The organism is Pseudoalteromonas phenolica (assembly GCF_001444405.1).
Classification (GTDB): domain Bacteria; phylum Pseudomonadota; class Gammaproteobacteria; order Enterobacterales; family Alteromonadaceae; genus Pseudoalteromonas; species Pseudoalteromonas phenolica.
Genome location: NZ_CP013187.1, coordinates 2,249,189 through 2,306,859, shown reverse-complemented (window position 1 = coordinate 2,306,859; position 57,671 = coordinate 2,249,189). Strand labels below are relative to the sequence as shown.

Sequence of the window (57,671 nt, the reverse complement as noted above, 5' to 3'; positions counted from 1 at the left end):
AATTTTAAATGACATTGTTAAAACACTAAAGCTGCAAAACAATGCCAAATTACTCTTGAGTACCGCATCTTCTCGTGATCCCTACGAGTCAGCTGATTTCTATCAGGGGCTATTTAGCGCTTATGACATAGAGGCAACCTGGTTTGCATTGACTCCAGCCTTAGCCAAAGCAATTAGTAATAACGATTGTGACAACCTAGATATTTACCGAAACAAGCTGAATAACGTGTTTAATCGTGAATTGGTTTATCCCGACTTAACCTCGCGAGAGCGGGCTTTGTGTGAAAGGGGTATCGACAACCTCACTCAAGAAATTAAAAACGCTGGTGGCATGATGTTTAATGGCGGTGATCAGTCTCTTACAAAACAGGTTATGGTTGATACACAAACAGGTAAGGCGTTTCCTTGGTTGAAGGTGATACAAAATCGCCCAGTTTTGATCGGTACTAGCGCAGGCACGGCTGTCCAGTCTGGTGGCAAGAACACCTATGGACAAGTGCCCATGATAACGAATGGCACAAGCTTAAGCGCGCTTGAGTCGGGAGCATTTGCAAAAGCGCCACCTAAGCAGAACTGTCAGCAACATGGCGGATGTGACGCTTTACCTCATGATGCGTTGACGTATGACAGTCGAGGTGGGTTAGGCAGCTTTCACTTTGGTATTCTAGATACGCATTTTAGTGAAAGAGGGCGTACACCAAGGCTAGCGGTATTATTAGCTGAAACTGAGCAAAAGTGGGGTTTTGGGGTGGATGAAACCACAGCACTTAAAGTTGAAACAGCAGTAAATAAATTTTCTGTGCTCGGCAAGCAAGGGGTAGTGTTACTTGAGAAGCTTTCGCATCACTCTTTCTTTTATAATTTTTACCCGACCGGAAGTGAGTTCATATTAAAGCAAAATATGGATGTTTTTTCAGAGAGGAAAGTAAAGGAGCGAGTTGGACATTCAGAAGATTTGATCTATGACGGTTTAATAAGAGAAAGGCTAAGAGCGTTTTGTGCAGATGACATAACAAGCCTAATTAACAAAGAGCAGGGCATTAAGAGTAAGGAGCTGATATTCAGAAAGCTTGAGCAAACTAGTTGTGAATTATTGGACCATAGGATGAAGATCGAAAACTTGTTGATGGAAATAGATTTATTATCCAGAGCAAAGGTTAATTAACTAAAATGGGTGATCAAAAACACTAAGAGAGCTTATATGGACTGGTTTCGTTGGTCGCATCTAGTAATTTATCAAAGGTTTTAAGATCACCCAGAAGTTGTTTTTTGACGCTTCGCCATGCTGGCTGCTTATGTCCAAAGCGGTCTTTCCAGACAAATAGTTCTTCATCTGTTGGTGTGTATATAGAAGTACCTAGCTTCGAAAAGTTATGCTGACAAGTCAGTTCAATATCGAGAATAGTGTTAAGGTGATCTTCAAAGGTCGCTTTTGCAGAGTCAAATACAACATTTCGTAATTTTGCAGGAAGGCTTTTTAGCCAGTGTTGACTAATAGCAGTAACCCATGCATCAGGTACACTTTCAATTTTCGAAATATGCTTTAAATTTTGCCGAAGTGAACTTGGTCCTGCATGAAGTCCGATAATGCTTGGGTCCAATGCATCTATAAGTCCAAGTCTTGCCATTCTTGCCACATTACCCCAAGGTACTTCGATAATATTGGCTTTCGTCATTGCGTAGAAATGATTGAGTACCTTAGAAGCTGGTACCCTAAGTGTTGTTTCGTTGAGATCATCGGGCAAAATAATACTTTTGTTAGAACGTTTCACTGTTGAGAGAGTTCTTGGGCCAACTATATGATGAAGTAAAACTTGAAACTTACCCTGTGCTTGAATTGGCTTTAGAACAAGATCTTTCCAGCTTTTAGAGCTTGTAAGATTTAAGTACTTTTGATTGTTTCCTGCCCAAAATGGAATGTTCAGAATGTCTAAAAGAGGTAAAGCGCGAGATAGGTTCGAGACAGAGATGAGTGCAGCGTCTACGCGTTTATGAGCAACTGCAGCCATTAATTCAGTTCCGGTACCTAGCTGGCCATTATCAAAAATAGAGACAAATATTTTCCCCTCAGATAGCGTTTCAATATGAAACTTTAGGATTTGATGCAAATGGGGAATAGTAGAGTAGGAACTAGTTTTATAAGGTGATGCGAAATTTAGGGTGTATATAGCCTGTTTTTGTTTTTCAATTTCTTCCATTAAATCCCATTCGATGGGAATAGATTCTGAAGAAAAACATGATAAAGGCGCACAACAACTGATAGCACTCAAGGTAAGTGCTTTTTTTACGAAAGTTCTGCGATTCATACTCATGAACAGAGTATAGTCCATATTCAAAAAAGAGGTTCTCCTTCGAAGGGAAGGAGTGAAGTTATTGTATTAAGAAATTAAAGCTTGTTCACAATTTTTATGACTTTTATAATCCATTTCAATTCTTCCAATATTGCTCAATTTGATTGAGTTTTTAATCGATTTAAGAAGTGCTATGCAACTATCTGGAACCTTATCACAACTCATTGAAGCCTTGCGCTGTTTACCTGGCATTGGCCCAAAATCGGCTCAGCGTATAGCTTTTCACTTGCTTGAAAGAGACAGAGAAGGCGGCAGCCAGTTAGGCCAAAGCCTTACTAAAGCGATGCAAGTTATTGGGCATTGCCAAACTTGTCGCACGTTTTGTGAAGAGCCAGAGTGTTCGCTATGTCAAAATATCAAACGCCAAGATAGTCGCTTATTATGTGTGGTTGAATCACCAACAGATGTGCTTGCTATTGAGCAAACTGGTCAGTACACAGGCTTGTATTTTGTATTAATGGGGCATTTATCACCGTTAGACGGTATTGGGCCAAATGAGATTGGTTTAGATGTACTAGAGCGTCGTTTATCAGATGGTAATATCGATGAGGTGATTCTCGCCACTAATCCAACCGTAGAAGGTGAAGCAACAGCACATTTTATCTCTGAGCTTTGTCAAAAATATGATGTACTCGCTTCTCGTATTGCTCATGGTATGCCTGTAGGTGGCGAGCTTGATTTGGTCGATGGCATGACGCTTATGCATGCGTTTTCAGGGCGAAAAGCCATTACCTAAAGTGCACTCTGACCTCTTAAACATTTAGAAAAGCTAATCATATAACATGATTAGCTTTTTTATTTTCCTGATTATTAATAATGCCAACCCTCGTTAATCATTTTGAGGGACTAAAACTGACGCTTTATTCAATGTATTAATATCGGTTATGTAAATAAACCTTTGACAGGAAGTATCAGGTTAGGGACAATTTAATTACAATAATAGTGTGTAACAGTCTATTTTTAGTCGTTTTCGATAGGGATATATCACGTGGTAAATTTTGATGAGCAAACAAATTGCTTAAACTGTGGTACAAAATTAACAACGCGCTTTTGTGGAGAATGCGGTCAAGAGAAAGCACGACGTATTACTTTTAAAGAGTTATTTAAAACAGCTCAAAGAGCGATATTAGAATTTGAGTCACCATTTTTAAAAACATTTATCACTATGACAACTTCCCCTGGTAGAGTGTGTAGAGATTATATTGAAGGAAAAAGAGCAAGCTATTTCAATCCAATTAAATACGCTTTCTGGAGTTTGACATTTTTTATTTTTTTTACTGCTTTAACTGGTCAATCTGTCAGTGAGCTGACAGTGAGTGCATTCATAAGCTCTACCTCACCTGAAACTCAACACTTTGGTGAGGTATTAAGCAAAATTATAGAAGGCTCAATGTTATTTTTAACTTTTATTTACGCAGCAATTTTTGCTCTGTTATTAAGAGTTTTCTTTAGAAAAGAAGGTATTAAATTTACTGAGTTTTACGTATTAGCAATTCTACCATCTGCACATTTAACCTGGTTTTCTTCAATATTGGTTGCTACGAGTTTGTTGGATGCAAAAACTATAGGTTATACTTCTTTGTGTTTATCAATCGTATTTCCTATTTATACCTACACGACTTTTTTTAATAAAAATAAAATAAAAGTATTTTTTAAGTCTTGTGCAGTTATGCTTTTGGGACTACTCATAGTGGGTTATTTAGGTGCATTGCATACATATATTCATATTGGTTACGAAGATGCAGTTAAACAACACAAATTAGAACAAGCAGAAAGTGAAAAGCAGGTTGAAACTAATAAGCTCTAAGCTTTTTCAAAGAGAATAAAGCCAACCCTTTGGCTTTATTCAGCTTCTTTATATTGAAATACTTCTTCAAGTGGTAAAGAGAAGACCTCTGCAATTTTAAAAGCCACTTCTAAACTTGGTGAATATTTGTTGGCTTCTATGGCCATTACTGTTTGACGAGTCACCCCGATGGCTTCAGCAAGTTGCTTTTGCGTCATCTCATTGTTTAAAAATCGCAACGTTCTAATCGAATTAGTGATAACGCGATCAGTCATAAATAGCTCCTGTACGGCCTTTGATAAGTTGCACACCATAAAAAACAATTTCAGCTAAGATAAAGGCAACAACCATAATATGCAGAGGTAAAAAAGGCATACTGATTTTATCAGCAAAAAACTGATTAGCTTCAATTTGATATTGAAAAATACCTACAGCTAAACCGATTTGTAAGATCCAAGCTGAGTATTTGTAGCCTATTAGGTTGATCTGCTTTTCACGCACATCCATGGGTTGCTCTAGCTCTTTGTCACTTGCAAGCGCTAAGAGAATATAACTGGCGATCATCAAAACAATACTATAAAAAATTACATTCCCAAGTAGCCCAGATACCCAAGTTATATCACTTAACTGCTCAGTGCTTGCTAATAATACTGCGCGCAAATAATAAAACATTAGGTAGCCACAAATGAGTAAATCAACGAGTAATGTCACTTCTCGAAAGCTACAGCTATCAAGCCATTCTTTAAATTTTTGCTGTCTAGTCATGTTTATTCCTTTTTACTTAAAGTTAAATATTTTTGACATGGTCGAAAATACGTCAAAATAGTGGTTGGGTCAAATATTTTTTACCTTGAGTCAGCTTTGTTTGTCACTTGAAATGTAACAAGCTATGTTTTTTGAGCAAAAAAATACCTGCAGAAGCAGGTATTAGTTTTTAATTTTATAATGTTATGGTTATTTTAACTCTTCAGCCACCTCTGCGACTTTCTGTCTGAGCCAAATATGGCTCGCATCGCGATGTAGCAAAGGGCTCCAGATCATGTCCAGCTCAAATGGTGGAATAGGGAACGGCGGCTCTAAAATAGCTAACTGTGGATCATCTTTATAAATATTAGCGGCTTTTGAAGGCAATGTGGCAATCAGATTTTGTTCTTTTGCCAGATGAATAGCAACATGATAGTTACGGGTAAAGGTAGCTATGTTTCTATGTTTACCAAAGTGCGCAAGCGCTTCATCAACCCAACCCAGTTTTTGTACATCTTCTGGGTCCATACCAACACCCACACCAAAGCCAGTTTTACTCACCCAGATATGACGTGCTTTTAAATAAGCATCAAGGTTAAATTTATCAATAATTGGGTTATCAGACTTAATTAAACAGCAAAAACTGTCTTTCCAAATACGTTTATGGTGAAAAGATTGAGGTAGGTTTTCAAAACGGTTGATGGCCATATCTACCTTACCATTTTCGACATCATGGAAGGTCACGTCACTTGGGGTTAGAATATCTAATGTGGTGTCAGGCGCTTCTTCATGTAACTTAGTTAGCAGCTTGGGTGCCAGCGTACTTGCGGCATAGTCACTGGCCATGATCCTAAATACGCGTTTACTTTGGCTTGCCTCGAAATCTCTATTTGGCGCTAGGGTTTCTTCAAGCGTCATTAATATACCGCGAATAACAGGCTGTAGTTCTAAGGCGCGTTCAGTAGGTACCATGCCATCACTGGTTCTAACCAGAATGGGATCGTTGAATAAGTTACGTAGTCGCTTTAGGCCATTACTCATTGCTGGTTGTGTAATACTAAGCTGGTTCGCAGCTCGGGTGACATTGCATTCTCGTAATAAAGTGTCGAGATATACTAATAAATTTAAATCTATTTTACTGATATTCACATTAATCTCTTTTGTTTCGCAATGTGGTTAAATCTTTGCTCTGGCGGGTAAGGGTAAATATGTTTACTCACTTTGTTGATAATATCGGCTTGTGCATTTTGCCAATACTCAACGGTTAATAATTCGGGATGCGTCTGCTCAAAGAATGTTTTTAATTTAGGGTTCGTCATCACAAAAGTTAATAACTGCTCTGGGAATACATCTTGCGGTGCAACTGAATATAAGTCAGCGCCAGAGTATAAGTCATCTAAACTTGGCTTGGGCAAGGTTCTAAAATTCATTTCTGTTAGATATTGTACTTCGTCGTAATCATAAAATATCACTCTGTGGTGTTTACTAACACCAAAGTTTTTTAGCAGCATATCGCCTGGAAAAATATTCGCTTGTAGCATCTCTTTTATGGCTAATCCATAATCGTCAATCACTTTAAAGCTTTGTTCGTCTGAAGCTTGCTCAATAAATAGGTTGAGCGGATTCATTCGTCGCTCGATATATAAGTGCTTTATGACTAGATGGTTGTTTTCTATCTTGATACTGCCAGCGATGGTTGCTCGTAATTGCCTAAGTAATTCAGGACAGAATCTATTTAGTGGTAATACGACATCGGAGTACTCAATGGTATCAGCCATTCGACCAACACGGTCGTGATTTTTAACCAATTGATATCGAGCTAATACTGTATCGCGACCAAAAGGCTTACTTTCTGAAAATTTATCTTTAATGATTTTAAAAACATACGGAAAGTTTGGTAGCGTAAATACCATCATCACCATACCGGGTGTACCTGGAGCGATCACAAACTTATCATTACTGTTATCTAGATGATGTAAAAACTCACGATAAAACTCGGTTTTGCCTTGTTTGTGAAAGCCTATGGCATTGTAGAGCTCTGCGGGCGTTTTATTCGGCATTAATTGATTTAAAAAGTGCACCATAGCTGACGGGGTATTAGTTGAAACCAAGAAATACGCGCGCGCAAAACCAAAAATAACTCGCATCTGTGAAGAGTTGGTAAGTAAAGCATCTATGCAGAGCTTACCCTGCTCATCATGCAACACAGAAATAATAAAGGGTTGAATGCCACTCTGAGAGACAACACGGCCAATGATATACGCGCCTTTATTGCGATAAAATGGCGAAGGCAGCATATCAAAGCGCATTTGATGATGCTGGTGGTGCGTATCGGGTGCTTGTTGAATAAATGCTTTTACTAATAATCTTATATCTTGATCTAAATTGGCAAACTCACACTGGAAGTCAAACTCATTGATAATTTGTTTGATGGTGGGCTTTAACCCTTTAACAACTGGAAAGTAACTTCGATATTCTGTTTCAACAGCAACGGCGGGGGCATCTTTTAAGGTTGTTTCGACAAAAATAAAGTCATTATTAAAGTATTGTCTATCGAATAAACGGCAAAATACAGAATTATAAAAGGTTTCGGCGAGCTCCGCTTGAGGATGGAAAGTCAATAAGTCGAGATAGTGTTGCTTTACTTGATACCAAAAAGATTCATCAAGCACATCGCAGTTTAATAGTTCTTTTACGTCACTGATGGTTTCGTTGACTCGCGCATCATAATGATGGATACGTGCTTTGCTGATTTGCTGGATTTTCCCCCAGTCTTGTGAAGCAAAAGCAGTGGGAGCTTGTCCTGTGATCTCTTGAAATAACTGATAGTGCTTAGCAAAGCCAGAAAGTATCAATTGGGCTAGACTGAAAGCGTGCATTATCATCCTCGATATTTAGGTAATTTGCCGACAAAGTCGAGATAAAATTACCGAAAACGCATTATCTTGCTAACACTATATAATGAAAATAGGGTACTTGGCTATCCCACAATGGTCTAGAGATGATTAAAGCTTGTTTAGTTTGTCGCAGTGCTTATTGATAGCGAGCTAGTTGTTTCTCTAATCGCACGATTTGTTTATCAATGTCTTTAATATCTTTTAAATATTGCTTATTGATAGATTTGAGTTGTTTTTTAACATCTTGGATAGTTTGTTGTTTTTTTCGGTCATCCATTACACGATTTAATCGAGCTTGCTGTTCTCTTGACTCTCTGTCTCTGTCACGACTCAAGATTGCTGATTTCTGACGTTTAGCACAGATCTCACGCTTTAAATTTCGGACAATCTGCTGCTTTTCTAGATTATTTAATGTTTTAAAGTGATTTTCAGGCGGTATCTTGGCTTCAGGATTTGAGTGGGTTAATGTATGAACAGTTCCATTATTCCCACACGGGTGCTGACTGAAGATTGTGCCTCTGTCTGATACACATTTATAGTAACTGATAGTCACTTTTTCAGCGGACACAAAAAAAGGTAATATTAGCAGTGTGGTAAATAGACTTTTTAGCATGCACGGTTCCCTTTAAATTTCTCCACATCCTTCAAGAAGGATAATAGGAATATAGTAAATTTAAAGGGATAATCAAGTTAACTGCCACTACTACGCGTGAATTTTTGTAGTTCTTTGATGCTATGAATTAAGAATGGAATATCTAAACTTTGTTCCAATAAAAAACCCTCTGAACCTGACATTTGTTTATAGCTACCGTCAGGGTTTACTAACGTAATTCTATCTTTCTTGAATGTAACTAAAACACCATTAGAGTAGTTTACACCTTCTTGTTGGTAGTCAGTGTTTAAGTTCTTACCTAGCATAGCAGCATCAGCAAGTGCTGGGCAGTTAAGTTGCTCAGAGACAATAGAATAGATGATATCGTTAAGCTGTTTAAAGCTGTCACTATTTTTTATTAGAATAGTATTTGAAATATAGGCCTTAGAGGTCGTGATTAATTCTTTACTGGTTTCATCAGCTAGTGAGAATGCAATGATATTCTCACTAGGCAAGTGTTCTAATTTATCAACAAGTATCATGTTGATTGAGTGTTCACCTTTTATATCTTTGAAACCAAAACCAGTGAATCCAGATAAGCCAACCAGCGCATTTTTTTGAGCCCAAGGTGGTAAAGCTTCTCTCAACTTTTCAGAGTTATAATAAGCAGGCAAACCATAAATAAGATTAAACAACGCATCTTGGCGATTTACAGGTTGAAGAATATTATCTAATGCAGATAAATCAGAACGCTCATTCACGAAATTATTTAGTTGGTCACTATTTTTAAATACTAAAAAATTGATGACCTGATTATTAGCTTCACAATTGGGCAATGTAGTATTTAATATGAACCGACCCTTCGGACCTTCTAATTGAAGATTTCTCTCTTGCTGATATTTTTCTATATCGAGTAAGTCATGTCGTGCTAACAGAGTTTTTGCTGTAGTAGGGTAAGAAAGCGGTAATACATTGTCTTGTTTCGTAATATCAAAATAGTTATTCGCATCGGCCCAGATATGAATACTGTGGCTTAAAGCAAAGCAAGTAACCAGTATGCTTGTAGCATAACGGGCAAACTTTAAATTCTTAAGTCTATCCAAATGTCGCCAAGCATGATTGCTGGCGATCAGTTCAAGGCCTAAAATAATAATAATTAAGGAGCCAGCAAAAACCGTAGTAATGGCTGGTGAACTGGTTAAAGTAGACCAAAGTAAACTAATTATTTCGGGTAGAGCCTGGATATTTATGTGATAACCAAGGCTGTAATATACAAACGCATCGAGGCAAAGGGCCGAAATACCAATAGTGGCTATGCCTGCTGCCATGCCTCGAATGTGCCTAGGATAAGGAAATACTAGGCTCAGTGGAAATATAGTTAAGACAAACGCACAAAATGTAATAAAACTGGTATGACTCACCCAAGTGATCAGCATATAAAACCAGCCAAGTGGTGTACCTGGTTGACTATCAGCAAATAAATAAATAGTGCTTATCAACAGCACTAAGCCAATATTAGCGAAAGTAAACCAGTGTCCCCAACTTAAAAGTTGGCTGGCTTTCGAAGAAAACTGGTTGTCAGGGGTGAGATTCATTCAGTTATTTTACCGATTGCACGAGCGCTTTAGAGAAATTTTCGGCAACAGCTTGTCTTTTATTTTCTGGCACATGTTCTTTTAGGATATGCGTGATAGAATTTCCTAAACACATTAGACTTAAATCAACAGGTGCCTGTTGTTGAGTTAATACATCGATAAGCTGATCGACAATTTGTTCTACTTGTTTGTTGGAATATTTAGATTGGATAGGCATCAGTTGGTTCAAAATTAATAAATAATAATTTTTTATTTTAACACCAGAGGCGCGAAAAACAAAGATGAGCATTGAGGTGAATAAACTGGTTGTCCATTATGTCGACAAGCAGGACGAAGATACCCAAATCCATTTACGTAATGATGAGATGTCGATTAACGACCGAGTGAATGTATTTATTGAACAATTACATCATGCTTACACCAGTAAACCTGGCAAAGGATACTGTGCGTTTAGCCCAGACAAAAATAGCCAAGTCGCATCAGCAATGCAGAGTTATCGCAATAATGAACTCAATTTTTATAGTGTGACTGAACAAGCGACGCAAGTTTTAAAAGAAGAGCTGAACAAATATGCGTTTAACGAAACTGGGTATCTGGTTTTCTGCCATTATCAATATGTGGCAACAGAATATGTGTTGATTGCACTTATAAACATAAAAGAGCATTACTCGATTACATCTGAGCTAGATTTATCTGCCTCGCGTCACTTAGATATCTCTCGTATGCAGCTTGCTGCAAGAATTGATTTATCAGCTTGGGATACGCAGCCTGAAGATGCACGTTACATCTCGTTCATTAAAGGACGAGCAGGTAGAAAAGTGGCTGATTTTTTCTTGGACTTTTTAGGTTGTGAAGAAGGTATTGATGCTAAACAACAATCCAATGTTATGTTGGCGGCTGTAGAGGATTATTTAAGTGAGCAGCAGTTTAATAAGGAAGAAAAAGACGACTTAAGAAAAGAAGTCTTTGATTACTGTACTGACTGTATCACAACAGGTGAAGATGCAAACATAGCTGATTTGTCCGAAACATTGTCAAAGTCTTCAGAGACCCAATTCGAAGATTTTTATAAAGATCAAAGTTATGACTTAGCAGAATCTTTCCCTGTTGATAAGAAGACGTTAACAACGATGGTGAAATTTTCAGGTCTGGGTGGTGGAGTCAGCGTTGGGTTTGAACGGAAACACTTAGGTGAGCGAGTGTTATATGATGCTCAAAGCGACACACTCACAATTAAAGGCATACCGCCAAACTTAAAAGAGCAGTTACAACGCTTTTACGAAGAAAATAATTAGCAGATAATTTCAAAAAAAGAGCCTCGGCTCTTTTTTTATTGGCTTACTCTAAGGTAAAGTCTTGTCTATATTTAAGAATATACTTTATTGTGCCTGACTATTATGAACCAAAAGCCGTTTGTTTATGCTGATATAAATTGCCCGTTTTGTTTTGTATTACATGAGCGGTTAAAAAAGCTTAATTTGATCAATGAAATTGAGTGGCGGTTGGTTGAGCATACTCCCTCAGCAAGTGTCCAAGAACTTAAGTACATTGATATCCTTAATGCTGAATTTAAAGCGGTATTAGATAAAGCCCCAGATATAGAAATTCATAACCCAAAGTTTATGGTAAATACTTCTATGCTAAATGAGACTCTGAATGCAGTATCTGGCAGCTTTCCTGAAAGCGCATTTATTTTCAGAGATGCTATATACCGTGCATTGTGGATAGAAAGTTTAGATGTATCAGACCCATCAATTTTAGATGCATTGTTAGTTAAGTACGGCGTAGAAGAGTTTGAATTCAGTGAGCAGAAACAGGCCGAATTAAAACTCTGGCAAACAGAATGGGAAAATGGTGAGTTTGGCCGTAAAGTCCCAGTCTTATCGAATGGTGCAGGGCATTTTATAACTGGTGTTCAGAGTGAAGATGCATTAGTGTCATTTTTTAGAAATGAAACCGTGCAGCATCTAGATCAATACAGCGCTTGTAATCTTAAATTTAATGAAAAAGTCTTTATGATTGGCAACTCGCTATCATCTCAGGTTATATCAGGTTATCTATCTCACGCGGAATACGACATATACAAACTCGATTCACAAAGTGAATTGTTAAATAAAGCGCTAAAACAGAGTAGTGCACTGATCTTAGTTGAACACAGTGCTGACCCATACTTTGAGTTTTGTAAACAATTTAGAGCTATGTCTCAAAGCACAACGCCAATTATTTATTATAGCGACAAACTAACAGATCAAACTGAAGCTCAAGGTTTCGCTCTGGGCGTGTCTGACATGCTAGATGTAAGCAGACAGAAAGATAGTTTGTTAGGTAGGCTATCAATGCATGTGCGCACTAAGCATCAGTTAGATATCATCAGTGGTTATGCAACTCATGATGCATTAACAGGCTTTTATAATCGACGAGAAATTGAGCAGGTGTTAGAGCGCAGTTGGCAAACAGCTTGTCGGTACAGTACTGAATTGACGGTATTTTTGATTGATGTCGATGACTTAAAAAAATACAACCTCAAATTTGGTTATGCAGCGGGTGATGAAGCGTTGATGAGTATTGCCAATGTACTATCGGCAGGACGAAGTGAAGACATCGTAGGGCGTTTTTCTGGTGAAGAGTTCGTGATGATCTTACACAATACCCCAGAAAAAGAATTACTAAAAATAGCAAAGCGCATACAGAATAATATTTTATCTCGTAAAATCTGTTATAACAAAGATGAAAGCAATGACTTTGTCACAGTCTCTATTGGCATTGCGACGACGTCAGCAAATAAAGCACATAATTACACAGATCTGCTAGCTTTGGCTGATACAGCCTTAAACGAAACAAAAACGCTTGGCCGAAACCAAGCGATTAAGTTGAGATTAGCTTAACTTGTAAGTGAACACTTACATATAAGATGAAGAAATAAACTCAGCGATTTGCTCAGCTAGATTATCAGCAATCTTATCCATGGCTTTATTTTTAGCCATACTTTGGTAAGAAGAAGCTGCTTTCACTTTACTGTTGAAATGCGCTCTTTCTTCACCATTCTCAACGATAGAGACAAAAGTCTGTGCAACGCTATAATGAGTGCTGTCTTGGTTAATGTTTTGCCAGTCAGTTCTGATCTTTATGGTAAAATCTGGTTTAAATGTTGAAACTTTTAACCCCTGATCAGTGAGAGCCTTGGCTAGGTGATCTCTTAAATTTGACTCTTTCTCAGAAGTTACTTCAAGATTGAAGCTTAAACCAGCGATCACTTCTTCAGCTTGTTTTACCTTGTAAAATACCGATTCACTCAAGAGCACTTGTTGGCTTTGTAACATAGAAAGGAATTCGTTCTTTTGAATTCTTTCTGCCAATAGTTTCTTTACTCTCAATGCTGACTTCAAACGTTGCGTTTTAGTCGGTTGAGTTAAACTTACGCCTGAAATCTGGTTATCAACACCGGAAATTTCAAGTTCAGTCTGCATGATTGCATTCGTTTTATTAAACTCTGCAAGGGCATAAATGGTATTACCTTGCTGAAACTCTTCACTAATGCGTAACCCTTGTAGTTTTAAGTCAGGTACTTGTGAGCGAATTAACTCATTGAGTTTAAACTTACTAGTGCCATTACTAGCCTGTTGCACAATACGGGTGTCAGCAGTAATGACGACATTGAGTTGTTTTGCTAGTGCAACTCGGGCAGATTCTATTGCTGTATTTTTTGCTTGTTGTAAGTCACCATAATTTTGGGCTTGACCAACACCATATACAATATTGGGTGCACTTGGTGTTTGTGTGATCCAAGCTGGAATGACAGGCTCACTTTTCGAGGAAGAGGTAGACTGACACCCAGACAACATCAACAACGATAAACACGCAGCTAAAGGAGCTTTAGAAACCAAAGCGTGAACGTTTTTGATGTTTTTGAATTTTCTTCTGACCATTCCATACCTCACGGTTACTTGTCATATCGATTAATCTTAAGTCTATTTGGTAAAATGTAACTCTTTGTCCACCTTGTTCGTCAACAAATGAGTTTATTGAGCCCGAAAGCGCATAGTCAGCGCCAAGCTCTTGCCCCATTTCATTTTGCGTTTCGATAGAGGCATTAAGCTCTTGGTCTTTACGTTCTTCCCGGATTTCATTACGAATAGAGCTGTTTGCAACGAAATCTGCTTGCCCTGTTCTTAGAATGGCGCGCTTTAAATCATTTAAAAAAGTATCAACGGCAATGTGTTGGTGAGATTTATTTCGAACGCTTTGAATGATAATAGCAGGCTTAGTATTATGGTATTTTAAATGATCACTGACCCACGGAAATGTTAGCATATCATTAACCATGGCTTCAGCGACGAGTTGCGAATCCTTAGCATTCCAATTGTCAGATAAAGCAATTTCTTGGTTGCTATCAACGCGTTGAATCTGAGTGCTTTGACACCCCGAAAGTAATAGAGTGCCTGAAAGTAACAGACCAGAGTAGGTTAAAAAGTGTTTTGTTCTCTGCATTGTGTTTTCCATTTATAGAGCATTAACTGCTGGCGATGCATTTAAAAAGGTACGCGTGTGCCATACAGTCATTGAACCTTGTACATCTATGTTAGCCGATTGTTGTATCACTCGTCCCGAGTTTAGGGTGGTTTTTATTGTTAAATTTTGTAGCCCAGGCTTCAAAGAAAGCTGCGCCAGCCTGATTTGAGCAGGTAAAGATTGCCATTGTCTTGTGTCAGCAGAAGCTGTGATTGCGTTGACGGCGGTTGATGCCATTTTTACGAAGCTACCTAATAGATTATTCTGATTAGTCCCCGCTACTTGCATTGCTTTTCGAGCACTTAGTGCCTTGACGATTTCTCGCGTAAATGCAACTCTGATCTCAGATTGCGCATCAATTAAGGCTTTTTGTAAGGCTAATTGGCTAATTGAGTGAAACTGCTCAAGGTCAGCCAATTTTTTATTGTCTTGCCACACTTCAGTTTTACGGATAGGTAATTTAGGCGGGGCTAAATAACTGACTGAGATCCTTCCTCCGTATTCAAGGGCATCAATTAAGCCTATATCTTCAGCTTCATCCCACAAAGAGCCTAATGGAATACGTTTAGTCATGGTTCCTAAAAGCACATCGCTCACATCGCCAAGTATATAATTTTGCATCAGGTCAAATAAACTAGTATCGGCGTAGAGCATTTGGAACCAAAGTCGCTGCTCACGCTTTTCCTTTTCAGTGCCAATAAAAATAGGGTACATGACTAAGGCCTTTGAGCGCGCTTCGGCTCTGAGCATAAAGTTTAATTGTTTTTTTTCTGGTGCAATCCCTAAATTTTGGATAATAGTGAGTTGTGCGCCTTTTGGCACTTCAAGAGAAGTATGTTTATCTAGCAGAACTTGTAACTCTGACTGATAGCCGCCTGCTAATTTCATCGAACGTGCTAAGTTTTGTATGGCAAGCTTTTCAGTGGTGTTAGCTAACCCGTATTGCTTGGCAAAGCCATTGCCATAGGCGTGCGCTGCTCTTTGATATTGTAATCTTGCTGCATCAAAATCATTGTTTTGCTCGTTAAGAAAGCCACTGAATAAATGGGCGAATGCATCATCTTTATATTCGATGTTTTCTAGTAAACCGTCTGGTGCAGTGATAGGTTTTAGAATGTCGTAAATGATACTTGTAAGCGACTCGTCATCTTTTTTCTGTGGTTTGTTGTAACCGCCAGTCTCAGATTTTAAATTCTCCATGTAGACATCAAGTTGTCGCATTTCAACCTGACTAGAGTCTAAATATGTTTTGCGCATACTGAGGTTTTCCTGAGCTAGCGCGTTGAAGTTTAGTGCTTTTAAATAATGAATAAGAGGTAGGTAATAGTTTTTTCCCTCATATGTAGAGAACGTTGGCCCACTTAACATAGCAAGAGCTTGTTCAGACAGACTGATAGTATAAAAAGACGCGATCTGCGATTTCGCATTTTCTAAATGTTGATTACTTTGCAAGTATTCTCTTTCTAAATGAAGAATGCTTGCTAGCTCGAGTTCATGAAGAAGCCTGTCTCGACCAACAGGTGAATAGTTTTGCTTAATTGTCTGCTTGGCTTGTTTAAACTGCCCTTGCTCTATTTGTAAAATGGCATTCTTATTTGCGTGTATGGTGTTACAACCCGATAAAAATAATAATGTCAGGACACCCGCAAAAAGTTGTTGAAATGGAAAAAAATGGAATACCTTCAAGGACACATCCTTTGCGCTGAAAATAAATAAAGAATATAGTAACTTATATTCCAGTAAGGTATAGAAAAATAGTAACATTTGAAAGTGTAAAATTGTTAAAAGGTGTTTTTACACTTTATTACTGTTTAGCTTGATTAACTTTGCTACAGTAACTCTAACATTGCTTTAGGCTATTAAGGAAACCAAGATGAAAGTTAAACCACTAATTGCATCATTGTTCATGGCAGGTATGCTATCAGCGTGTAGTTCAACGTCAGACAACAGCGCTTCTAGTTCACGCGTAAATGTACCAGACTGGGTATTAAATCCGGTAGTAGAGAATGGTATCGCTGCAGCGGATTGTATCAAATATTCAGGTAATATCTCTATTGACCAAAAGATGGCAGTTGCGAATGCACGCTTAGCTTTGGCGCAACAAATCGAAACACGCATTGAAGGCTTAGATAAAACCTTTGCAAACCGTGTTGATGCAAATGACAAAACGACTGTGGGCTCAACTTTTAGTTCAGTCTCTAAACAGTTAACGAAACAAACACTACGTGGCTCTCGCGTTGTTAAAGCAGATATAGTTGATATTGCTGGTAAAGATTACTTTTGTGCACTGACAACTTTATCACCTGAATTAACAAAAACACTGTTTCAAGATTTAGTGAAAGAAACAAAAGTGAAAATCAACCCTCAAGATGAACAGTTTTTATATCAAGAATTTAAGGCATTCAAAGCAGAGCAAGATTTAGAAAAGGAAATTGCTAGACTAACAAACTAAGCAGTTCTAAGCGCATCATCCGATGCGCTTTTTTTGTCATTGAGGACAACCAAATGAAACGTCAACTAATGCTCTTAACGGCATCACCCATTTTAGCACTATATGTGCAAGCTTCACCTTCTAACCTCTATTCTGAACTTGATAAGGCTATGCAGTCCTGGCAGGCAGATCAAAGCCCATCAGAAGCAAAAGATTTATCTGAATTCGAGGCTTTCAAGCAGCAACATTTGAAAGATTTCAATCGTTATGTTGAAACGCAAATGGCGGAGTATGATAAATTCAGAGATAAGCTTCTTAAATCTTGGGGGGATTCGCAAGTAACCAATCAACACCAATTTGTGAGTTACTCCGACGATGACACAGCTAGACTAAATGTTGATTTTCAGAATAATACTCTAACTTTGAGTGTTAAACATAAGGCGGGTATCACACCTAAAAAAAATGAAGTTGAGGCGTTATTTCAGCAGTTCCTTCGTTCTGAACAAGCCCTATTGCAAGAGTTTTACAATCATGCGCCATCATCTTCAGATGAACGAAATTTTAAGCAAGCAGACGCGACAAAGATTGATAAAAAATCTCAAGCCAAGGCATTGAAAAAGGCGCTACAAGAGATCAAAAAGCAAACGCGTCTTCAGCAACAAGCGCTTGATAAAAAGTATGACGAACAACTTGTAACTGAAAATCCTAATAATCAATCGCTCAAGTCTTTAGAAGAAGATAAAGCAGCATTGAAACAGTTAGAACAAAAGCGCATGCTTGCCCTTAAAAAGAATGTGCCCAAAATTATCTCCGAGGCACCAAAGAACACGCTTGTTACTGAATTTGTAATAACTTTGCCAAAAAGAAATCAAGTATCACAGCGTGCAGAAAAGTACCTCGCGCCTATAAAAAAGCAAAGTACAAGATTTGAATTGCCTCCAGCAACTATTTTGGCCGTGATGCATACCGAAAGTCATTTTAATCCAATGGCAAAATCACATATCCCAGCTTTTGGATTAATGCAAGTTGTACCCACAAGCGCGGGTATTGATGTGAATCGATTCCTGTATGATATTGATGCCCCTATGTCAGCACCATATTTATACGTTTCTGATAATAATATAGAAGCGGGTTCGGCTTACTTGCACTTACTAGATAAACGCTATTTAAAACATATCTCAGATCCTTTAAGTAGAAAGTACTGCATGATAGCGGCTTACAATACTGGAGCCGGGAATGTAGCGAGGGCTTTTAACAGTGATGGCTCTAGAAATATTCGCAATGCAAGCAAAGTAATTAACTCTATGTCTCCTGAGCGTGTTTTAGAAGTATTGAGCGCAAATTTACCTTACGACGAAACTAGAAAATACATTCATAAGGTGCTTGAGAAAGAGAAGCTATACGCAGTAGATAATACCAATCCTCAATAATACTTAATCATTTTGAGGGACTAAAACTGACGTTAGCTTCGTTGAAAATTTCTTATTTAGAACAACTAAATGGCAAAGTTTTCGCCTCGCTACCGACAAGTTTTACTTGCCTCAAAATAGATCACTTAATTAAAAGGATTGATATAAACTCTAGTTTTTTACAAAAAACAAAACAAAAAAGGCTGCATTTGCAGCCTTTTTTAGTCAGTAGTGATACTTAGTCAACTTGAGCAGGAGAGGCCATGTCGGCACTAGCTCTTGCCGTTGGCGCTTTAGAGCCCGCAGACATACCAGAGTTATGTGTAGGTGTACGTTGTTCTAAAGGCATCGCAGATGGCATTTCAAATGCATCAATTTCATTACTGCTTTGCGCTTTCGTCATTGGTGCTGATGCATTGGCATGGAAACGAATGCGAGGTAGTGCTGACAAAGCGTTAACAGTTTTAGGGGCTTCAACCACTTCAACTGATTCTTCTGCTTTAGGTTCTTTAACTACTTCAACAGTTTCTTCTGCTTTAGGTGCTTCAGCCACTTCAACAGTTTCTTTTGCTTTAGGTGCTTCAACTACTTCAACAGTTTCTTCTGCTTTAGGTGCTTCAACTACTTCAACAGTTTCTTCTGCTTTAGGTGCTTCAACTACTTCAACAGTTTCTTCTGCTTTAGGCGCTTCAACCATTTCAACAGTTTTTTCTGCTTTAGGCACTTCAACTACCTCAACAGTTTCTTCTGTTTTAGGAGTTTCAACTACCTCAACAGCTTCTTCTGCTTTAGGTGCTTCAGGTACTTCAACAGTTTCTTCTGTTTTAGGCGTTTCAGCAACTTCGACAGTTTCTTCAGCTTTAGAAGTTTCAGCAACTTCGATAGTTTCTTCAACTTTAGGAGTTTCAGCACTTTGCTCTGTTGTCTGTTTAGCTTTTAGCTCAGCTTCGTATTCTGCAGCAGCTTGGTCAGCTACAGGGACGAATGCAGGCTCTTGCTCTTTTTCTACGGATTCAGGTTTCCTTCTACGCTGGCCTGCTGCTCTAAGGTGACGAGGAGAACGGCGAGAACGTGTTTTTGGCGTTTCTTCTCCTTGCTCAACAGATTCAGTAGAGATTTCTGTAGAAGTTTCTTGAACTGAAGCAACTTCAGGCACTTCCGCTTTTTGTTCTTTTTGTACTGCTTTCTTCGGTTTCTCTATGCGCTTCTCTTCCGAAATTGCTGCTTGTACTTCACCTTGGGCTTGTTCTTTAGAAACAGTCTTATTTTCTGAAGAAGTATCTACAGCTGTATTGTTGCTATCTTGATTTTCAATAGCAGCTTCTTGATCAGCAATACGTACTTTTTTGCGAAGGTTGCGGCGCTGACGTCTTGGCTTTACGCGAACTTCAGCATTTGCAGTCTCTTCGGTATTAGTTTGTTGCTTTTCATCAGCTTCTTTATTACTACGATTGTCAGGGCGACGACGCGTATTTTGACGACGGCGCTTATTACGATTTTCCTGACCTTCTTTTTTCTCATTCTGGTCTTTGCTTTCAGAATTGTCTTTAGCTTGAGCGTCATCACGTTTTTTGTGGTTACGACGCTTTTGTTGATTGCGGCGACGGTTATCGTTATTTCTTCGAGGTTTACGTTCATGGCTTTTATTTTCAGGCTCTTTTTTCTCAGACTCTTCGTCTGATGAAAACAGGCCTTTTAACCAATTGCCCAAACGCGTGAATAACCCTTCAGATTTAACCTGTTCTGCTTTTGGAGCAACTGAAGCAGGTTGAGGTGCTGGGGCTGGCGCAGAAGGCATAACAACACCTTTCAACACAGGCTCTTCTTTAGGGGTTGTGTTAACTGCAACTTCGATTACTTCAGGTTCTGGTGTTGCAATTTGTTCATAACTGGCAGCCTCAGGCGTTTCATCTTTACGAAGGCGAATTACTTCATAATGTGGTGTTTCTAAGTGCTGGTTAGGGATGATGAAAACATTACAGTTATGACGTTTCTCAATTCGATGAACTGACTTACGCTTTTCATTAAGAAGATAAGCTGCAACAGCGACTGGCACTTGAGCGTTAACTTGTGCAGTATTTTCTTTAATTGCTTCTTCTTCGATTAAACGAAGGATAGAAAGAGCAATTGATTCATTCGAACGAATTGTACCTTGACCACTACAACGTGGACATGAGTGTTGACTAGCTTCACCTAACGAAGGACGAAGACGTTGACGAGACATCTCAAGTAAACCAAAGCGTGAAATTTTACCAATTTGAACACGTGCTCGGTCTGGACGTACGGCGTCCTTAAGACGGTTTTCAACTTCACGTTGATGACGAGGTGGAGTCATATCGATGAAATCGATAACGATCAGACCGCCTAAGTCACGCAAACGTAATTGACGGGCGATCTCATCAGCTGCTTCAAGGTTTGTATTTAAAGCAGTTTCTTCAATGTCGCCACCTTTGGTTGCTTTTGAAGAGTTGATGTCAATTGACGTTAGAGCTTCAGTAGGGTCAATGACAATTGAACCACCCGAAGGGAGACGTACTTCACGTTGGAAAGCAGATTCAATTTGGCTTTCGATTTGATAATGCGTAAATAGCGGTACGTCGTTTTGATAAAGTTTAACACGGTTAATGAAGTCTGGACGAAAACGCTCTATATGGGCTTTTGCTTCTTCAAAAACGCGGGCTTTATCAATTAGAATCTCACCAATATCACGACGTAAATAATCACGAATAGCGCGGAAAATAACGTTACTTTCTTGGTGGATTAAGAATGGTGCTTTATCGCTGTCAGCGGCTTGCTGAATTGCATCCCAGTGAACAAGTAGCGCTTTTAAATCATACTCTAGCTCTTCAAATGATTTACCAACACCGGCAGTACGAACAATTAGGCCCATGCCTTTTGGTAGATCTAATCGGCTTAGCGCTTCTTTAAGTTGAATTCGCTCGTCACCTTCAATACGGCGAGAAATGCCACCTGCACGAGGGTTGTTCGGCATCAGGACTAAGTAACTACCTGCAACACTGATGAATGTTGTTAAAGCAGCCCCTTTTTGGCCTCGCTCTTCTTTATCAACTTGTACAATGACTTCTTGGCCTTCTTTTATAACATCTTTGATGTTTGGGCGGCCGTTAAAGGTATAACCTTCAGGGAAGTAAGTTTTAGCGATTTCTTTAAGAGGAAGGAAACCGTGTCTCTCAGCACCGTAATCAACAAATGCAGCTTCTAGAGATGGTTCGATTCGAGTGATTTTACCTTTGTAAATATTGGCTTTTTTCTGTTCGTGGCCAGGACTTTCGATATCTAAGTCATATAATTTCTGACCGTCAACCAGTGCGACGCGCATTTCTTCTTGCTGCGTAGCATTGATCAGCATACGTTTCATATTGTTAACTCTACTTTCAAATTAAGTCGAGTCTGATGTGCAAAGTGTGGACCTGACGAGTGCCCCATATTTAATGATGCAGTCTCACGACTGGGGTCAATGGAATGTTCTTACAACTTATTTTTTAAGCGCACGGTGACAATTATCACTACCAGTTTATTCGCACGGTAAGGGCGCTTCTTAGTGAATAAGTTTTATCTCGTTTTTGGCTTTTACTTACGCAATCAGACATTTATTTCTATTTTTGCTTTCTTTTTAATCATGCTTAGCCTTCACTGCGATCTGTTACGCGCATCGAAGTGAGCTAAAGGCACGTGTTATTCGGGTGACAAAAGCTTTGGAAATCCAAGCTGCTATCTGTATGATCATCACCCATGATGTGCATCACGATTATTGTCTTTGCGATAAAAAGCAGTTTCGCAAAAAAATTGCGCGTCGATTATCCCATTAATAACGTCGTGATAGCAACTAAATTATTACTCAAATCAGTGATTAGGCAATGTCAGAAAAATCTCCTTTAAAAGTCAGCTTTGTAACCGTAACTGAAGATCAGCAAGGTCAGAGAATTGATAACTTCTTAGTGACCCATCTGAAAGGGGTACCAAAAAGTGCAATTTATAAAATTCTTCGAAAAGGAGAGGTTAGGGTTAATAAAAAGCGCATCAAGCCTGTCTATAAATTACAAATGGACGACTTAATTCGGATACCGCCCATTAAAGTGGCTGAACGAGAAGAGTTTGTGCCTAAAAACCTGGATAAAATTTCGGCGCTTGAAGATGCTATCTTGTTTGAAGATCAATACCTAATTGTTATTAATAAACCTTCTGGTATGGCCGTTCATGGTGGTAGCGGTTTGAGTTATGGTTTAATTGAAGCGCTCCGTGTTTTAAGACCGCAAGAAAAAAACCTAGAACTTGTGCACCGTTTAGATAGGGATACATCAGGATGTTTATTAATCTCTAAAAAACGTTCTATTTTAAAAGGACTCCATGAGCAGCTCCGTGAAAAAACTATGGAGAAAAACTACTGGGCATTAGTAGTGGGAGAGTGGGCGGCAAAAATTAAAAATGTTACCGAGCCTCTTCGAAAAAATACTCTACAGTCAGGCGAACGTGTTGTTCGAGTAGATGAAGAGCAGGGTAAGGCATCACATACTCGCTTTAGAGTGCTTGAGCGTTTTGATGGTTGCACGTTGGTACAAGCATCGCCAGTGACAGGTCGCACTCATCAGATTCGTGTTCACACTCAATGTAAAGGTCATCCTATTGCGTGTGATGATAAGTATGGCGACCAAGTTTTTGATAGCCGTATGAGAGAAATGGGACTGAGCCGTTTATTCTTACACGCCCATGATCTTCGTTTTTTACACCCTAAGCATGAAACAACCATGCATGTTGAGGCGCCACTAGATAAAGCATTAAATAATGCTTTAAAAACATTAAGAGCGAAGTAATGCAGTATAAACTCGTTATTTTTGATTGGGATGGCACTTTAATGGATTCAGTGCCAAAAATCGTAAATGTTTTAAAGCTTGCAGCCAAACATTGTGATGCAACAATTCCGACTGATGAAGATGCCAAATCTATTATCGGTTTATCTTTGCCGACAGCGGTTGCAAAGTTGTTTCCAAATGATGAAGACAAGTGGGAAGCGTTAGCTCAAGCTTATAAAACGGTTTATAAAGAAGGGGATGATACGCCTACGCCGTTATTTACAGGAGCAAATGACTTATTAGATTCTTTAGCTGCGAGTCAGGTGCAACTGGCAGTTGCGACCGGTAAATCCCGTACAGGGTTAAACCGTTTAATGGCTGAAACATCGACAGAAGAATACTTTGTTACCACTAAAACAGCTGATGAAGCGCAGTCGAAGCCAAATCCTGATATGTTAAATCAAATTCTAGCGATAACAGGTATGGCTGCTGAAGATGCCATTATGATTGGTGATTCATTATTAGATATTGAAATGGCCAAGCAAGCGGGTGTTGCAGCGGTTGGATTGACCCATGGTGCAGCAACTCGAGCAGCGCTTGAAAAAACGCAAGCGCTGACAGTGCTAGACAATCTAACTGAACTACATACTTTTCTGTTGGCTGAGCAACACATCGACGTCAAAGCGAGCTAATAACTCGGTTAATCTAATTAATGGCAGCCCAATCAATGAATTTGGATCGCTGCCTTCTAATTTTTCAAACAAACAAATCCCCAAACCTTCGCTTTTAAAGCTGCCAGCACATTGATAGGGCGTTTCAGCATCACAATATGCCTCGATTTGTGCGAGAGTTAACTTCTTAAAATGAACGTTGAACGGTTCAACAATGACTTCATATCGGTTCGTTGCTATGTCGTATAGGCATAATCCAGTTAAAAACTTCACTTTATTACCACTAAAACTTTGCAGCTGTTTGATGGCATTTTCTTTTGTATGGGGTTTACCAAGTATTTTTCCGTCGTGAACAGCTACTTGGTCTGAGCCAATCACCAAGCCTTCTTTGAATTTGTCATTGGCTGCTTTTGCTTTTAACACACTTAACCTAGACACTAATTCGTCAGGCGACTCATCGCATAAATGACTTTCATCAACATCAGGTGAAAATGATGAGAAAGGAAGGTTTAATTTTTTTAAAATTTGCTGCCTAAATGGCGAGCTTGACGCTAAAATAAGAGGAGTTTTCATAAACACTTAGTTGTCAAAATACCAATAGCGCTAGAATAGGGCGCAATAGAGCGAAAAACAAAGGAAACTTTGATTTTTATTTTGACTAAAACATTAACTATCTATATGATGCAGCCCCTATGCAAAAGGTGAAAATTCCCATCACTCTTGATCCTTGCAGAGCAGCTCAACGCAGACTTAGTTATGACGGCGTTGTTCAGCTTGAAGAACTTTCTCGCTTAGAGCAAGTTGTGCAAGATCAAACTGGTGAAATAGCGGTAGACATTCATTGCAGTAATGATGAACAAGGGTTGGTTGTAATTCGCGGTTCTTTCCGTGCACATCTGACCGTTATTTGTCAGCGTTGTAATGGAGATTTAGGGTTGGATTTGGAACATGACTTTGCTTATTCACCGGTTAAAGCGGGTGATGAGTCGGACCATCTTCCTGATTGCTACGATGTGGTTGAACTGGATGAAGAAGGTGAAATAAATCTTCGTCAACTTATAGAAGACGAGCTTATTTTAGCGATTCCTATAGTGCCAACTCACGACGAAGCATCTTGCGCTTATTCCGAAGAGCCTGCGAGCTTTGGTGAAGTAGTCGCAACAGAGAGCAAACCAAATCCATTTGAAATTTTAAAACAACTTAAGAAAGATTCTTAGGAGAAGGCTAATGGCTGTACAAAAAAGCAAAAAGTCTCGCGCAAGACGTGGCATGCGCCGTTCACACGACGCAATCAGTGGACCAGCTCTAACTGTAGATCAGGTTTCTGGTGAGACTCATCTTCGTCACCACGTGACTGCTGATGGTTACTACAAAGGCGAAAAAGTAATTTCTAAATAAGAGATTGCTTTTATGCTGACTCATCTAACCATTGCGTTAGATATGATGGGGGGCGATTACGGCCCCCGTTCATCTATTCCAGCCGCAATTTCTGCGGTACATAAATACCCTCATCTTACATTGCTTCTTTGTGGCGATGAAGTAAGTATTTCTAATGCCTTAAGAAAGCACAAGGCAGACTCCCACCCTAGGCTAATCATAAAGCATTGTAGTGAAGTTGTTTCCAATAACTGCGAACCAGCCCAAGCGCTTCGTAATAAAAAAGACTCTTCAATGCGTGTGGCTTTAGATTTAGTAAAGAACAAACAAGCACAAGCTTGTGTTAGTTCTGGTAATACTGGTGCACTGTTATTGATTGCACACTTTGTGTTAAAAATGCTTCCCGGCATTAAAAGACCTGCACTCATTTCTGCCGTACCAACTGAAAAAAAGCAGCCTGTTTATTTATTGGACTTAGGTGCGAATGTGCATTGTGATGCGCAAACATTGTTTCAGTTTGGCATTATGGGCAGTATTGTTGCTGGTGAGACCTGTAAAGGTGATAGGCCAAAAGTCTGTTTGCTTAACATTGGCTCTGAGGACATTAAAGGCAATGACACAATTAAAGAAGCCGCGAATATGATGAAGGCAACACCTCATATTAACTACACAGGTTTTTGTGAAGGCAGTGATATGTTTTCTGGTAAGGCCGATGTTGTAGTTTGTGAGGGGTTTGTGGGCAATGTCGCACTGAAAACATGTGAAGGTATTGCTAAACTTATTATGCATAAGTTTACAAAAGCGTTGAAAAAACGTTTTTTCTACCGATTATTAGCCGTATTACTCAGTCCAATCATAAAAAAACTCTACAGAAGGGTGAACCCCGACCAGTATAACGGTGCAAGTCTGGTAGGATTGCGTGGTATTGTTGTGAAAAGTCATGGAAATGCTTCGAACAAGGCGTTTCTTGCTGCAATCGAAGAAGCTATCAGAGAAGTTGAAAAACAAGTTCCTGAAAAAATAGAAGCGACCTTCGAACAAATTGCATTAGATGAAGAACACTCGCCATCGTCCCTCAAAAATTACTGACTTGGGGTGAGGGTGGCATAACTATTATTATAAAGAGCATTATATGTCACAGAAAATTGCACTTTTATTCCCAGGTCAAGGCTCACAAGCAGTTGGTATGCTTGCTGGGTTACTTGAATCATCAGAAATTGTAAAAGCAACATTTGCAGAAGCTTCAGAAGCGCTGGGTTACGACTTAGCGAATTTAGTTGTAAATGGTCCTGCTGAAGAACTAAATCAAACTCATCGTACACAACCAGCACTATTAACTGCGAGCGTTGCTGTTTACCGCGAATGGGTAGCAAACAATTCAGAAGTTGAGACTGTTTTAGCAGGTCACAGCTTAGGGGAATACTCAGCATTGGTGTGTGCTGGTGTATTAAGCCTGGCTGAAGCTGTAAAACTGGTTGAAAGTCGTGGTCTATACATGCAAGAAGCTGTGCCAGCAGGCGTAGGTTCAATGGCTGCTATCATTGGTCTTGATGATGACAAGATCCAAGCAATTTGTGCCGAGCTTTCGGGTGAGCAAGTTGTAGCGCCAGTGAACTACAACTCTCCTGGTCAGGTTGTTATTGCAGGTCATAAAGAAGCGGTTGAAAAAGCCTCTGAAGCGTGTAAAGAAGCGGGCGCTAAACGCGCACTTCCATTAGCTGTAAGTGTGCCTTCTCATTGTGAATTAATGAAGCCTGCTGCTGAAAAACTGGCTGCTGATTTAGAAGCACTTACATTTAATGTACCGAAAGCAAGCGTAATCAATAATGTTGACGTTGCTATGGAGACAGAAGCAGCTCCAATTAAAGATGCATTAGTACGTCAACTTTACAGCCCAGTACGTTGGACAGAAACAGTTCAAGAACTAGCTAAACAAGGTATTTCACAAACTTATGAATTTGGTCCTGGTAAAGTACTGAGTGGCCTAGTTAAGCGTATTGATAGATCAATTTCTTGTGCGTCAGTAAGTGATGCGGCTGCAATTGAATCTGCTAAATAAGAAGAGATAAAGAATGAGTAATCTATTTTCGTTAGAAGGTAAAATTGTTTTAGTAACAGGTGCAAGCCGTGGTATTGGTAAATCAGTTGCTAATGCATTAGTTGCACAAGGTGCGATTGTTGCGGGTACTGCGACAAGCGAGTCTGGCGCTGAAAAAATCAGTGAATATTTAGGCGAAAACGGCAAAGGTTACGCGCTGAATGTGACAGATGCTGATTCAATCACAGCAACATTAGCGGCTATTAAAGCTGATTTTGGTGATATTGACGTGCTAGTTAATAACGCAGGTATCACACGTGATAACCTACTTATGCGTATGAAAGACGATGAGTGGAATGACATCATCGATACCAACTTAAGCTCTATCTACCGTCTTTCTAAAGCGGTTCTTCGTCCTATGATGAAGAAAAAAGCTGGTCGTATCATTAACATTGGTTCTGTTGTGGGCACAATGGGTAATGCAGGTCAAGCAAACTATGCAGCTGCAAAAGCGGGTGTAATTGGTTTTTCTAAATCTCTAGCACGCGAAGTCGCTTCTCGTGGTATTACAGTAAACGTTATCGCACCAGGTTTCATTCAAACTGACATGACTGATGAGCTAACTGATGAGCAAAAAGCAGCAACGCTTGCTAACGTACCTGCAGGTCGTTTAGGCCAGCCAGAAGAAATTGCAGCTGCTGTATGTTATTTAGCGTCTGATGCTGCTGCGTACGTATCAGGTGAGACTTTGCACGTAAATGGTGCGATGTACATGGTTTAATTGCGATAGATCATAAAAAGCACTCAATTAATTTTTTATGATCTTGCAGCAATCTTACTTGAAATTGCTATTAAAATGAGCGATAAAAGTATAAATTAATTTATAACAGGTTTGACCAGATCAAAATATCTGAGCAAATCCTTGAAACCCAGAATTATGCGCCGTACACTACGCCGCAATCTGAAAATAACGCAAATGCGTTTTAATAAAGGAAAGAAGAATGAGCGATATCCAAGAACGCGTAACGAAAATCATTGTTGAGCAACTAGGTGTTAAAGAAGAAGAAGTTAAAAACGAAGCGTCTTTCGTAGACGACTTAGGTGCTGACTCTCTAGACACTGTTGAGCTAGTAATGGCTCTAGAAGAAGAGTTCGACACTGAGATCCCTGATGAAGAAGCAGAGAAAATCACTACTGTTCAAGCAGCGATCGACTACGTTACTGCTCACGCTGAGTAATCAAACGTATCACTTGGGGCAGCATTCGCTGCCCTTAGTCTTTTCTACCCCCTCATAAAAATAATCAATCCTTTTGGAGGAAACCGTGGCTAAACGTCGAGTCGTAGTAACTGGCTTAGGTATGTTGACGCCGCTAGGTAATGATGTTGCATCAACCTGGCAAGGCTTACTAGAAGGCCAAAGTGGCATTTCTAACATCACGCACTTTGATACCACAAATTTTGGAACTAAATTCGCAGGTCTGATCAATGATTTTGATGTCACTGAATACATGCCGAAGAAAGAAGCCAAAAAAATGGACTTGTTTATCCAATATGGTGTTGCAGCAGGGGTTCAAGCTTTAAAAGACTCCGGTCTTGAAATCACTGACGAAAATGCACCCCGTGTTGGTGTCGCTGTAGGTTCAGGTATCGGTGGTTTAACATTAATCGAAGAAAACCATGTAAAACTACTTAATAGTGGCCCACGTAAGCTGTCACCGTTTTATGTGCCTTCGACAATTATCAATATGATCTCTGGTCACCTGTCTATCATGCATGGCTTGAGAGGTCCAAATATTTCAATCGTAACTGCTTGTACAACAGGTTTGCACAACATCGGCCATGCTGCGCGCATGATTGCTTATGGTGATGCAGATGCGATGGTTGCAGGCGGTGCGGAAAAAGCATCTACGCCAATTGGTATGGGTGGTTTCAGTGCAGCACGTGCACTTTCAACACGTAACGATGACCCACAAGCGGCTTCTCGTCCTTGGGACAAAGACCGCGATGGTTTTGTACTTGCAGATGGTGCGGGCGTGATGGTACTTGAAGAGTACGAACATGCAAAAGCACGCGGCGCAAAAATTTATGCTGAGCTAGTTGGCTTTGGCATGAGTGGCGATGCATTCCATATGACGTCTCCACCTGAAGATGGTTCAGGTGCAGCGCTTGCGATGGAAAATGCCCTTAAAGATGCGGGTATAAACGCTGAAAAAGTGGGTTATATCAATGCTCACGGTACTTCAACGCATGCGGGCGATAAAGCTGAGACGCAAGCGGTTAAGTCTATCTTTGGTGCAGCTGCTGATAAAGTAATGGTTGGTTCATCTAAGTCAATGATGGGTCACCTACTCGGTGCCGCTGGCTCTGTTGAGTCAATTATCACGGCTCTATCTTTACATGACCAAAAAGTATCACCGACCATTAACCTAGATAACCCAGACGAGGGGTGTGATCTAGATTATATTGCGCACACAGGTCGTGACGCAAAACTTGAGTACGCTTTATGTAACTCATTTGGTTTTGGTGGAACCAATGGCTCGTTGCTATTTAAAAAGGTATAATCCTTAAATACGGCGACAAACTATTAAAGAAAGCCTGGCAACGCCGGGCTTTTTTGTGATTAAAATGAGCTTAAAAATAACAACGACAATCACACCTCAAGACCGCGGTTTTCAATATGGCGATGGCTTTTTTACCACTGCTGCCATTAAATCAGGCAAAGTTCAACACTTGGACTTGCATTTCACACGCCTGCAATCATGTGCCAAAGCACTATATTTTCCAAAAATTGATTGGCAACAACTGCAATCCGAGTGTAAAAAGCTTGTATCAGAGCATAAATTAGCTGTGTTAAAAGTAATTATCACCAGAGGTGAGGGAGGTCGAGGTTACCAAGCCCCTGATAATCCAAGCCTAAATGCGATTGTTTCTATACTTCCTTTCCCAACACATTATGCTGATTGGCAGGCGCAAGGGATCAAAGTAAGCATTTCAAACGTAAAGCTTGGTCATCAGCCATTGTTGGCTGGCTTAAAAACACTAAATAGACTTGAACAAGTGCTCATCAAACAAGATGCCAAGCAGTTTATTGATAGCCATGATGTGGTAGTGTTAGACATTAATAATCAAGTGATTGAAACATCAGCAGGAAATTTGATTGGTTTTAAACATGGTGAGTTATTTACACCAAAATTATCAAAAGCGGGCATAAAAGGTGTTTATCTCAGTGCATTACAGCAAGTAAATACCATCACCGAAGTTGAAGAGAGTACTGTTTTTTGGACTGATATGGACGCGTTGTTTACTTGTAATAGTTTGATGGAGTTAGTGCCAATTATTCAATTAGATTCAAAAAAGTTTGAGCTTGAAGCAGCTTTAATCGTCAAACAGAGTTTAATGAGTTCCTTACATGCTTAAGAAGATAACCGCAGTCTTTGTACTCATGATGTTATTTGCTGCCATATTCATTCAACAGCAAATAACACACTTCAAGCAATTACAGCTAACTAATATCCCTGAGCTGTTCGAAGTGAAACGTGGTACAGGTGTTCATCGACTTTGTAATGATTGGTTAACGAAAGGTAATATTGAATCGTGTTTTGCACTGCAAGTATATGCCAAGTTATATCCTGCAAATACTTCGCTAAAACCAGGTTTATATGAACTGCAAAATTTAACCGTATTAGAAACCATTGACAAAATTCACCAAGGCCAGCAAAAACAGTTTAGTTTTACCGTGATCGAAGGTGACACTTTAAAAATGGTCCTTAATAAGCTCAAATCGGCTGACTTCATCGATTATGATATTGACGAAGCAAAGCTTTCAGAGCAATTAGAAGTGACTAAAAATGCGGAAGGCTGGTTATTACCCGAGACTTATTTTTATCATGCAAATGACAGCGCATTGTCGATAATTACACGTGCGCATGACGCAATGAAAACTGAGCTAGCGCAAGTTTGGGAAAATAGAATGGCTAATTTGCCACTTCAAAATGCTTATGAGGCGCTTATATTGGCATCTATCATTGAGAAGGAAACAGGTTATGCTGGAGAGCGCAAAAAAATAGCTTCAGTGTTTATTAACCGACTAAATAAGAATATGCGTTTGCAAACTGATCCTACGGTAATTTATGGATTGGGAGAGCGATTTGATGGTGATATTAAACGCAAAGACTTAAAAGAGTATACGCCTTATAATACATACAGAATAAATGGGTTACCGCCAACACCTATTGCCATGCCATCTAAAGAGGCGATTATTGCGGCGACTCAACCTGATACAACCGACTACTATTATTTTGTTGCCAAGGGCAATGGTCAGCATCAGTTTTCAAAAAGCTTAAAGGACCATAATAAAGCCGTGAGGCAATATATTTTAAAGAGAAGTAATGACAGCTAAATTTATTGTGATTGAAGGCCTTGAAGGGGCGGGTAAGTCAACGGCAATGCAAATTTGCCAACAGTTTCTTGCAGACAAGAAAATTGATTTTATTAATACCCGCGAGCCGGGTGGTACACCAATGGCTGAAGCACTTCGAACGCTTGTGAAAAATCAGTATGAAGAAGAAGTGGCAGGTGAAACCGAGCTACTTATTATGTACGCAGCACGGGCGCAGTTACTGCATAATGTTATCAGACCCAGTCTTGCTGCCAATAAATGGGTGTTGGGTGACAGACATGACATGTCTTCTCAAGCTTATCAAGGCGGTGGCAGAGGTTTACCTCAAGCAACCTTGAATAGTCTTTCAGATATTGTGTTACAAGGTTTGAAACCAGATCTCACTCTATATTTGGATATTTCTCCCGAAGTGGGACTGTCACGAGCACGTGGGCGCGGAGAACTCGACAGAATCGAGTTAGAGGCAATAGAGTTTTTCGAAAAAACTCGTTCGCGTTATTTAGCATTAGCTGAATCGGACGAAAACTGTGTGGTCATAAATGCAGAGCAAGCGATGGATAAAGTGCATGCTGATATCTTGGCAGCATTAGAAAACTTTTATCAGCAGGTTAATTTGTGATGATGCCTTGGTTAGAGCGTCCTTGGCAACAGCTCAATACGAGCTTTAAAGCGGGTCGCTTTCATCATGCTCAGCTGCTTGCTGGGTTGCAAGGAGTAGGCAAGTTAGCATTAGCACAGGGACTAGCTGATGCCATCTTGTGTGAAAATACTTCAGAGCTTTTGGCATGTGGCCAATGTAAAAGTTGCGCCTTAATTGCAGCACAAACTCACCCTGATAAACTGCTTGTCAGCTCTGAGGGTGCGACTATAGGTGTCGATGAAATAAGAGCAATCGCCGATTTCATCTATCATTCGGCGCAGCAAGGTGGCAACAAAGTGGTTATTGTTCACCAAGCGCATAAGATGACGCATTCAGCGGCAAATGCGTTACTTAAAACACTTGAAGAGCCCAATGCTAAACGCTTTTTGATTTTAACCTGTGATGATGTCGCACAATTACCAGCGACGATTGTGAGTCGCTGTGCAAAGAGTAATGTAGCGGTTCAATCCCAACAACAAGTAAGGGCGTGGTTGATTCAGCAGCTAGGTGATTATGTCGACCAACCATGGATTGATTTATTTGTATCGCAGCCTTTAAAAATTAAACATTGGATTGAAACTTCGCAAGTTGAACAAATTAATCAATTATTTAATAGTATTGAGAGGCTCGGACATGATACAGATGTGTCAGAATGCGTTGAACTATTGATGAAGTCTCCAGAACTGGTGAGTGAGATGAGCTTATTTGTTCAAGAGAGAATAAAACAACGCTTATGCGAAGGCGCCGATTTTTTTAAAATAACGGCTTCACAGCGTGCATTAAGTGAGTTTATAAAGGATCATCAACAAATTCCCGGCTTGAATTTACAGTTGGCCTTGCTTAAGTTGTTTACATCATTAAAGCAAGCTTTGCAGTAGGAGAGCACTATGCAAGTATTACTTCTAGATTTTGAAGATTTTGACGAGTTATATCGTTGTTATATGCCCGCTTTAAAGCATGGCGGCTTGTTTGTTAAAACTAACTCACGTTTTGATATGGGACAGCCTTTATCGTTGCGCGTAACTTTGCCTGATGCATTAGAAGAGGATGTCATTGAAGGCAAAGTAGTATGGATAACACCGCAAGGTGCGCAAAATTCAAATCCACCAGGCGTGGGCGTTGGCTTTTCTGAGGGGAATGAAACAGTCAACGATAAAATCATAAAGTTGCTGGGGACAGCACTTAATTCAGAAAAACCCACCTACACCATGTAAGAGTAGTTATGATTGTAGATTCGCACTGCCATTTAGATAGATTAGATTTTGATAAACTTGGTTTATCACTTCCAGAAGCATTAGATGCAGCAAGACAAAAGCAAGTCGAGCACTTTTTATGTGTTAGCGTCACATTAGAGCAATTCCCCAGCATGCTTGAAAAAGTTCAAGCATTTGATGATATTTCAGTCTCATGTGGTGTGCACCCACTAAACCAAGATCAAGCTCTAGATAAAAGTCAGTTATTGTCATTGGCTCAACACGATAAAGTGGTTGCGATTGGCGAAACGGGCCTAGATTATTACTACTCAAAAGACACGCATTCTGTGCAACAAGAGAGTTTTGTTGGACATATTGAGGTGGCTAATGAACTACAAAAGCCGCTGATCATTCATACCCGAGATGCCCGAACTGATACCATAGATCTAATGAAAGCTCATGGTGCCGATAAATGCGGTGGTGTTTTGCATTGTTTTACAGAAGATTGGAACATGGCAAAGCAAGCACTTGATTTGGGTTTTTATATTTCAATCTCAGGTATTGTGACATTTAAAAATGCGGTTGAATTAAAAGAGGTGGTGAAACAAATTCCACTAGATAGATTACTCATCGAAACTGATTCTCCTTACCTTGCACCAGTGCCTTATCGTGGCAAAACCAATCAGCCAGCTTATGTGCAAGATGTTGCTTATTATATTGCTGACTTAAAAGGTATCACATATAAAGAGCTCGCAACGGCAACAACCAACAACTTTTATGATCTATTTAGCTTAGCCAAGCGCAAATAATCGTCATGTCAGTTGTAAACACACATCTTCCAGAACTTTTACTTGGCCCGATGGTTCGTCGGGCCGAAGTTAACAATGTGTGTTTGCAACTTGTTACCTCAATGCCTCGGGTTGTACGTTTTGAGTTTACAGGCGCTGAGGTTGAAAACGAAGTACTCGAAATACCACTGGGTAAGCATTGTTTTTTTTACATAGTGAATGTGAAACCAAAAAGTGGTGAGCTTATTGCTGATACAGCAATAGGTTATACGTTGTATCTCGATGACATTAAAACGGATTTATCAGCTTATTGCTACTTTCATACCGATACGCCTGAATTTGTGGTCCCAAATGTTTTAAAGCAAGTGTTACACGGCTCTTGTCGTAACCCGCATTATCCAGTTGAAGATTCATTGGCGAGTGCAGATCATACGTTGGCTGAGGCAAGAGCTCATCAAGAGTCAGCACCTTCGCTATTATTACTCTCAGGCGATCAAATCTATGCCGATGATGTTGCCGGGCCAATGCTTCAAGCCATCTATGCTGTTATTGAGCAACTCGGTTTGTTCAAAGAAGCCCGAACTGAGTATATAAATTTACCTGATAATTTATCTGAGCAATTATTTGCAAGAACGCCACATTTACCAAAAACAGCATGGCAAGAACGTTCAAAACGCAGTTTAGGATATTGGCTTCGCAAAGATGACCCACATTTTACCAGTGCGCATTCAGTCAATCATCTTATCTATTTAGAAGAGTATATTGCTTATTATTTATTAGCGCATAGCGAAGTGTGTTGGCAGTTTTTTGATTTTGATAAAGCAAATTTTCAGTGCCCGGTCACAAAATATACTGAGCTATATGAGTTACAAAAAACCAGTTTAAAAGAGTTTGTGAAGAGTTTACCGAAAGTTGCGAGGTTGTTTGCCAACATTTCAACACTGATGATGTTCGACGATCATGATGTTACGGATGACTGGAATCTCACAGCTCAGTGGGAACAAAATATTTCGTCAAACCCCGCAAGCCAACGAATTATCAGTAATGGCTTGCTGTCTTATTGGCTTTTCCAAGGGCTTGGTAATGACGCAGGTTTAATGTCTAAAACACTTTTCACCCATTTCAGCTCTAGTCTAAAGACAGGTGAATGGCATCTGACTAAATTTGATACTTACCTCCACCAGTTTGATAACTGGCATTATTGCCTTGAAACAACGCCGAAACTGGTTGTACTAGATACTCGTACGCATCGCTGGCGTAATGAGCAAGACTTTAATGAGCCTAGTGGTTTAATGGATTGGGAAATGCTGATGTTTCTTCAAACTCAGCTGCAGCATCAAAAAGAAATAATTATAGTTTCTCCAGCGCCAGTATTTGGGGTGAAAGCCATTGAAGCGGTGCAAGCCATTTTCAACGCCTGTGGTCACCCTTTGGTTGTAGACGTTGAAAACTGGATGGCCCATGAAGGGGCAGCCCGAAAGCTTATGGACATATTTAGACGCAGTGACACACCGATTGAAACAATTATATTATCTGGTGATGTGCATTATTCGTTCTGTTTTTCTGTTCAAGCGCGTTTTGGGCAACACGATAATCGCATCTGGCAATTGACCGCATCAGGCATCAAAAATGAGTTCCCTAAGACGCTATTGAAATGCTTTGACCATTTAGATTCGTTTTTATATGCCAGGTGGAGCCCGCTTAACTTTTTTACTAAACGTTGGCAAATGAAAGTCACTAAACACCTATGTCGTTCTGAACAGTTGCGTTCACCCTACCTCTTGTCTCATGCATCAATTAGCTTAATAGAGTTAAAAGATAATAAGTTATCTGGTTACTATCTTTTGCACTCAGATGGTACAAAAAGTGATTTTGAGCTTTGATGCTCCCTTTTGTTGATTCAGTTAAAGCTTATCGTATGTTCATGTTCAAAGAGATACCGTCACGAAGCATCACTAGAGCTAGTATCTAACACTTAATTAATTGGGTTGGTAGAAAAACTTGTCTATTTTTTAGTGAGTTTTAATAGCTTTGCTATATTTAAAACACTTTGATGTGTTTGATGGCAGGGTATGAGAGCAACAACTTTATCTTTTCTATTTCTGCTTGTTTTTAGTCCTCTTACGTTGGCGGTTCCTCAGTTTACTGACACCGCTCAGATCATGCGTTCTTATGACTATAGTGCAGGCCTTACACAAAGTTCGATAACTGCACTTGCTCAAGATCAGTTCGGTTACATCTGGGTAGGCACACAAGCAGGGCTGAATAGATTTGATGGTCATGAATTTAAACAGTTTCGCCCAAAGCAACAAGATAAAAACAGTCTTTCAGGCGGTTTTATCACTGATATCTGTATTAGTGATCAAGATGTTTGGATTGGAACACATACAGGAATAAGTCGATACAATACATTAAACGGCCGATTTACCTCTTTCTTGGCCGGTGATTTTGACACGATCACATCTGATAGGGTGAATGATTTAACCTGTGAGAGTAGTCACGTATTAGTCTCTACAGCCAATGGTGAGAGCTATCAAATAAACAAAAGTACGTTGAAAGTGAGTAACTCAGGACTGAAAGGTAATTTTATTCGTTCACCACAAACGCAAAATAACTATACTTTTTATCTTACAGACAAAGGCTTAATGAAAATCAACGAGCAGCAACAGCCCAAATTACTGCTTGAAGGCGAGTTTAAAATACTTAAAGTCAGAGAGCAAAGAGCGATCTTATTTACCAAAAGTGAAGAATTAATAGTTTATGATTTGTTATACGACAGAGTTTTATGGTCTAAAACGTTTGCAGAAGTTGCGAATATCACGCTCAATAATCTTTACGTTTCTACGAACGAAATTTTACTGGCAACCAATAATGGCGTCTATTTATTTAAATTCGACGGTACATTATTAAACCATTGGTATAAACGTCAGCAATCCAATGGCCTACAAGATAACAATATCCTATCGGTCATGAGAGATAAAAATAAAGGGCTGTGGATAGGAACTGAAACTCGAGGATTGCATTTCTTTAGCCAGCTGAGTGAGTCTTTTGGTCATGTTAGCTCTGATAATTACCCTGATTCTCCGTTAGCTACACCAGATACACGTACATTTGCAATCGACCAGTTAGACAGAATATGGGTTGGTACGTCTGCAGGTGTATATATTTTTAATGGTGAAGGGTTTATCGAGTCGCAATTTATTTATAAACCATTAATTGCAGTACAGGGCAGTTTTGTCACTAAGTTATTTATGTATGAGTCAGAATTATGGATTGCAACACGTGGTAATGGCGTTTTTAGATTTTCGTTAGACACTGAGACTCTAGAGCATTTTAAGCCTGACTTTGGCAATGGCCCAGAACTAAGCTTCAATGATATAACAGTATATGATGGCGTATTGCTGCTTTCATCAAGAACGATGGGACTGATGTTTTATAATGAGAACAATAATAAGCTCATGCCATACTTTGCAAGTTCGCTCGATGCTCCTTCTCATGTTTCATCCATGCTGGTTGTTAAAGAGGCACTGTGGTTCGGAAGTATAGGAAATGGTTTATTCCGCTATAAAGGAGATGAATTACAACAAATCAGTACTTCTGATGGCTTATTGTCGAATTTGGTTTTTATGCTTGTACAAGATTCGTATGGAAGAGTATGGGTAGCAAGTGAGCAAGGAATAACGCTCATTCATAATGACTTTAGTATTGAACGCACTTTTACTCAAAACGAAGGGTTAAGTAATACAGCGATTTGGGGGCTCATATATGATGGTGTTGGGCATGTTTGGGCAGGTACGAGCGGTGGGCTAAGTCGCATTGATATAAGCAACTTTAATGTGCATAACTTTTCTCCAACAGATGGGATCCAAGATAATGAGTTTAACTACAATGCGGCATGGTTAGCGCCAGATGGCCGTCTATTTGTGGGTGGAGCAAAAGGATTCAACCAATTTTATCCTCAAGAACTTGATGTTGATAACTCAGCAAGGCCTTTATTAGTAAGCGAGATAGAGCTATTGGGCGAACCTTTGAAACCAGCTGAGGATGCGGTTTTATCTGTTGCCCCAGAACTAGCTGCAGGGCTCGTTTTAGCACATAACCAAGACATAATTTCCTTGAATTACTCTAGTTTGGACTACGGGGCTGAACAAAATCAGTTTTACTATCGAGTTATTGGTTTGAGTGAGCAATGGCTGAAACTTGCAAGTGGGGTAAGACAAGTTAGTCTATTAAAGCTAAAACCCGGTGACTATGTCATAGAGGCTTACACTATTAATCGGTTTAATGTTGCTTCTCCGGTGCATCAATTTTCGATTAGTATTGCAGCACCTTGGTGGTGGAATACGACCTCAAAAAGCTTTTATATCTTTCTAATATTAGCACTGATAGCTTCTATTGTGTATGCCCGCCAGCAGCGGTACAAAAAGGTAGTTCGAGACAACATAAAAATGTCAGAACTAAGACAGCGTTTAGAGTGGTCACTTTGGGCCAGTGGGGATGAGCTTTGGGATTGGCACGTTAACAGTAATAAGATATATCGACATACCGTGTTTTCAAAAGTTGATTATGGTGATGCGGGCTCTGTGATGACAATTGATGATTTTGATCAGTTTGTACACCCAAAAGATTGTATTTTGGTTGAGGAGAAAGTTCGAGAATGTATAGAAGGAAAAACTGACAGCTATGAAATTGCAATACGAGTCAAAGACTTGTTCGAACAGTGGACTTGGGTACTTGATCGAGGAAAAGTGGTAAAACGTGATGAGAACGGTAAAGCTACACGAATTGCCGGTGCGTTGAAAGATATTGCGGAATTAAAGAAAAACCAAGATGCTCTACAAACGTTAAACGAACAGCTAGAGATAAATGTCGCAATGCGAACTGATCAACTCTATAAAAAGAATCAGAAGTTAGAACAAGCAATGATGGAACTACAGCATACCCAACAAGAGTTGATCGAAAGTGAAAAAATGGCGTCACTGGGTGGGCTAGTTGCGGGTGTTGCCCATGAGATAAATACACCTTTAGGAGTTGCATTGACGGCGCTCACATATAACCAAGAAAACTTGGCAACAATTGAAAACAAATTAGCGAATAAATCGTTAAGGCAACAAGACCTCGATAATGCAATCAATGAGCAAAACCAAGGTTATGCTTTAATTTTAAGGAACCTAGATAGAGCGCAAAGTTTAATCAGTAATTTCAAACAAGTTGCTGTTGATCAGTCAAGTGAACAAGCCAGAAATATTTTTATAAAGTCTTATTTAAGGGAAGTATTTGACTCTCTCGTACCACTTACAAAGGGTAAGCAAATAGAGATAGTCATAGTAGGTGAGGACTTTGAATTACACACCTATCCAGGTGCAATTTACCAAGTTATTACTAACTTTTTGAACAATTCGATGATCCATGGTTTTGAAGGGATGGGGACTGGCAAAATAGAGGTGTCTCTTGCGCGTGAAGGTAATTATTGGCTTATGAGTTATACAGATAACGGCAAAGGAATGAACTCAGAAATACTTAAAACGGTATTTGATCCTTTTGTAACGACTAAAAGGAATCAAGGTGGGTGTGGTTTGGGGATGCATATTGTTTACAATTTAGTTACGCAGCTTTTGAAGGGAGAAATCAAATGTAGTTCCACATTTGGGGAAGGTATCTCTATAAAACTAAAATTACCTACTGAGTTACTTTAGTGCTCGCTGAAAGTTTTCAATTTGAAATTTTACAGCAAAACATATATTGACCTGCCTAAAGCGAATAAAAATATTGCTTAATATCAACTTTTCAAGTGCACAGCATTTTAATGTGTTACCCGATTTTATATACTGATATTTCTTAGATATTCTCATAATTCAGAGGTTGTAGATGACTCAGCTTTTTCCAAAATCACGATTAAAATGGGCCTGTAGAAGGGGAATGCTTGAACTAGACGTATTATTGGGGCCATTTGTTGATGAAGCCTTTGACGAGTTACCTGAATCTGATAAATTGACCTTTCAACGACTACTTGAAGTAGAAGACCCAGATCTATTTGCTTGGTTCATGGGTCATGAGAAGTGTCCTGATCCAGAACTCAATAAAATGGTTCAATTTATACTTGGCCGCGTTAAAGTATAAAATTGTATTTCAAAATAACCGACAAGATTTGAGGGCGATTGCACTTGTCTTGTTGGTTATAAGCTTTGTTACCTTTCTTGTAACTGCTCATCTTTATCCTTTCTTATTTATTTGCCTTGCAGCGTTATTGGCTTTTTATGTAAACCACTTACACATCAAGAATACTACCCCATTTTGTGGCACGGTGTTGTTCGATACTCAAGACAATTATATTGAGATTCATAGTGTAAACAGAGTTTGTGGGCAGGTTGTATGTGCAAAATTACAGTTTTTAACTTTATCAATAAAGATAAGAACAAGCGAACAAAAAGATAAGACAGTTCAATTTGTGGCTTCTTCTATGATTGACCGTGATTGGCGAAGGCTTTGCCGTTTTGCTTTAAACGAACAGCAATACCAACCTTCAAAATAGTTTATTATTTATGAAGATTGGTATGGTAAGCGCATTGAGTTTGATTAAGGCTTTAGCACAGTGGGTGTTGGATTATCGTTTTGTTCAGGGTAATCAAGAGTGTAATGCAAGCCTCTGCTCTCTTTACGCTCTAGCGCACTTCGAATAATTAACTCTGCAACTTGTACAAGGTTTCTGAGTTCTAATAAATTGTTACTCACCCTAAAGTTAGCATAATATTCTTGAATTTCTTGTTGCAAGAGTTCAACTCGTCGCAAAGCTCGTTCTAAGCGCTTCGTAGAGCGGACAATGCCGACATAATCCCACATGAATAACCTCAATTCATGCCAATTGTGGGTAATAACAACCTCTTCATCAGAGTTACCGACCTGACTTTCATCCCATTGAGTGAGCTGAGTAGATGCTTTTGCATGGTCGAGTTTAGACAAAATATCTTTAGCTGCTGCATGCGCAAACACTATACATTCGAGTAATGAATTACTCGCCATACGATTCGCACCGTGTAGACCGGTATAAGCGACTTCTCCAATAGCATATAGATTTTGTAAGTCAGTCTTACCATTGAAGTCTGTCATTACACCACCACAGGTATAATGTGCAGCTGGTACAACAGGGATTGGCTCTTTTGTAATATCTAGGCCAACACTTAAACACTTTGCGTAAATGGTAGGAAAGTGCTCAATGATAAAGTCTTTGTCTTTGTGTGAAATATCGAGATACACACAGTTTGCGCCTAAGCGCTTCATCTCAAAATCTATCGCTCTGGCAACAATATCTCGCGGAGCTAGCTCTTCGCGCTCGTCAAAATCAGGCATAAAACGCGTACCGTCAGGGCGTTTTAAGTGGGCACCTTCACCACGCATCGCCTCAGTGATTAAAAAGTTCTGAAGTTCTGGATGATAAAGGCTTGTTGGATGAAATTGATTAAATTCCATATTCGCAACGCGACAACCAGCGCGCCAAGCCATTGCAATACCGTCTCCACTTGATACATCAGGGTTGGAAGTGTAAAGATAAACTTTGCTGGCTCCACCCGTTGCTAACGCAACGAACTTTGCTGAAATGGTTTCTACTTTGTCTTCAATACGGTTGTAAACATAGACGCCTTTGACTGGTTGAGTGTCACATGCGGTATTTTTTACTAAATCTATGGCATTGTAGTTTTCAAGTAACTTTATATTTTTATGAGATTGTACTTGGCTAACTAGAGTAGTTTGTACTGCTTTACCTGTTGCGTCGGCAGCGTGCAGAATTCTTCTGTGGCTGTGCCCACCTTCACGAGTTAAGTGATAGCGCTCTTTGCCTTTGCTATCAAACTCCATATCAAAGGGTACGCCTTGTTCAATTAACCATTTTAAACAGGCTTTAGCATTGCTGGCTGTGTAGTGCACTGCGTCTCTGTCGCATAAACCACCACCGGCAGCTAACGTGTCTTCAACATGTGATTCAATACTGTCATTTTTTTTATCAAAAACAGCTGCTATGCCACCTTGAGCATAAAGTGTAGACCCTTCTTTTAAAGACCCTTTACTGATAACTGTTACGTTACAGTGTTCAGCAAGTGAAAGTGCAAGGCTCAATCCGGCAGCACCACTACCAATGACAACCACGTCAGTTTCATGGTTATTGATTTGTTTCATATTCGAATCTTCGTTTTTTCTATGTGATGTACACTAACAAGTGTACTATGATCGTAAAAGTACGAACGTTAGGCCAAAATAGACTTTTTGAAAGTGGTTATTTTAAGCGCTCAGAAGATATTTTAAAAAAAAATTTAAAAAAACAGAACTTTTTATTTAATAGTGTGTCTCAATTGCTGTGAAAGATGGCAACTCACATTTAGTTACAATTATAAGAAAGAGGAGTACCGGCTCGAATGAGCGAGCAGGAATTGGATTTAGCATTGGTCAAGCGGGTACAGCAAGGAGATAAAAACGCCTTCAACCTCTTAGTTGCCAAATATCAAAACAGAATCGCAGGTCTTATCTCTCGATATGTATCAAATCAAAGCGATATAGCTGACGTAGCACAAGAAGCGTTTATTAAAGCGTATCGTGCTCTGCCTAACTTTAGAGGTGAGAGTGCATTTTATACTTGGCTTTATCGTATTGCGGTTAACTGTTCTAAAAATTATTTGGTGGCTCAAGGTCGTAAACCGCCAGCCAACGATATTGATGCTGAAGAAGCTGAACTCTACGATAATGCAGATTCGCTTCGTTCAAATGCATCGCCAGAGAATTTATTGCTTAGTGATGAAGTTAAAGCCGTTATCTATAAAACCATAGATGGCTTGCCTGATGACTTGAAAACGGCAATTACCCTAAGAGAAATTGAGGGTATGAGCTACGAAGAAATTGCCGTGATTATGGACTGTCCTGTTGGAACAGTGAGGTCGCGAATTTTCAGAGCGCGTGAAGCAATTGATAATAATTTAAACCCAATGATTAGTGAGTCTTAAATATGACCCAAGCTAATAAAGCTGAGATTGAACAAGTTAGCACTTCTGAAATTTTTGATGGTGAGCGTACTCTAGATGATGCAAGCTTAAGTCAATTAGACTCAGAAAAGTTTTCTCGATACGCCCTGATCGGTGATGCGTTGAGAGCCAAAAGCGACAATGCAGTAACTATCGACATAACATCAAGCTTTGCGGCCGCTTTGGCTGATGAGCCTTGTCACAACGTGAAAGGCATTGAAGAAGTTGTTCTTCAACCTGAACAGTCGAATGTTGTCAGTATCAGTAGTTGGAAAAAGCCATTTTCTCAAATTGCGATAGCTGCCAGTGTCGCACTAGTCGCGGTGTTAGGTGTAAATACGATGCAGCAAACGCCTGTTGTGGGTGAGGATTTACCTGTATTGCAGTCCATTCCCGTGGCTGGAGGTGTTTCACCTGTGAGTTTTTCTTCTGAAGGCTCTGCGCTACAAAGCGCGCAACAAGGTGTAAGAGAACTTCAGCAACAACGTATTGGTGCTCTCGTACTTGAACATCAGCGTCAATCGAGAATGGCGCATGCGTTGCATCAATCTAAAACAGAAAAAACAGAAGAGAATAAAGAACCGAATTAATGAAGCCGTTTATTTTTCTTATTGGTTTATGTTTTGCCCTAGTGACTCAAGCTTCTGAGACACTTACTGCAAAACAATTATTACAAAATATGGCTACTGCTGTGCATCAAAGAAATTTTGATGCCTCATTCGTAGTGATGAAAGAAAAGGGGATGGAGCCGTATCGTTGGTTGCATGCTCAGCACCAGAACCAAGAACTTGAATTACTTAGTTTGCTTAATGGTGCTGGCCTAGAAATTGTTCGTGTTGATGATAAGGTCACTTACTTTGAACCACAATCAGCACCTTACTCTATCTCAACCGACTCTATAGCAGGTCCAATACCGGAAGTATTGTTTAAAGATATTTCTATATTGAAGCAAGATTATGATTTTGTTTTAGGTGGAAAAGGCCGTATAGCAGGTCGTCCGGCCCAGCTGGTTAGGTTAGAATCTAAAGACAGTGGTAAATACAACTATTGGCTATGGATCGATACTGAGTCATCACTTCTTTTAAAAGCGGCATATGTGAATCAAGCGGGCGAGTTGCTAGAGCAACTTCAGCTCACACATATCAGCGTTACAACAGAACCTGCACAACAACTTGTTGAACTTCTCAATAGAGATTTTCCTGAACCAGCAGTGGTTAATGAAAATGTCATCAGTGAACAGTCTCAGTCAAATTGGCAAATCGATTGGCTACCCCAAGGTTTTACCTTATTAAAAGCCGACAGGCACAAGCTAGATTTAAATAATGAGCTTGCAGATTATTATTTGTTTTCAGATGGGTTAGTTGAATTTTCAGTATTTGTGCAAAGACCTCTGGCTGGTAAAAGACCCAGTGGCGCGTTATCATCGGGTGCAACGACTGTTTATGTTCACAACTCAGGTGCTTTTGATGTATCTGTGGTAGGTAAAATCCCGCCACAAACAGCCAAAAATATTGCCGAGTCTGTAAAACGAGCTCTATGATAGAACAAACCTTGAGTGTCGCGAAAATTCGCGGCACGACTGCTTATCTTCAAGCCGAACCTAAGCCAGCTTGTGAAGGGTGTAATGGCAAGTGTGGGTCGCAAATATTTAGCCGACTATTTGGTACACAAAAAAAACTCTTTCCTATTGAACTTCATGAGTCAGTTGAAGTTGGTCAAAAAATAAAATTATCACTTGATGACAGCAAGCTAGTTAATCATGGTGCATGGGTTTACATGACCCCATTAATGGGGGCATTCATCATGATGTTTATTGGCGCGTTTTTGTTAAATTTATCAGAACCTTTTCAGATCTTGTTTGCGCTAATGGGTGGTTTGATGGGGTTCATCGTTGCGCGATATCGAGTTGGACGACTCAAACACCAAGTAAAAGTGGTAAAAATTTACCCAATTAGTTTCTCTGTGAAGCAAATAGATGGTGATTAGCGCAAATAAAATGTAAAATCCCACCCTAATATCTAATTTAATGACTTAAGAAGTTTAGAATCCAGAAATATGAAGCATATCCGTAACTTTTCTATTATCGCCCATATCGACCATGGCAAATCAACTTTGTCTGACCGCTTAATCCAAGTCTGTGGTGGTTTAACAGATCGTGAAATGCAGCAGCAAGTTCTGGATTCGATGGACATCGAACGTGAGCGTGGTATTACCATCAAAGCACAGAGTGTAACGCTTAACTACACGGCTGATGATGGTGAAACTTATCAACTTAACTTCATCGATACACCAGGACACGTTGACTTCACCTATGAAGTATCACGTTCACTTGCTGCGTGTGAAGGTGCACTATTAGTTGTTGATGCGGGTCAGGGTGTAGAAGCACAAACTCTTGCAAACTGCTACACAGCGATTGAAATGGACTTAGAAGTCATTCCAATTCTTAACAAAATAGATTTACCTCAGGCCGATCCACTTCGCGTTGCTGAAGAAATTGAAGAAATCGTGGGTATTGACGCGTTAGAAGCTGTTCAATGTTCAGCAAAAACAGGTATTGGTATTAAAGACGTACTAGAAAATATTGTACGCGATGTACCACCGCCAGTAGGCGATTCTGAAGCACCTCTTCAAGCGCTAATTATCGATTCGTGGTTTGACCCATACCAAGGCGTTGTATCTCTGGTACGTATTAAGCATGGTGAATTACGTAAAGGCGATAAAATCAAGATTATGTCAACAGATCAAACACATATTGCTGATCATGTTGGTATTTTCACACCTAAGCAGACAAACACAGGAGTGTTGAAAACCGGCGAAGTAGGCTTTGTGATTGCGGGTATTAAAGATATCCATGGTGCACCTGTAGGTGACACAATTACTTTGACACAAAATGCAGCGCCTGAACGTCTACCTGGTTTCCAACGCGTTAAGCCACAGGTTTACGCGGGTATGTTCCCGATTGCTTCAGACGAATATGACGCTTTCCGTGATGCGCTTAACAAACTAAGCCTAAATGATGCGTCATTATTCTTCGAGCCTGAAAACTCAACCGCACTTGGGTTTGGTTTCCGTGTTGGCTTCTTAGGTATGCTACACATGGAAATCATTCAAGAGCGTCTTGAACGTGAATATAACATGGACCTTATCACTACTGCGCCAACGGTAGTGTATGAGGTAGAAACAAAAGATGGCGTTATTCAAATAGATAACCCGTCGGAACTACCTCCAGTCAATGACATCATTGAAATTCGCGAGCCGATTGTTGAAGCGAATATCCTTGTTCCGCAAGAATACCTTGGTAATGTAATTACGCTGTGTATTGAGAAGCGTGGTGTGCAAACTAAGATGGCGTATCACGGTAACCAAGTTGCTGTAACTTACGAGCTACCAATGGCCGAAGTGGTGATGGACTTCTTTGATAAGCTTAAGTCAACGAGCCGTGGTTTTGCGTCACTAGATTATAACTTTAAGCGTTTCCAAGCTTCTGATATGGTTAGGGTTGATATTCTAATTAACGGCGACCGTGTTGATGCATTGGCGATTATCGCTCACCGTGAGGGTTCGCAGCAGCGTGGCCGTCAATTAGCTGATGCGTTGAAAGAGCTTATTCCTCGTCAAATGTTCGATATTGCGATCCAAGCAGCTATCGGTACACATGTTATTGCACGTACAACAGTTAAGCAGTTACGTAAGAACGTAATCGCGAAATGTTACGGCGGTGACGTGAGCCGTAAGAAAAAGCTACTTCAAAAACAAAAAGAAGGTAAAAAGCGAATGAAGCAATTGGGTAACGTTGAAGTTCCTCAAGATGCATTCTTAGCAATCCTTAAAGTAGGTAAATAACAGGACTTATTAATGGCAGGCTATTTTTCTGTATTCTTGGTGCTTTTGACTCTTGGGTCAGGCTTGATTTGGTTGATTGACCACTACATGTTCGCACCAAAGCGAAAAGAACGAATTGCGTTGGCACAAGGTGCTACGCAAACTCCTCTTGATGATGATGTGATTGCGCAGATTGCCCCAGAGCCTGCCATTGTAGAGGGTGCAAAGTCTATTTTTCCTATGATTGCTGCGATCACCATCTTCCGTTCGTTTATTTTTGAACCATTTCAGATACCGTCAGGCTCAATGATGCCAACGCTATTAGATGGTGATTTTATTTTGGTTCAAAAATATGCATATGGCATTAAAGATCCGGTTTGGCGCTCACAGATGATTGAAGTCGGTGAACCAGAACGTGGTGATATTACGGTATTTAAATTCCCACTTGATGAGCGAATTGATTTTATTAAACGTGTCATTGGCTTACCAGGGGATAGTATTGTATATCGTAATCGTCAACTTTTTATCAAGCCTAATTGTGAAGCCGGTAAAGAGCGCACTGACAACCTAGTGTGTGGTGAATACAATAAGATAGGTCTTGATATTGTAAACCGTGATGAATTTATGCAAGGACCAATGCATTTGGTAAGACTGACTGAAGACTTACCAGGTGCACAACATGACATCCTAATAAACCCACAGGCTTTAGAATCTACTGATCGTTATTACCAGCAAACTGGTACTCGCAAAGATGAGTGGGTTGTACCTAAAGACAGTTATTTTGTTATGGGTGATAACCGTAACAACAGTCAAGATGGTCGTATGTGGGGTTTTGTCCCTAAAGAAAACTTAGTCGGCAAAGCGGTGTTTATTTGGATGAGTTTTGATTTTGATAATGGCCCAAATAGCCTGTTACCAGGATGGGTTCCAACCGGTGTTCGTTTCGAACGCCTAGGTAATATTCAATAAAATGAAAAGAAGTGTAGCAGAATTATATAAAAAAATAGGCTATGAATTTAGTGATGAGGCATTGCTTGAACAAGCGATGACTCACCGTAGTCACAAAGGCCAACATAATGAGCGCTTAGAGTTTCTTGGTGACTCGATCTTGAGCTACGTGATTGCCGATGCTTTATACAAAAAATTTCCTAAAGCACGTGAAGGCGATCTAAGTCGAATGCGTTCGACGCTTGTACGCGGTCAAACTTTAGCTGAATTTGGTGTTGAGTTTAATTTAGGTGATTATCTTCGTTTAGGCCCAGGTGAATTAAAAAGCGGTGGTTTTAGACGCGAATCAACACTTGCAGACGCTGTTGAAGCGATCATTGGTGCCGTTTTCTTAGATTCAGATATTGATTCTTGTACTAAGCTTATTTTGACATGGTACGACTCTCGTTTAGCGGCAATTTCTCCGGGTCACAATCAAAAAGATCCGAAAACATTACTGCAAGAGTTTCTACAGGCTCGAAAACTGCCTTTACCAAATTACACTGTGATCGACACGAAAGGTCAGGCACATAACCAGACATTCACGGTTGAATGTGAAGTGGAAGGGATGGAAAGCATTATTTCTGTGGGCAGTTCACGTCGTAAGGCTGAACAAAAAGCAGCAGAGCAAGCATTGAAGATTTTAAAGAATGACGCCTAATACGCACTGCGGCATGATCGCAATCGTTGGTCGCCCTAATGTGGGTAAATCAACGTTACTAAACAAAATTGTTGAACAAAAAGTCAGTATCACCTCGCGCAAACCGCAAACTACCCGTCACCGTATCATGGGTATTCATACTGAAGACAACTATCAAGCCGTTTATGTCGACACGCCGGGTCTTCATATTGAAGAAAAACGTGCGATCAACCGTTTAATGAACCGTGCAGCATCAAGCTCAATTGGTGATGTTGAACTGATCATTTTTGTGGTTGAAGGCACGCTATGGACGAAAGACGATGAAATGGTACTAAAAAAAGTCCAAGACAGTGGTCGTCCAGTGCTTATTGTTATGAACAAAACGGATAATGTAAAAGACAAAGAAGCCGTACTTCCCCACATGCAGTGGTTGAGTGAGCAAGGTAACTTTGTTGGTATCGTGCCAATTTCTGCAAAAAGCGGTAAGAATATCGATTTGGTAAAAGATGAAGTTCGCAAACGCCTTCCTGCGTGTGAATTTTACTTCCCTGAAGATTACGTGACTGATCGATCAATGCGCTTCTTAGCAGCAGAAATCATTCGTGAAAAGTTAATGCGTTTCATGGGGGACGAACTTCCTTACTCTGTTACTGTAGAAATCGAACAGTTTAAATGGCAAGACAATGGCGTTTGGCAGATCAATGGTTTGATCTTAGTTGAACGTCAATCACAAAAGCGTATGGTAATCGGTAATAAAGGCGAAAAGCTTAAGGTTATCGGTCGCGAAGCGCGTAAAGACCTTGAAGATATGCTTGATAACAAAGTATTTCTTGAACTTTGGGTAAAAGTGAAGTCTGGCTGGGCTGACGATGAGCGTGCACTTCGCTCTCTAGGCTACGGAGAAGACTGATTGCATAACGACTTTCGACAAGCTTACTTACTGCATAGACGTCCGTACAGTGACTCTCAGGCCATGCTAAGTATGCTTGTTGAAGGTGTAGGGCACCTAACCATGTTGGCTAGACTCAAAGGCAAACAGTCGGTTAAGTACAGTGCTCAACTTCAACCATTCACCCCAATTTTGTGCCGCTATGCTGGCAACTATGACCTTAAATACTTAAACCAATTCGAATTAGTACAAAACCCACTTCCCTTAAAAGGCAAGCCGTTATATTGTGCTTTTTATTTGAATGAGCTCAGTTATAGAGTGATCCCCGCCAGTGAGCCACAAGAATATATTTACGAGTTATATCAAAAACACTTAAAACAACTAGTAGACTGTAATGACTTTGAACCCGTATTACGTTCTTATGAGTATCAGTTACTTGAAGCTTTGGGGTTTGGGGTTGAGTTTGACATGGATGCTGATGGTGATGAGATAAAAGATAAATATTATTACCAATATATTCCAGAATTAGGCTTTGTTGTTACCGACAACCCGCAAATGGGGTTTAATGGTAAAGTACTTAATCGTATGGCAAGTGGGGAGTTTGCAGATCCTGAGGTGCGCAAGCCTGCAAAGCATTTAAGTCGGTATTTATTAAAACCACTTTTAGGAAACAAGGCTTTAAAGAGCCGAGAATTATTTTTATCAAGGTAAGGCAATGAAAGATATTTTATTAGGCGTTAACGTCGACCATATTGCAACGCTAAGACAAGCTCGTGGTACCAGTTATCCAGACCCTGCACATGCGGCAGCGGTTGCTGAGCATGCCGGTGCTGATGGTATTACCATCCACTTACGAGAAGACAGACGTCATATTCAAGACAGAGATGTCTATGTGATGGCAAAAACCATTCAAACTCGTATGAATCTTGAAATCGCGCTGACTGAAGAAATGATCAATATCGCGCTTGAAGTTAAACCAGCATATGTGTGCCTAGTACCTGAAAAACGTGAAGAATTAACTACTGAAGGCGGCCTTGATGTTATTTCACATCAAGCTGCAATCACCGACGCTGTAAGCAAACTAGAAGCCGCAGGTATTAAAGTATCGTTATTCATTGATGCTGATAAAGCACAAATTGATGCAGCAAAAGCAACCGGAGCACCTTATATTGAGATCCACACAGGTGCTTATGCAGATGCCGAAACAGACAAAGAAATGGCGCAAGAACTTGAGCGAATTCGTGAAGGCGTGAAATATGCGCACGGACTAGGGATCATAGTGAATGCAGGTCATGGTTTGCATTACCACAATGTTAAGCCGATTGCTGAAATGCCTGAAATTTATGAGCTGAACATTGGTCATGCGATTATTGCGCGCGCAGCAATCGATGGCCTTGAAAAAGCCGTGCGTGATATGAAGCGTATCATGTTAGAGGCAAGACAAGCTTAATAAGCTTACATGTACTCTAAAGGGCCGCCAATGCGGCCTTTTCTATATGTGTTTCATTTATAAGAGGTCAATATGCGTTGGCAAACAGAGTTTTTAGAGAAGCATACTCTTTTAAAAAGTTACCCAGATAATGTGCAATGTGTACTCGACTGGTTAGAGCAAGTTTTATCCAAACAAAAATGCCCATTTTGCTTAGCCATTAATGGTGCGCAGGGCAGTGGTAAGTCAACATTATCGGAGTATTTAAGGGCATATTTAGAGAGCCAAGGTATTACCACTGAGATTGTTTCTTTAGACGACTTTTATTTATCAAAAGCACAAAGAGTAGAGCGAGCTACTCAATACCATCCGCTTTTTAATGTGCGAGGCGTGCCAGGTACGCACGATATTAGTTTTGCTATTGAGCAAGTAAAAAGATTTAAAAATAGTGAGGATTTTATCCTGCCTCGTTTTAACAAAGCGATTGATGAGCCTTATAGCACTGATAGGTGGTTATATTGCAAAAATAAGCCCAAGGTGCTTATTTTTGAGGGGTGGTGTTTAGGACTACTGCCACAAAGTGAAGCGCAGTTAAATATACCGATGAATAATCTCGAAACTACGCAAGACTCAAATGGAAAGTATCGTGTCCGAGTGAACCAATTTTTATCGGATGAGTATCAAGCCTTGTTCGCACTTTTCGATAAATTAGTTTTTTTGAATGCGCAAAGCTTCGAGCGTGTTTACAGTTGGCGTTTGCAGCAAGAGCATCAGCTAATAAAACGAGCAGGGACCGGTATGAGTGATGAAGCAGTCACTATCTTTATTCAATATTTTGAGCGATTAACCCGATGGGGAATCGAAAGCCTGAGTGCGCGCAGCGACTTGCACATCAAGCTTGATGAAAACCGACAATTTAGTGTGGCTACTTAAACTTAGTTTAAGTTAGCTCACTTCATTTAATAGTGGCTTGTTTTGACTAAAGTCACTTAAGTTACCAATTGTCACATCAGCAATTTGCTCAAGAGCTTCTTCTGTGAAGAAACCCTGGTGACCTGTAATCAGTACATTAGGAAAGCTCACTAAACGAGCGAATAAGTCATCTTGCAAAATTTCTTCACTGCGATTTTTGAAGAACAGCTCAGACTCCTGTTCATAGACATCTAGTCCCAAGTAGCCTAATTTTCTTGATTTTAGTGCTTGAATACAGGCCTGAGTATCTATGAGTGCACCGCGACTAGTATTAATTAACATGACTCCCTCTTGCATTTTGTTAAATGCAGTTTCATCGATAATATGATGAGTTGCTTCATTTAAAGGGCAGTGCAACGAAATGATATCACTTTGGGCCAATAACATTTCTAGGCTAACTTGAGTATAAGAGCCTTCGCCAACGTTAGGGTCAAACACTAAAACTTCTGCACCAAAGCCATTGAGAATTCGGATCAGGGCTTGGCCAATCTTTCCTGCACCAACAATACCGACCGTTTTTTTATGCAGATTAAAACCGAGTAAGCCATTTAGGTCGAAGTTATCTTCTCTTACTCGGTTATAAGCTTTATGAGTTTTACGACTGAGCGTTAGCATTAAAGCAATACAATGCTCTGCAACGGCTTCAGGGCTGTATGCGGGTACACGAACTACGGTGATCCCGAGTTTTTTAGCACATGCTATATCGACATTATTAAAGCCTGCGCATCTTAATGCGATACAGCGTATACCCTGCTCAGCTAATAATTCTAATACAGGGCCTGATAAGTCATCGTTTACAAAGGCGCAGACAGCTTGAAAACCCGAACATAGTGGTGCAGTTTGCACATTTAATGCTTCGCTAAAATGCGAGACGCTAATATTGCTGGTAGTGGATAATGCGTGTTCGAAATAGGGTTGTTCATACCTTTGCGAGCTGAACAAGGCGACTTTCATCATAAAGCTGACTCTCAATAGCTGTTTTTAGTGATTCTGGTTTAGTTCTAGGCGCATAACGTGCGACGAGTTCACCTTTTGAGTTTACTAAAAACTTAGTGAAATTCCATTTAATTGCCCGATTTTGCACTATGCCACGTGTATGCGTTTTTAAATAGTTAAAAATAGGGTGTGCATCAGGGCCAAGCACATGATGTTTTTGAGAAATATAAAAACTGGCAGTGAAGTATTTGTTATAAGAGTCAAGTAAAGGCTCACCTGATAAAGGCTCGCTATGACCAAATTGATCACAGGGTACTGCTAATATTTCAAAACCATCTTTTTTGTATTCTCTATAGAGAGATTCTAATCCGGCAACTTGGTTTGCAAAGCTGCATTTACTGGCAATGTTTACGATGAGCAAGGTTTTACCTTCAAAGGTACTCATTGGAAGTTTTTTGCCATTAAGTAAATCAATACTGTATCTATAAATGTTATCCATAATTAATACATCCAAAGCGAGTAGATTGCTTTTTGTTTTTAATCCGCATGTGTCTATTTCATTTGCCATACCCAAGCGTCTTGGGTATAAAAGCTCCAATCTTCATACCCTAACAAACAAATAGGACAATTTTATGTCAATGAATGTGGCTTTTATCGGTTTAGGTGTCATGGGCTTTCCAATGGCTGGACATTTACAGAAAGCGGGTTACCAAGTAACCGTGTTTAATCGCACCACAGCCAAAGCAGAAGCTTGGGCTAAAGAGCACGGTGGAGATTTTGCAAATACGCCAAAATTGGCAGTAGAGCAGGCTGAAGTTGTGTTTATGTGCGTTGGTAATGATGATGACTTGCGCTCGGTTGTGTATGGTGAAGAAGGCGTGCTTGCGGGTATGAAGTCAGGAGCTATCTTAGTCGACCATACAACCACATCAGCAAAAGTTGCGAAAGAAGTGGCTGAAAAGGCGGCAGAGCAATCAGTCGCATTTCTTGATGCGCCAGTATCAGGTGGTCAGGCGGGGGCAGAAAATGGCGTGTTGACTGTTATGGTCGGTGGTGAACAATCTGTGTTTGATAAAGTACAACCAATCATGGCTGCGTTTAGTCGTTTTAGCCAGTTATTAGGGCCAGTTGGTGCAGGTCAAACCTGTAAAATGGTTAATCAAATTTGTATTGCAGGTGTAGTACAAGGTTTAGCTGAGGGGCTTCATTTTGCTAAGCAAGCAGGTCTAGATGGTGAAAAAGTTATTGAGACAATTTCAAAAGGCGCTGCTGGTTCATGGCAAATGGAAAATCGTTATAAAACCATGTTAGCGGGTGAATATGAGTTTGGCTTTGCGGTGGATTGGATGCGTAAAGATTTGGGCATTGCTCTTGATGAAGCGCGAAACAACGGCGCAAGTATTCCACTGACAGCCATGGTTGACCAATATTATGCTGACGTTCAAGCGCTAGGTGGTGGCCGTTTTGATACATCGAGCTTATTAGCACGCTTAGATGCGATTCACGACAAGAAGTAGCGTAAAACAAAAAAGGTATGCGTTTAGCATACCTTTTTACTTTTAGAAGAATACGATTATGCGTTTTCTTTTAGGAAGTTAATAACAACTTCGTGATGGTCTTTAGTCTTGAATTTATCAAACACATGTTTGATTTTACCATCTTGAGATACTAAGAAGCTAATTCTGTGAATACCATCGTATTCTTTACCCATAAACTTTTTTAAACCCCACACACCAAACGCATCTGCAATGGCATGATCTTCGTCAGATAATAGGTCAAAGTTTAACTCTTTCTTAGTTTCGAAGTTCTTTAAGCGCTTGATTGGATCGGGGCTAATACCAACCGCAACAGTATTAAGCTCAGCAAGTTGTGCTTTTTCATTACGCAGGTTTTCAGCTTGAACCGTACAACCAGGTGTTGACGCTTTAGGATAGAAGTAAACTAAAACTTGGTTTGATTCTAATAAGGTTTTTAGTTCGACTGTTTCGTCATTTTGGTTTTGTAACGAGAATAAAGGTGCGTTGTCACCTGCTTTTAATGTGTTCATATATATCCTTAGCGAATACGTCTTAAAATGTAATCTACATTGAGTGTACTTGAAAGTGCTTCGAATTGTACTTTGAAATCATCAAGATCGATCTGTGAAGGTAAATTTAATTCTAACTCACAGCGCATATGTAATTCATTGTCTTGTTCATACGTGTCAGATTTTAACGATGCGATACTGACATTGTGCTCTGCGATAAAACGTGTCACTTTACTGAGTGTGCCTGGCGCGTCTATGCCCGTATATTCTAAGTTATAAGCACCAATATAATCGTCTTCCGAATGCGAACTGGTGCGTTTCATCATGGTTAGTAGCCCTAATTCCATTCCTTTAATTGGTAGCGTATGTTCAACACGGCTAATGGCGGCCATATCACCACTGAGTAACATGATGAAAGTGAATTCTCTACCAAGAATGGCAATACGACTATCAATGATATTGCAGTTACAATCACTCACAAGTTGAGTAAGTTCACTGACAATACCTGAACGATCTTCGCCTATGGCGGTAAGTACTAATTGTTGGTTTGCAAATGCGGTCATTAATTGGCCAAACTAATTTGTCTTATTCGTTTGCATGTAAATAGAAAACGAAAAGAAAAGTTATCTATTTACATGCGCTTATTGATGCTGTTTTCGACACAATGAAACTTCATCTGCCTTGAAATAGCTTGAGTTCATTATGCTTGCCGAATTCTTAAGTATTCGATTATCAACTTTCTAATGGTATTGATAAAAAACTAAGGAGTAATTTGAGTAACAGGTTAGATAATGTTTTGAACATTAATCAACCCCCACCAATTAAAAAGCCGCGCGAGAGTTTAGCATAACTCTCTTAATAACGCACTGTGGCTGTCTGTTATCAACTTTTAAAGCTGGGCTTTCTTGTGTTTGTGCGGATAGACAAGTAACATATTGAGAATTTTTTAAGTAAAAGATTCTAAGTGATTAAAATTTATAAGAAAGTTTTGTCACACTAATAATTTTCGCTTTTACAGTGAACCAAACTAAGCATGCCCGACTCATATAACTAAATAACAGGGTCTGCTAAGGAGAATAATCAGTGCAGTATTGGATCCCAAAAACGGTCGCGTTAGGCGTGATCCTTGGTTTATCTGGATGTAGTGTTTTCACAAATGACACCCACCATGAAAAAAATTACCGTATTAATAAAGCTGTCCAAGTTCCGAGTGATTTAAAGCAGCCTTACAAAGATCCAACTTATGCCATGCAAGAAGCGCAGTACGATAACGATACTGAAGAGCTTGCGTTGCGACCACCTCAACAAGTGTTAACTCTTGCTGCAGGTTCTTGGCTTGAACAGAATGATAAACTTGCTAGAGTATTTTTTGATAAAAACGATGGAATTGAAGATTTAACGTCTTTTATCTGGCAAGCCGTTGACTCAGTCGCTGCTGAAAAACAAATTAGTTTTGAAAGCATGAATAAGGAGCAAGGTGAGGCGTTAACCGATTGGTACTCAGTGATCACGCCTTCTTCAAAGTGGTTTTGGCAAGAAGAAACAACTCCATCTAAGCAGAAGTATAAATTCACAGTTTCTCAAAGTGAACACCAAAGAACGGCTTCTTTAAGCGCCGAACTAGTTGATTATCAAAGTGATGAAATAGAATTAACTGAATTGCTAAAACAGCAATTAGAAGTTCGTGCACTTAACCAGATTATCGCTGAGTTTGATTATCAATACCGTTTATTACTTGTAGAGCTTCGTAAGCAACAAGGCCAGTTAGCATTGGATATCGGTTTCGATCCGAATGGTAATGCTGCAATGGTAGCTGTTCAACCTGTAAATATTGTAATTGCAAATTTAGCGAATGTTTTAGAACGGCTCAATTTCACTATCATTAGTGTAGATGGTGAAAAGGATGAGCTGCATGTTAGATATGAAAAGCCTGAAGATAGTGTTTGGGATTCGATTTGGGGTGATGAAACAGTTATTCTGCCAATCGACGAAGGCGACTATCGTATAAAGATTTCTACGCTTTCAGATAAAAAGTCATCTGTGACATGGCGCAATAATGATGGTGAAGCTTTAAGTGCTGACCTGTTAAGTGAATTACAACAAAATCTAAATAAAGCAATTGGTAACAAAGGCTTATCAATTTAAACTTTGAATACTAGAATTACAGAAAAGAGCTACGGCTCTTTTCTGCGTTTTTATAGGTAAATAACAATGACAACTCAACCTTATCAGCAAAATAAAGTGCATTGGCGTACTTTGTTTGCGTTTATTGTGCCTTCTCTAATCGGTGTATTTTTGTTTATGACACCGGTTTCGGTTGGTGAGGCAATGACCATTCCAATAGCCGTGTTGGCAAAAAAGCTTCAAGCTTTTGTCGCGCCTTTTATCCACGCTATGATTGTTGGTGTTGTTTGTGTTACAGCTGTTTTAAGTTTAGCCGCTAAACTATTGAAACCAAAAGCCCTGATGCAGTTTGCGTTGTTTAAACATTTGTTTGATGTCAGTTGGATTTGGTTGGTTACCCGTTTATTGGGTGCAGCATTCATATTAATGACTTTTTTTAAAGTGGGTCCAGCTTTTATTCATGCTGAGCATACTGGTGCCTTGGTACTGAATGATCTGTTACCTGTGTTATTTTCTGTATTTGTACTCGCGGGATTATTGTTACCTTTATTACTTAATTTTGGTTTACTAGAGCTGGTGGGTACTTTGCTTACAAAAGTAATGCGT

58 protein-coding genes (2 of these 58 running past the window's edge) are annotated in these 57,671 nt (G+C 39.8%); 40 read left to right on the top strand and 18 right to left on the bottom strand.

Going from position 1 to position 57,671, the window contains the following annotated elements:
• Positions 1-1,165, top strand: the 3' portion of a protein-coding gene (locus PP2015_RS10130) for a cyanophycinase (protein WP_058030157.1). It extends 473 nt beyond the left edge of the window; only the last 1,165 of its 1,638 coding nucleotides appear in the window; its start codon lies beyond the left edge, outside the window; it ends in the stop codon at positions 1,163-1,165.
• Positions 1,166-1,187: 22 nt separating this feature from the next.
• Here the strand turns inward: PP2015_RS10130 and PP2015_RS10125 are convergent, their stop codons facing one another.
• Positions 1,188-2,312, bottom strand: a complete 1,125-nt coding sequence (locus PP2015_RS10125) for a TRAP transporter substrate-binding protein (RefSeq protein WP_058030156.1) — start codon at positions 2,310-2,312, stop codon at positions 1,188-1,190.
• Positions 2,313-2,484: 172 nt separating this feature from the next.
• Between PP2015_RS10125 and recR the strand changes: the two genes are divergently transcribed.
• Together recR and PP2015_RS10115 are read left to right on the top strand one after the other, a co-directional pair.
• The gene (recR, locus tag PP2015_RS10120) at positions 2,485-3,087 is read left to right on the top strand and encodes a recombination mediator RecR (RefSeq protein WP_058030155.1); all 603 of its coding nucleotides are present in this window, start codon (positions 2,485-2,487) and stop codon (positions 3,085-3,087) included.
• A 252-nt stretch (positions 3,088-3,339) separates the two neighbouring features.
• Positions 3,340-4,158: a DUF3667 domain-containing protein gene (locus PP2015_RS10115; protein WP_058030154.1), complete on the top strand. Its 819-nt coding sequence runs from the start codon at positions 3,340-3,342 to the stop codon at positions 4,156-4,158.
• A 35-nt stretch (positions 4,159-4,193) separates the two neighbouring features.
• Here the strand turns inward: PP2015_RS10115 and PP2015_RS10110 are convergent, their stop codons facing one another.
• The 7 genes from PP2015_RS10110 to PP2015_RS10080 form a co-directional block, all read right to left on the bottom strand.
• Positions 4,194-4,412 (bottom strand): helix-turn-helix transcriptional regulator, encoded by a 219-nt coding sequence (locus tag PP2015_RS10110; RefSeq protein WP_058030153.1) that lies wholly within the window; start codon positions 4,410-4,412, stop codon positions 4,194-4,196.
• Complete coding sequence (locus tag PP2015_RS10105) at positions 4,405-4,902, bottom strand: hypothetical protein (protein WP_058030152.1); 498 nt, start codon at positions 4,900-4,902, stop codon at positions 4,405-4,407. The genes PP2015_RS10110 and PP2015_RS10105 overlap by 8 nt, the downstream gene beginning before the upstream one ends.
• A gap of 189 nt (positions 4,903-5,091) precedes the next feature.
• A complete protein-coding gene (locus PP2015_RS10100; protein WP_058030151.1) occupies positions 5,092-6,030 on the bottom strand; it encodes a LysR family transcriptional regulator in 939 nt (312 codons plus the stop codon).
• Positions 6,027-7,760: a bifunctional isocitrate dehydrogenase kinase/phosphatase gene (gene aceK / locus PP2015_RS10095; RefSeq protein ID WP_058030150.1), complete on the bottom strand. Its 1,734-nt coding sequence runs from the start codon at positions 7,758-7,760 to the stop codon at positions 6,027-6,029. The genes PP2015_RS10100 and aceK overlap by 4 nt, the downstream gene beginning before the upstream one ends.
• A 154-nt stretch (positions 7,761-7,914) precedes the next feature.
• Positions 7,915-8,391, bottom strand: coding sequence for a hypothetical protein (locus PP2015_RS10090; protein ID WP_058030149.1), 477 nt, complete (start codon positions 8,389-8,391; stop codon positions 7,915-7,917).
• 77 nt (positions 8,392-8,468) lie between these two features.
• Positions 8,469-9,965, bottom strand: coding sequence for a DUF3413 domain-containing protein (locus PP2015_RS10085; protein WP_058030148.1), 1,497 nt, complete (start codon positions 9,963-9,965; stop codon positions 8,469-8,471).
• 4 nt (positions 9,966-9,969) lie between these two features.
• Complete coding sequence (locus tag PP2015_RS10080) at positions 9,970-10,182, bottom strand: YejL family protein (RefSeq protein WP_058030147.1); 213 nt, start codon at positions 10,180-10,182, stop codon at positions 9,970-9,972.
• 64 nt (positions 10,183-10,246) lie between these two features.
• Here PP2015_RS10080 and yejK point away from each other — a divergent pair, with 64 nt between their 5' ends.
• Together yejK and PP2015_RS10070 are read left to right on the top strand one after the other, a co-directional pair.
• On the top strand, positions 10,247-11,260 hold the full coding sequence (gene yejK, locus PP2015_RS10075) for a nucleoid-associated protein YejK (RefSeq protein WP_058030146.1): 1,014 nt from the start codon (positions 10,247-10,249) through the stop codon (positions 11,258-11,260).
• Positions 11,261-11,362: 102 nt separating this feature from the next.
• Positions 11,363-12,850, top strand: a complete 1,488-nt coding sequence (locus tag PP2015_RS10070; protein ID WP_058030145.1) for a diguanylate cyclase — start codon at positions 11,363-11,365, stop codon at positions 12,848-12,850.
• A 15-nt stretch (positions 12,851-12,865) separates the two neighbouring features.
• Here PP2015_RS10070 and PP2015_RS10065 read toward each other — a convergent pair whose 3' ends face one another.
• From PP2015_RS10065 to PP2015_RS10055, 3 genes are read right to left on the bottom strand one after another with little or no spacing between them, the layout of a single operon-like run.
• A complete protein-coding gene (locus PP2015_RS10065) occupies positions 12,866-13,891 on the bottom strand; it encodes an LPP20 family lipoprotein (RefSeq protein ID WP_058030144.1) in 1,026 nt (341 codons plus the stop codon).
• A complete protein-coding gene (locus PP2015_RS10060) occupies positions 13,839-14,453 on the bottom strand; it encodes a penicillin-binding protein activator LpoB (protein WP_058030143.1) in 615 nt (204 codons plus the stop codon). The genes PP2015_RS10065 and PP2015_RS10060 overlap by 53 nt, the downstream gene beginning before the upstream one ends.
• 12 nt (positions 14,454-14,465) lie before the next feature.
• Positions 14,466-16,160, bottom strand: coding sequence for a COG3014 family protein (locus PP2015_RS10055; protein ID WP_058030142.1), 1,695 nt, complete (start codon positions 16,158-16,160; stop codon positions 14,466-14,468).
• Between the two features lie 187 nt (positions 16,161-16,347).
• Between PP2015_RS10055 and PP2015_RS10050 the strand changes: the two genes are divergently transcribed.
• Positions 16,348-16,926 carry an LPP20 family lipoprotein gene (locus tag PP2015_RS10050; protein WP_058030141.1) on the top strand — a complete coding sequence of 193 codons (579 nt, stop codon included), beginning with the start codon at positions 16,348-16,350 and terminating at the stop codon, positions 16,924-16,926.
• Positions 16,927-16,979: 53 nt separating this feature from the next.
• Entirely contained in the window at positions 16,980-18,335 is a 1,356-nt protein-coding gene (locus PP2015_RS10045) for a transglycosylase SLT domain-containing protein (protein ID WP_058030140.1), read from the top strand.
• 217 nt (positions 18,336-18,552) lie between these two features.
• Here the strand turns inward: PP2015_RS10045 and rne are convergent, their stop codons facing one another.
• A complete protein-coding gene (gene rne / locus PP2015_RS10040) occupies positions 18,553-21,693 on the bottom strand; it encodes a ribonuclease E (RefSeq protein WP_058030139.1) in 3,141 nt (1,046 codons plus the stop codon).
• A gap of 499 nt (positions 21,694-22,192) precedes the next feature.
• Between rne and rluC the strand changes: the two genes are divergently transcribed.
• Both rluC and PP2015_RS10030 read left to right on the top strand, forming a co-directional pair.
• Positions 22,193-23,146 (top strand): 23S rRNA pseudouridine(955/2504/2580) synthase RluC, encoded by a 954-nt coding sequence (gene rluC, locus PP2015_RS10035; protein WP_058030138.1) that lies wholly within the window; start codon positions 22,193-22,195, stop codon positions 23,144-23,146.
• The gene (locus PP2015_RS10030) at positions 23,146-23,817 is read left to right on the top strand and encodes an HAD-IA family hydrolase (RefSeq protein WP_058030137.1); all 672 of its coding nucleotides are present in this window, start codon (positions 23,146-23,148) and stop codon (positions 23,815-23,817) included. Before rluC ends, PP2015_RS10030 begins: the two co-directional genes overlap by 1 nt.
• Here PP2015_RS10030 and PP2015_RS10025 read toward each other — a convergent pair.
• A complete protein-coding gene (locus tag PP2015_RS10025) occupies positions 23,767-24,369 on the bottom strand; it encodes a Maf family protein (protein WP_058030136.1) in 603 nt (200 codons plus the stop codon). The genes PP2015_RS10030 and PP2015_RS10025 overlap by 51 nt on opposite strands.
• A gap of 119 nt (positions 24,370-24,488) precedes the next feature.
• Here PP2015_RS10025 and yceD point away from each other — a divergent pair, with 119 nt between their 5' ends.
• The 17 genes from yceD (at position 24,489) to PP2015_RS09940 (ending at position 40,764) form a co-directional block, all read left to right on the top strand.
• A complete protein-coding gene (gene yceD, locus PP2015_RS10020) occupies positions 24,489-25,013 on the top strand; it encodes a 23S rRNA accumulation protein YceD (protein WP_058030135.1) in 525 nt (174 codons plus the stop codon).
• A 10-nt stretch (positions 25,014-25,023) separates the two neighbouring features.
• Entirely contained in the window at positions 25,024-25,194 is a 171-nt protein-coding gene (rpmF, locus tag PP2015_RS10015) for a 50S ribosomal protein L32 (protein ID WP_058030134.1), read from the top strand.
• Between the two features lie 12 nt (positions 25,195-25,206).
• Complete coding sequence (gene plsX, locus PP2015_RS10010) at positions 25,207-26,262, top strand: phosphate acyltransferase PlsX (protein WP_058030133.1); 1,056 nt, start codon at positions 25,207-25,209, stop codon at positions 26,260-26,262.
• A gap of 43 nt (positions 26,263-26,305) precedes the next feature.
• A complete protein-coding gene (gene fabD / locus PP2015_RS10005) occupies positions 26,306-27,232 on the top strand; it encodes an ACP S-malonyltransferase (RefSeq protein WP_058030132.1) in 927 nt (308 codons plus the stop codon).
• Positions 27,233-27,245: 13 nt separating this feature from the next.
• Positions 27,246-27,992: a 3-oxoacyl-ACP reductase FabG gene (gene fabG / locus PP2015_RS10000; RefSeq protein WP_058030131.1), complete on the top strand. Its 747-nt coding sequence runs from the start codon at positions 27,246-27,248 to the stop codon at positions 27,990-27,992.
• Positions 27,993-28,212: 220 nt separating this feature from the next.
• Positions 28,213-28,449, top strand: a complete 237-nt coding sequence (gene acpP, locus PP2015_RS09995; protein ID WP_058030130.1) for an acyl carrier protein — start codon at positions 28,213-28,215, stop codon at positions 28,447-28,449.
• An 85-nt stretch (positions 28,450-28,534) separates the two neighbouring features.
• Positions 28,535-29,773 (top strand): beta-ketoacyl-ACP synthase II, encoded by a 1,239-nt coding sequence (fabF, locus tag PP2015_RS09990; RefSeq protein ID WP_058030129.1) that lies wholly within the window; start codon positions 28,535-28,537, stop codon positions 29,771-29,773.
• Positions 29,774-29,837: 64 nt separating this feature from the next.
• Entirely contained in the window at positions 29,838-30,629 is a 792-nt protein-coding gene (gene pabC, locus PP2015_RS09985) for an aminodeoxychorismate lyase (protein ID WP_058030128.1), read from the top strand.
• The gene (gene mltG, locus PP2015_RS09980; protein ID WP_058030127.1) at positions 30,622-31,611 is read left to right on the top strand and encodes an endolytic transglycosylase MltG; all 990 of its coding nucleotides are present in this window, start codon (positions 30,622-30,624) and stop codon (positions 31,609-31,611) included. Before pabC ends, mltG begins: the two co-directional genes overlap by 8 nt.
• The gene (gene tmk, locus PP2015_RS09975; protein ID WP_058030126.1) at positions 31,601-32,230 is read left to right on the top strand and encodes a dTMP kinase; all 630 of its coding nucleotides are present in this window, start codon (positions 31,601-31,603) and stop codon (positions 32,228-32,230) included. Before mltG ends, tmk begins: the two co-directional genes overlap by 11 nt.
• Positions 32,230-33,129, top strand: a complete 900-nt coding sequence (gene holB / locus PP2015_RS09970; protein ID WP_058030125.1) for a DNA polymerase III subunit delta' — start codon at positions 32,230-32,232, stop codon at positions 33,127-33,129. Before tmk ends, holB begins: the two co-directional genes overlap by 1 nt.
• 9 nt (positions 33,130-33,138) lie before the next feature.
• Positions 33,139-33,465, top strand: a complete 327-nt coding sequence (locus PP2015_RS09965; RefSeq protein ID WP_058030124.1) for a PilZ domain-containing protein — start codon at positions 33,139-33,141, stop codon at positions 33,463-33,465.
• Between the two features lie 8 nt (positions 33,466-33,473).
• Positions 33,474-34,253, top strand: a complete 780-nt coding sequence (locus tag PP2015_RS09960) for a TatD family hydrolase (RefSeq protein WP_058030123.1) — start codon at positions 33,474-33,476, stop codon at positions 34,251-34,253.
• Between the two features lie 5 nt (positions 34,254-34,258).
• Complete coding sequence (locus PP2015_RS09955) at positions 34,259-36,115, top strand: metallophosphoesterase family protein (protein ID WP_058030122.1); 1,857 nt, start codon at positions 34,259-34,261, stop codon at positions 36,113-36,115.
• A gap of 189 nt (positions 36,116-36,304) precedes the next feature.
• Positions 36,305-39,928: a sensor histidine kinase gene (locus PP2015_RS09950; protein ID WP_058030121.1), complete on the top strand. Its 3,624-nt coding sequence runs from the start codon at positions 36,305-36,307 to the stop codon at positions 39,926-39,928.
• A 172-nt stretch (positions 39,929-40,100) separates the two neighbouring features.
• On the top strand, positions 40,101-40,352 hold the full coding sequence (locus PP2015_RS09945) for an FAD assembly factor SdhE (protein WP_058030120.1): 252 nt from the start codon (positions 40,101-40,103) through the stop codon (positions 40,350-40,352).
• Positions 40,333-40,764: a hypothetical protein gene (locus PP2015_RS09940; RefSeq protein ID WP_058030119.1), complete on the top strand. Its 432-nt coding sequence runs from the start codon at positions 40,333-40,335 to the stop codon at positions 40,762-40,764. Before PP2015_RS09945 ends, PP2015_RS09940 begins: the two co-directional genes overlap by 20 nt.
• Before the next feature lie 44 nt (positions 40,765-40,808).
• Here PP2015_RS09940 and nadB read toward each other — a convergent pair whose 3' ends face one another.
• Positions 40,809-42,404: an L-aspartate oxidase gene (nadB, locus tag PP2015_RS09935; protein ID WP_058030118.1), complete on the bottom strand. Its 1,596-nt coding sequence runs from the start codon at positions 42,402-42,404 to the stop codon at positions 40,809-40,811.
• Positions 42,405-42,640: 236 nt separating this feature from the next.
• Between nadB and rpoE the strand changes: the two genes are divergently transcribed.
• The 11 genes from rpoE (at position 42,641) to PP2015_RS09880 (ending at position 51,940) form a co-directional block, all read left to right on the top strand.
• Positions 42,641-43,222, top strand: a complete 582-nt coding sequence (gene rpoE / locus PP2015_RS09930; protein ID WP_058030117.1) for an RNA polymerase sigma factor RpoE — start codon at positions 42,641-42,643, stop codon at positions 43,220-43,222.
• Between the two features lie 2 nt (positions 43,223-43,224).
• Positions 43,225-43,830: a sigma-E factor negative regulatory protein gene (locus PP2015_RS09925; protein ID WP_058030116.1), complete on the top strand. Its 606-nt coding sequence runs from the start codon at positions 43,225-43,227 to the stop codon at positions 43,828-43,830.
• Positions 43,830-44,780 carry a MucB/RseB C-terminal domain-containing protein gene (locus PP2015_RS09920; RefSeq protein ID WP_058030115.1) on the top strand — a complete coding sequence of 317 codons (951 nt, stop codon included), beginning with the start codon at positions 43,830-43,832 and terminating at the stop codon, positions 44,778-44,780. Before PP2015_RS09925 ends, PP2015_RS09920 begins: the two co-directional genes overlap by 1 nt.
• Entirely contained in the window at positions 44,777-45,226 is a 450-nt protein-coding gene (locus tag PP2015_RS09915; protein ID WP_058030114.1) for a SoxR reducing system RseC family protein, read from the top strand. The genes PP2015_RS09920 and PP2015_RS09915 overlap by 4 nt, the downstream gene beginning before the upstream one ends.
• Before the next feature lie 69 nt (positions 45,227-45,295).
• Positions 45,296-47,083 (top strand): translation elongation factor 4, encoded by a 1,788-nt coding sequence (gene lepA / locus PP2015_RS09910; RefSeq protein WP_058030113.1) that lies wholly within the window; start codon positions 45,296-45,298, stop codon positions 47,081-47,083.
• A gap of 12 nt (positions 47,084-47,095) precedes the next feature.
• Entirely contained in the window at positions 47,096-48,031 is a 936-nt protein-coding gene (lepB, locus tag PP2015_RS09905) for a signal peptidase I (RefSeq protein ID WP_058030112.1), read from the top strand.
• Position 48,032: 1 nt separating this feature from the next.
• Entirely contained in the window at positions 48,033-48,710 is a 678-nt protein-coding gene (gene rnc, locus PP2015_RS09900) for a ribonuclease III (RefSeq protein ID WP_058030111.1), read from the top strand.
• Positions 48,700-49,599, top strand: a complete 900-nt coding sequence (gene era, locus PP2015_RS09895) for a GTPase Era (protein ID WP_058030110.1) — start codon at positions 48,700-48,702, stop codon at positions 49,597-49,599. The genes rnc and era overlap by 11 nt, the downstream gene beginning before the upstream one ends.
• Positions 49,600-50,289, top strand: a complete 690-nt coding sequence (recO, locus tag PP2015_RS09890; RefSeq protein ID WP_058030109.1) for a DNA repair protein RecO — start codon at positions 49,600-49,602, stop codon at positions 50,287-50,289.
• 4 nt (positions 50,290-50,293) lie between these two features.
• Positions 50,294-51,028 (top strand): pyridoxine 5'-phosphate synthase, encoded by a 735-nt coding sequence (gene pdxJ / locus PP2015_RS09885; RefSeq protein ID WP_058030108.1) that lies wholly within the window; start codon positions 50,294-50,296, stop codon positions 51,026-51,028.
• Between the two features lie 72 nt (positions 51,029-51,100).
• A complete protein-coding gene (locus PP2015_RS09880) occupies positions 51,101-51,940 on the top strand; it encodes a hypothetical protein (RefSeq protein ID WP_058030107.1) in 840 nt (279 codons plus the stop codon).
• Positions 51,941-51,952: 12 nt separating this feature from the next.
• Here the strand turns inward: PP2015_RS09880 and PP2015_RS09875 are convergent, their stop codons facing one another.
• Both PP2015_RS09875 and PP2015_RS09870 read right to left on the bottom strand, forming a co-directional pair.
• Positions 51,953-52,933 (bottom strand): 2-hydroxyacid dehydrogenase, encoded by a 981-nt coding sequence (locus PP2015_RS09875; protein ID WP_058031602.1) that lies wholly within the window; start codon positions 52,931-52,933, stop codon positions 51,953-51,955.
• Entirely contained in the window at positions 52,899-53,483 is a 585-nt protein-coding gene (locus PP2015_RS09870; protein ID WP_405127343.1) for a glutathione peroxidase, read from the bottom strand. Before PP2015_RS09870 ends, PP2015_RS09875 begins: the two co-directional genes overlap by 35 nt.
• A 64-nt stretch (positions 53,484-53,547) precedes the next feature.
• Between PP2015_RS09870 and PP2015_RS09865 the strand changes: the two genes are divergently transcribed.
• Complete coding sequence (locus PP2015_RS09865) at positions 53,548-54,432, top strand: NAD(P)-dependent oxidoreductase (RefSeq protein ID WP_058030106.1); 885 nt, start codon at positions 53,548-53,550, stop codon at positions 54,430-54,432.
• A 56-nt stretch (positions 54,433-54,488) separates the two neighbouring features.
• On the opposite strand, the gene bcp is transcribed toward PP2015_RS09865, so the two are convergent.
• Complete coding sequence (gene bcp, locus PP2015_RS09860) at positions 54,489-54,962, bottom strand: thioredoxin-dependent thiol peroxidase (RefSeq protein ID WP_058030105.1); 474 nt, start codon at positions 54,960-54,962, stop codon at positions 54,489-54,491.
• An 8-nt stretch (positions 54,963-54,970) separates the two neighbouring features.
• Entirely contained in the window at positions 54,971-55,504 is a 534-nt protein-coding gene (locus tag PP2015_RS09855) for a glycine cleavage system transcriptional repressor (RefSeq protein WP_058030104.1), read from the bottom strand.
• A 520-nt stretch (positions 55,505-56,024) separates the two neighbouring features.
• Between PP2015_RS09855 and bamC the strand changes: the two genes are divergently transcribed.
• A complete protein-coding gene (bamC, locus tag PP2015_RS09850) occupies positions 56,025-57,086 on the top strand; it encodes an outer membrane protein assembly factor BamC (RefSeq protein WP_058030103.1) in 1,062 nt (353 codons plus the stop codon).
• Between the two features lie 66 nt (positions 57,087-57,152).
• Positions 57,153-57,671: the 5' end (the start) of a YjiH family protein gene (locus PP2015_RS09845; RefSeq protein WP_058030102.1), read on the top strand. The gene runs 852 nt beyond the window's last position; the window shows 519 of its 1,371 coding nt (coding positions 1-519); its start codon is at positions 57,153-57,155; the stop codon falls past the right edge of the window.

Bases quoted from the DNA above. Each gene is read 5' to 3' on its own strand.
- PP2015_RS10125 (WP_058030156.1), bottom strand. From the start codon at position 2,312: ATGAGTATGAATCGCAGAACTTTCGTAAAAAAAGCACTTACCTTGAGT.
- recR (WP_058030155.1), top strand. From the start codon at position 2,485: ATGCAACTATCTGGAACCTTATCACAACTCATTGAAGCCTTGCGCTGT.
- PP2015_RS10110 (WP_058030153.1), bottom strand. From the start codon at position 4,412: ATGACTGATCGCGTTATCACTAATTCGATTAGAACGTTGCGATTTTTA.
- PP2015_RS10105 (WP_058030152.1), bottom strand. From the start codon at position 4,902: ATGACTAGACAGCAAAAATTTAAAGAATGGCTTGATAGCTGTAGCTTT.
- aceK (WP_058030150.1), bottom strand. From the start codon at position 7,760: ATGCACGCTTTCAGTCTAGCCCAATTGATACTTTCTGGCTTTGCTAAG.
- PP2015_RS10090 (WP_058030149.1), bottom strand. From the start codon at position 8,391: ATGCTAAAAAGTCTATTTACCACACTGCTAATATTACCTTTTTTTGTG.
- PP2015_RS10085 (WP_058030148.1), bottom strand. From the start codon at position 9,965: ATGAATCTCACCCCTGACAACCAGTTTTCTTCGAAAGCCAGCCAACTT.
- PP2015_RS10080 (WP_058030147.1), bottom strand. From the start codon at position 10,182: ATGCCTATCCAATCTAAATATTCCAACAAACAAGTAGAACAAATTGTC.
- yejK (WP_058030146.1), top strand. From the start codon at position 10,247: ATGAGCATTGAGGTGAATAAACTGGTTGTCCATTATGTCGACAAGCAG.
- PP2015_RS10070 (WP_058030145.1), top strand. From the start codon at position 11,363: ATGAACCAAAAGCCGTTTGTTTATGCTGATATAAATTGCCCGTTTTGT.
- PP2015_RS10065 (WP_058030144.1), bottom strand. From the start codon at position 13,891: ATGGTCAGAAGAAAATTCAAAAACATCAAAAACGTTCACGCTTTGGTT.
- PP2015_RS10060 (WP_058030143.1), bottom strand. From the start codon at position 14,453: ATGCAGAGAACAAAACACTTTTTAACCTACTCTGGTCTGTTACTTTCA.
- PP2015_RS10050 (WP_058030141.1), top strand. From the start codon at position 16,348: ATGAAAGTTAAACCACTAATTGCATCATTGTTCATGGCAGGTATGCTA.
- PP2015_RS10045 (WP_058030140.1), top strand. From the start codon at position 16,980: ATGAAACGTCAACTAATGCTCTTAACGGCATCACCCATTTTAGCACTA.
- rne (WP_058030139.1), bottom strand. From the start codon at position 21,693: ATGAAACGTATGCTGATCAATGCTACGCAGCAAGAAGAAATGCGCGTC.
- rluC (WP_058030138.1), top strand. From the start codon at position 22,193: ATGTCAGAAAAATCTCCTTTAAAAGTCAGCTTTGTAACCGTAACTGAA.
- PP2015_RS10030 (WP_058030137.1), top strand. From the start codon at position 23,146: ATGCAGTATAAACTCGTTATTTTTGATTGGGATGGCACTTTAATGGAT.
- PP2015_RS10025 (WP_058030136.1), bottom strand. From the start codon at position 24,369: ATGAAAACTCCTCTTATTTTAGCGTCAAGCTCGCCATTTAGGCAGCAA.
- yceD (WP_058030135.1), top strand. From the start codon at position 24,489: ATGCAAAAGGTGAAAATTCCCATCACTCTTGATCCTTGCAGAGCAGCT.
- rpmF (WP_058030134.1), top strand. From the start codon at position 25,024: ATGGCTGTACAAAAAAGCAAAAAGTCTCGCGCAAGACGTGGCATGCGC.
- plsX (WP_058030133.1), top strand. From the start codon at position 25,207: ATGCTGACTCATCTAACCATTGCGTTAGATATGATGGGGGGCGATTAC.
- fabD (WP_058030132.1), top strand. From the start codon at position 26,306: ATGTCACAGAAAATTGCACTTTTATTCCCAGGTCAAGGCTCACAAGCA.
- fabG (WP_058030131.1), top strand. From the start codon at position 27,246: ATGAGTAATCTATTTTCGTTAGAAGGTAAAATTGTTTTAGTAACAGGT.
- acpP (WP_058030130.1), top strand. From the start codon at position 28,213: ATGAGCGATATCCAAGAACGCGTAACGAAAATCATTGTTGAGCAACTA.
- pabC (WP_058030128.1), top strand. From the start codon at position 29,838: ATGAGCTTAAAAATAACAACGACAATCACACCTCAAGACCGCGGTTTT.
- mltG (WP_058030127.1), top strand. From the start codon at position 30,622: ATGCTTAAGAAGATAACCGCAGTCTTTGTACTCATGATGTTATTTGCT.
- tmk (WP_058030126.1), top strand. From the start codon at position 31,601: ATGACAGCTAAATTTATTGTGATTGAAGGCCTTGAAGGGGCGGGTAAG.
- holB (WP_058030125.1), top strand. From the start codon at position 32,230: ATGATGCCTTGGTTAGAGCGTCCTTGGCAACAGCTCAATACGAGCTTT.
- PP2015_RS09965 (WP_058030124.1), top strand. From the start codon at position 33,139: ATGCAAGTATTACTTCTAGATTTTGAAGATTTTGACGAGTTATATCGT.
- PP2015_RS09960 (WP_058030123.1), top strand. From the start codon at position 33,474: ATGATTGTAGATTCGCACTGCCATTTAGATAGATTAGATTTTGATAAA.
- PP2015_RS09955 (WP_058030122.1), top strand. From the start codon at position 34,259: ATGTCAGTTGTAAACACACATCTTCCAGAACTTTTACTTGGCCCGATG.
- PP2015_RS09950 (WP_058030121.1), top strand. From the start codon at position 36,305: ATGAGAGCAACAACTTTATCTTTTCTATTTCTGCTTGTTTTTAGTCCT.
- PP2015_RS09945 (WP_058030120.1), top strand. From the start codon at position 40,101: ATGACTCAGCTTTTTCCAAAATCACGATTAAAATGGGCCTGTAGAAGG.
- nadB (WP_058030118.1), bottom strand. From the start codon at position 42,404: ATGAAACAAATCAATAACCATGAAACTGACGTGGTTGTCATTGGTAGT.
- rpoE (WP_058030117.1), top strand. From the start codon at position 42,641: ATGAGCGAGCAGGAATTGGATTTAGCATTGGTCAAGCGGGTACAGCAA.
- PP2015_RS09925 (WP_058030116.1), top strand. From the start codon at position 43,225: ATGACCCAAGCTAATAAAGCTGAGATTGAACAAGTTAGCACTTCTGAA.
- PP2015_RS09920 (WP_058030115.1), top strand. From the start codon at position 43,830: ATGAAGCCGTTTATTTTTCTTATTGGTTTATGTTTTGCCCTAGTGACT.
- PP2015_RS09915 (WP_058030114.1), top strand. From the start codon at position 44,777: ATGATAGAACAAACCTTGAGTGTCGCGAAAATTCGCGGCACGACTGCT.
- lepA (WP_058030113.1), top strand. From the start codon at position 45,296: ATGAAGCATATCCGTAACTTTTCTATTATCGCCCATATCGACCATGGC.
- lepB (WP_058030112.1), top strand. From the start codon at position 47,096: ATGGCAGGCTATTTTTCTGTATTCTTGGTGCTTTTGACTCTTGGGTCA.
- rnc (WP_058030111.1), top strand. From the start codon at position 48,033: ATGAAAAGAAGTGTAGCAGAATTATATAAAAAAATAGGCTATGAATTT.
- era (WP_058030110.1), top strand. From the start codon at position 48,700: ATGACGCCTAATACGCACTGCGGCATGATCGCAATCGTTGGTCGCCCT.
- pdxJ (WP_058030108.1), top strand. From the start codon at position 50,294: ATGAAAGATATTTTATTAGGCGTTAACGTCGACCATATTGCAACGCTA.
- PP2015_RS09880 (WP_058030107.1), top strand. From the start codon at position 51,101: ATGCGTTGGCAAACAGAGTTTTTAGAGAAGCATACTCTTTTAAAAAGT.
- PP2015_RS09875 (WP_058031602.1), bottom strand. From the start codon at position 52,933: ATGAAAGTCGCCTTGTTCAGCTCGCAAAGGTATGAACAACCCTATTTC.
- PP2015_RS09870 (WP_405127343.1), bottom strand. From the start codon at position 53,483: ATGGCAAATGAAATAGACACATGCGGATTAAAAACAAAAAGCAATCTA.
- PP2015_RS09865 (WP_058030106.1), top strand. From the start codon at position 53,548: ATGTCAATGAATGTGGCTTTTATCGGTTTAGGTGTCATGGGCTTTCCA.
- bcp (WP_058030105.1), bottom strand. From the start codon at position 54,962: ATGAACACATTAAAAGCAGGTGACAACGCACCTTTATTCTCGTTACAA.
- PP2015_RS09855 (WP_058030104.1), bottom strand. From the start codon at position 55,504: ATGACCGCATTTGCAAACCAACAATTAGTACTTACCGCCATAGGCGAA.